Annotated in this window: 53 protein-coding genes; 32 read left to right on the forward strand and 21 right to left on the reverse strand. The window is 62.1% G+C overall.

The annotated features are described in order from the left end of the window. Positions 1-566: 566 nt before the first annotated feature. Complete coding sequence (locus H597_RS0101100) at positions 567-1,469, reverse strand: LysR family transcriptional regulator (RefSeq protein WP_035372839.1); 903 nt, start codon at positions 1,467-1,469, stop codon at positions 567-569. 92 nt (positions 1,470-1,561) lie between these two features. Here H597_RS0101100 and H597_RS0101105 point away from each other — a divergent pair, with 92 nt between their 5' ends. Then, positions 1,562-2,458 carry an MBL fold metallo-hydrolase gene (locus tag H597_RS0101105; protein WP_229632064.1) on the forward strand — a complete coding sequence of 299 codons (897 nt, stop codon included), beginning with the start codon at positions 1,562-1,564 and terminating at the stop codon, positions 2,456-2,458. 19 nt (positions 2,459-2,477) lie between these two features. Here the strand turns inward: H597_RS0101105 and pncB are convergent, their stop codons facing one another. The 3 genes from pncB to H597_RS0101120 all read right to left on the reverse strand — a co-directional run bounded on the left by pncB (position 2,478) and on the right by H597_RS0101120 (position 5,200). After that, complete coding sequence (gene pncB / locus H597_RS0101110; RefSeq protein WP_028100497.1) at positions 2,478-3,668, reverse strand: nicotinate phosphoribosyltransferase; 1,191 nt, start codon at positions 3,666-3,668, stop codon at positions 2,478-2,480. 3 nt (positions 3,669-3,671) lie between these two features. Continuing rightward, entirely contained in the window at positions 3,672-4,499 is an 828-nt protein-coding gene (locus H597_RS0101115; protein WP_028100498.1) for a cysteine hydrolase family protein, read from the reverse strand. 86 nt (positions 4,500-4,585) lie between these two features. Beyond that, positions 4,586-5,200 carry an FMN-dependent NADH-azoreductase gene (locus H597_RS0101120; protein WP_028100499.1) on the reverse strand — a complete coding sequence of 205 codons (615 nt, stop codon included), beginning with the start codon at positions 5,198-5,200 and terminating at the stop codon, positions 4,586-4,588. A gap of 103 nt (positions 5,201-5,303) precedes the next feature. On the opposite strand from H597_RS0101120, the gene H597_RS0101125 reads away from it, so the two are divergent. Both H597_RS0101125 and H597_RS0101130 read left to right on the forward strand, forming a co-directional pair. Then, positions 5,304-6,221 (forward strand): LysR family transcriptional regulator, encoded by a 918-nt coding sequence (locus tag H597_RS0101125; RefSeq protein WP_028100500.1) that lies wholly within the window; start codon positions 5,304-5,306, stop codon positions 6,219-6,221. A 93-nt stretch (positions 6,222-6,314) separates the two neighbouring features. Next, a complete protein-coding gene (locus H597_RS0101130; protein WP_028100501.1) occupies positions 6,315-6,569 on the forward strand; it encodes a hypothetical protein in 255 nt (84 codons plus the stop codon). On the opposite strand, the gene H597_RS0101135 is transcribed toward H597_RS0101130, so the two are convergent. Then, on the reverse strand, positions 6,566-6,877 hold the full coding sequence (locus H597_RS0101135) for a chaperone modulator CbpM (protein ID WP_028100502.1): 312 nt from the start codon (positions 6,875-6,877) through the stop codon (positions 6,566-6,568). The genes H597_RS0101130 and H597_RS0101135 overlap by 4 nt on opposite strands. A gap of 3 nt (positions 6,878-6,880) precedes the next feature. Further along, positions 6,881-7,747 (reverse strand): DnaJ C-terminal domain-containing protein, encoded by an 867-nt coding sequence (locus H597_RS0101140; protein ID WP_028100503.1) that lies wholly within the window; start codon positions 7,745-7,747, stop codon positions 6,881-6,883. A gap of 278 nt (positions 7,748-8,025) precedes the next feature. Between H597_RS0101140 and H597_RS34565 the strand changes: the two genes are divergently transcribed. Further along, positions 8,026-8,895 carry a hypothetical protein gene (locus H597_RS34565; protein WP_154667896.1) on the forward strand — a complete coding sequence of 290 codons (870 nt, stop codon included), beginning with the start codon at positions 8,026-8,028 and terminating at the stop codon, positions 8,893-8,895. 466 nt (positions 8,896-9,361) lie between these two features. Here H597_RS34565 and H597_RS0101155 read toward each other — a convergent pair whose 3' ends face one another. Further along, positions 9,362-11,200, reverse strand: coding sequence for a hypothetical protein (locus tag H597_RS0101155; RefSeq protein WP_028100506.1), 1,839 nt, complete (start codon positions 11,198-11,200; stop codon positions 9,362-9,364). Positions 11,201-11,419: 219 nt separating this feature from the next. Then, the gene (locus tag H597_RS0101160) at positions 11,420-12,130 is read right to left on the reverse strand and encodes a beta/gamma crystallin family protein (protein WP_028100507.1); all 711 of its coding nucleotides are present in this window, start codon (positions 12,128-12,130) and stop codon (positions 11,420-11,422) included. A gap of 98 nt (positions 12,131-12,228) precedes the next feature. On the opposite strand from H597_RS0101160, the gene H597_RS0101165 reads away from it, so the two are divergent. Next, complete coding sequence (locus H597_RS0101165) at positions 12,229-13,584, forward strand: MATE family efflux transporter (protein ID WP_028100508.1); 1,356 nt, start codon at positions 12,229-12,231, stop codon at positions 13,582-13,584. Here the strand turns inward: H597_RS0101165 and H597_RS0101170 are convergent. After that, a complete protein-coding gene (locus H597_RS0101170) occupies positions 13,538-15,142 on the reverse strand; it encodes a tetratricopeptide repeat protein (protein ID WP_154667897.1) in 1,605 nt (534 codons plus the stop codon). The two genes, H597_RS0101165 and H597_RS0101170, sit on opposite strands and share 47 nt — an antisense overlap. Positions 15,143-15,283: 141 nt before the next feature. On the opposite strand from H597_RS0101170, the gene H597_RS0101175 reads away from it, so the two are divergent. The 3 genes from H597_RS0101175 to H597_RS0101190 all read left to right on the forward strand — a co-directional run bounded on the left by H597_RS0101175 (position 15,284) and on the right by H597_RS0101190 (position 18,955). Then, positions 15,284-17,500, forward strand: coding sequence for a S9 family peptidase (locus tag H597_RS0101175; protein WP_028100510.1), 2,217 nt, complete (start codon positions 15,284-15,286; stop codon positions 17,498-17,500). Positions 17,501-17,606: 106 nt separating this feature from the next. Further along, positions 17,607-18,050, forward strand: a complete 444-nt coding sequence (locus tag H597_RS0101180; protein WP_028100511.1) for a hypothetical protein — start codon at positions 17,607-17,609, stop codon at positions 18,048-18,050. 242 nt (positions 18,051-18,292) lie between these two features. Continuing rightward, positions 18,293-18,955, forward strand: coding sequence for a glutathione S-transferase family protein (locus H597_RS0101190; RefSeq protein WP_028100512.1), 663 nt, complete (start codon positions 18,293-18,295; stop codon positions 18,953-18,955). A 134-nt stretch (positions 18,956-19,089) separates the two neighbouring features. On the opposite strand, the gene H597_RS0101195 is transcribed toward H597_RS0101190, so the two are convergent. From H597_RS0101195 to H597_RS0101205, 3 genes are all read right to left on the reverse strand, one after another. Beyond that, positions 19,090-19,296 (reverse strand): CsbD family protein, encoded by a 207-nt coding sequence (locus tag H597_RS0101195; RefSeq protein WP_028100513.1) that lies wholly within the window; start codon positions 19,294-19,296, stop codon positions 19,090-19,092. Positions 19,297-19,376: 80 nt separating this feature from the next. Beyond that, on the reverse strand, positions 19,377-19,991 hold the full coding sequence (locus tag H597_RS0101200) for a class I SAM-dependent methyltransferase (protein WP_028100514.1): 615 nt from the start codon (positions 19,989-19,991) through the stop codon (positions 19,377-19,379). A gap of 9 nt (positions 19,992-20,000) precedes the next feature. Beyond that, complete coding sequence (locus H597_RS0101205; protein WP_051293439.1) at positions 20,001-22,052, reverse strand: M13 family metallopeptidase; 2,052 nt, start codon at positions 22,050-22,052, stop codon at positions 20,001-20,003. 232 nt (positions 22,053-22,284) lie between these two features. Here H597_RS0101205 and H597_RS0101210 point away from each other — a divergent pair, with 232 nt between their 5' ends. From H597_RS0101210 to H597_RS0101225, 4 genes are all read left to right on the forward strand, one after another. Further along, a complete protein-coding gene (locus H597_RS0101210) occupies positions 22,285-23,100 on the forward strand; it encodes an HDOD domain-containing protein (RefSeq protein WP_028100516.1) in 816 nt (271 codons plus the stop codon). 216 nt (positions 23,101-23,316) lie between these two features. Next, positions 23,317-24,243: a thioredoxin domain-containing protein gene (locus H597_RS0101215; RefSeq protein WP_028100517.1), complete on the forward strand. Its 927-nt coding sequence runs from the start codon at positions 23,317-23,319 to the stop codon at positions 24,241-24,243. Positions 24,244-24,279: 36 nt separating this feature from the next. Then, entirely contained in the window at positions 24,280-25,362 is a 1,083-nt protein-coding gene (locus H597_RS0101220; protein WP_028100518.1) for a hypothetical protein, read from the forward strand. A gap of 183 nt (positions 25,363-25,545) precedes the next feature. Further along, positions 25,546-25,812: a flagellar protein FliT gene (locus H597_RS0101225; RefSeq protein ID WP_028100519.1), complete on the forward strand. Its 267-nt coding sequence runs from the start codon at positions 25,546-25,548 to the stop codon at positions 25,810-25,812. Between the two features lie 409 nt (positions 25,813-26,221). On the opposite strand, the gene H597_RS0101230 is transcribed toward H597_RS0101225, so the two are convergent. Continuing rightward, a complete protein-coding gene (locus H597_RS0101230) occupies positions 26,222-27,400 on the reverse strand; it encodes a type IV pilus assembly protein FimV (RefSeq protein ID WP_154667898.1) in 1,179 nt (392 codons plus the stop codon). A 126-nt stretch (positions 27,401-27,526) separates the two neighbouring features. Here H597_RS0101230 and fumC point away from each other — a divergent pair, with 126 nt between their 5' ends. The 3 genes from fumC to H597_RS0101245 are packed head-to-tail and all read left to right on the forward strand — an operon-like array spanning position 27,527 to position 29,520. Then, a complete protein-coding gene (fumC, locus tag H597_RS0101235) occupies positions 27,527-28,924 on the forward strand; it encodes a class II fumarate hydratase (protein ID WP_028100521.1) in 1,398 nt (465 codons plus the stop codon). A gap of 52 nt (positions 28,925-28,976) precedes the next feature. Then, positions 28,977-29,207: an RNA-binding S4 domain-containing protein gene (locus tag H597_RS0101240; RefSeq protein ID WP_028100522.1), complete on the forward strand. Its 231-nt coding sequence runs from the start codon at positions 28,977-28,979 to the stop codon at positions 29,205-29,207. A gap of 25 nt (positions 29,208-29,232) precedes the next feature. Then, on the forward strand, positions 29,233-29,520 hold the full coding sequence (locus H597_RS0101245) for a DUF883 family protein (RefSeq protein WP_028100523.1): 288 nt from the start codon (positions 29,233-29,235) through the stop codon (positions 29,518-29,520). Here the strand turns inward: H597_RS0101245 and bufB are convergent. The 8 genes from bufB to H597_RS0101285 form a co-directional block, all read right to left on the reverse strand. Continuing rightward, positions 29,500-31,101: an MNIO family bufferin maturase gene (gene bufB, locus H597_RS0101250; protein WP_028100524.1), complete on the reverse strand. Its 1,602-nt coding sequence runs from the start codon at positions 31,099-31,101 to the stop codon at positions 29,500-29,502. The genes H597_RS0101245 and bufB overlap by 21 nt on opposite strands. A 7-nt stretch (positions 31,102-31,108) precedes the next feature. Continuing rightward, positions 31,109-31,369 carry a BufA1 family periplasmic bufferin-type metallophore gene (locus H597_RS0101255; protein WP_028100525.1) on the reverse strand — a complete coding sequence of 87 codons (261 nt, stop codon included), beginning with the start codon at positions 31,367-31,369 and terminating at the stop codon, positions 31,109-31,111. A gap of 116 nt (positions 31,370-31,485) precedes the next feature. Next, a complete protein-coding gene (locus H597_RS0101260; RefSeq protein WP_028100526.1) occupies positions 31,486-31,686 on the reverse strand; it encodes a YjfB family protein in 201 nt (66 codons plus the stop codon). A 52-nt stretch (positions 31,687-31,738) separates the two neighbouring features. Then, positions 31,739-32,260, reverse strand: a complete 522-nt coding sequence (gene mobB / locus H597_RS0101265) for a molybdopterin-guanine dinucleotide biosynthesis protein B (protein ID WP_028100527.1) — start codon at positions 32,258-32,260, stop codon at positions 31,739-31,741. Next, a complete protein-coding gene (locus H597_RS0101270) occupies positions 32,257-33,048 on the reverse strand; it encodes a general secretion pathway protein GspB (RefSeq protein ID WP_028100528.1) in 792 nt (263 codons plus the stop codon). Before H597_RS0101270 ends, mobB begins: the two co-directional genes overlap by 4 nt. A 1-nt stretch (position 33,049) precedes the next feature. After that, positions 33,050-34,684 carry an ExeA family protein gene (locus tag H597_RS0101275; protein WP_028100529.1) on the reverse strand — a complete coding sequence of 545 codons (1,635 nt, stop codon included), beginning with the start codon at positions 34,682-34,684 and terminating at the stop codon, positions 33,050-33,052. Positions 34,685-34,693: 9 nt separating this feature from the next. Next, positions 34,694-35,167, reverse strand: coding sequence for a hypothetical protein (locus H597_RS0101280; protein WP_028100530.1), 474 nt, complete (start codon positions 35,165-35,167; stop codon positions 34,694-34,696). Positions 35,168-35,170: 3 nt separating this feature from the next. Further along, positions 35,171-35,356 (reverse strand): hypothetical protein, encoded by a 186-nt coding sequence (locus H597_RS0101285; RefSeq protein WP_028100531.1) that lies wholly within the window; start codon positions 35,354-35,356, stop codon positions 35,171-35,173. A gap of 193 nt (positions 35,357-35,549) precedes the next feature. On the opposite strand from H597_RS0101285, the gene H597_RS0101290 reads away from it, so the two are divergent. The 17 genes from H597_RS0101290 to H597_RS0101370 all read left to right on the forward strand — a co-directional run bounded on the left by H597_RS0101290 (position 35,550) and on the right by H597_RS0101370 (position 56,883). After that, a complete protein-coding gene (locus tag H597_RS0101290; RefSeq protein WP_028100532.1) occupies positions 35,550-36,917 on the forward strand; it encodes a GIN domain-containing protein in 1,368 nt (455 codons plus the stop codon). Positions 36,918-37,190: 273 nt separating this feature from the next. Then, positions 37,191-38,060 carry a glucosamine kinase nucleotide-binding domain-containing protein gene (locus H597_RS0101295; RefSeq protein WP_028100533.1) on the forward strand — a complete coding sequence of 290 codons (870 nt, stop codon included), beginning with the start codon at positions 37,191-37,193 and terminating at the stop codon, positions 38,058-38,060. Positions 38,061-38,120: 60 nt separating this feature from the next. Continuing rightward, positions 38,121-38,798, forward strand: coding sequence for a GntR family transcriptional regulator (locus tag H597_RS0101300; RefSeq protein ID WP_051293496.1), 678 nt, complete (start codon positions 38,121-38,123; stop codon positions 38,796-38,798). After that, positions 38,795-39,907: an N-acetylglucosamine-6-phosphate deacetylase gene (gene nagA, locus H597_RS0101305; RefSeq protein WP_028100535.1), complete on the forward strand. Its 1,113-nt coding sequence runs from the start codon at positions 38,795-38,797 to the stop codon at positions 39,905-39,907. The genes H597_RS0101300 and nagA overlap by 4 nt, the downstream gene beginning before the upstream one ends. Then, on the forward strand, positions 39,897-40,910 hold the full coding sequence (locus H597_RS0101310) for an SIS domain-containing protein (protein ID WP_035372843.1): 1,014 nt from the start codon (positions 39,897-39,899) through the stop codon (positions 40,908-40,910). Before nagA ends, H597_RS0101310 begins: the two co-directional genes overlap by 11 nt. 19 nt (positions 40,911-40,929) lie before the next feature. Beyond that, positions 40,930-42,201 carry an ABC transporter substrate-binding protein gene (locus H597_RS29300; RefSeq protein WP_035372844.1) on the forward strand — a complete coding sequence of 424 codons (1,272 nt, stop codon included), beginning with the start codon at positions 40,930-40,932 and terminating at the stop codon, positions 42,199-42,201. Then, on the forward strand, positions 42,198-43,037 hold the full coding sequence (locus tag H597_RS0101320; RefSeq protein ID WP_028100537.1) for a carbohydrate ABC transporter permease: 840 nt from the start codon (positions 42,198-42,200) through the stop codon (positions 43,035-43,037). Before H597_RS29300 ends, H597_RS0101320 begins: the two co-directional genes overlap by 4 nt. Next, positions 43,034-43,837, forward strand: coding sequence for a carbohydrate ABC transporter permease (locus H597_RS0101325; protein ID WP_028100538.1), 804 nt, complete (start codon positions 43,034-43,036; stop codon positions 43,835-43,837). Before H597_RS0101320 ends, H597_RS0101325 begins: the two co-directional genes overlap by 4 nt. After that, positions 43,834-45,321, forward strand: a complete 1,488-nt coding sequence (gene nagZ, locus H597_RS0101330; RefSeq protein ID WP_028100539.1) for a beta-N-acetylhexosaminidase — start codon at positions 43,834-43,836, stop codon at positions 45,319-45,321. Before H597_RS0101325 ends, nagZ begins: the two co-directional genes overlap by 4 nt. A 9-nt stretch (positions 45,322-45,330) precedes the next feature. Further along, positions 45,331-46,620 carry an MFS transporter gene (locus tag H597_RS0101335; RefSeq protein ID WP_028100540.1) on the forward strand — a complete coding sequence of 430 codons (1,290 nt, stop codon included), beginning with the start codon at positions 45,331-45,333 and terminating at the stop codon, positions 46,618-46,620. A gap of 3 nt (positions 46,621-46,623) precedes the next feature. Further along, on the forward strand, positions 46,624-47,721 hold the full coding sequence (locus H597_RS0101340; RefSeq protein ID WP_028100541.1) for an ABC transporter ATP-binding protein: 1,098 nt from the start codon (positions 46,624-46,626) through the stop codon (positions 47,719-47,721). A gap of 95 nt (positions 47,722-47,816) precedes the next feature. Beyond that, entirely contained in the window at positions 47,817-49,109 is a 1,293-nt protein-coding gene (locus tag H597_RS0101345; protein WP_028100542.1) for a tetratricopeptide repeat protein, read from the forward strand. Between the two features lie 146 nt (positions 49,110-49,255). Beyond that, a complete protein-coding gene (locus H597_RS35585; protein ID WP_051293440.1) occupies positions 49,256-50,248 on the forward strand; it encodes a PoNe immunity protein domain-containing protein in 993 nt (330 codons plus the stop codon). Between the two features lie 190 nt (positions 50,249-50,438). Beyond that, positions 50,439-53,315 (forward strand): type VI secretion system Vgr family protein, encoded by a 2,877-nt coding sequence (locus tag H597_RS29310; RefSeq protein WP_051293441.1) that lies wholly within the window; start codon positions 50,439-50,441, stop codon positions 53,313-53,315. After that, positions 53,293-53,829, forward strand: coding sequence for a carbapenem self-resistance protein CarG family protein (locus H597_RS0101360; protein WP_028100543.1), 537 nt, complete (start codon positions 53,293-53,295; stop codon positions 53,827-53,829). The genes H597_RS29310 and H597_RS0101360 overlap by 23 nt, the downstream gene beginning before the upstream one ends. Before the next feature lie 5 nt (positions 53,830-53,834). Next, positions 53,835-56,021, forward strand: coding sequence for a hypothetical protein (locus H597_RS0101365; protein ID WP_028100544.1), 2,187 nt, complete (start codon positions 53,835-53,837; stop codon positions 56,019-56,021). Further along, entirely contained in the window at positions 56,011-56,883 is an 873-nt protein-coding gene (locus H597_RS0101370; RefSeq protein WP_028100545.1) for a hypothetical protein, read from the forward strand. The genes H597_RS0101365 and H597_RS0101370 overlap by 11 nt, the downstream gene beginning before the upstream one ends. The last annotated feature ends 176 nt before the right edge of the window (positions 56,884-57,059 follow it).

Raw genomic sequence — 57,059 nt, forward strand, 5'->3', positions numbered from 1 at the left:
TTCGCTAGCACCATTGCGGCGCTCTCGCTTGCCGGCGCTGCTGATCTTGAGGGCGATCCGTCTGGGCTATGGAAGCCATTTCCGGGCATCTTTAAGATCCACTCCGGTATCATAGCGGATCGAGCGCCACCAACCGCAAAAGATCGCAAGCTGACGGTCAACGTCGACGGCGCGGCAGCGCGAGAGATATTCGAATCGATCGGCCCCGATGTTCAGCCGACATGCAGCGGAGGTCAGGGCGACCGAGACCGCCGTAGAAAGGGTATTTACTGCACGTATGACCCGGCTGACGTGAAGGCAAAGAGTGGCCCCTATCGATGCTGGATAGGCGTCAACCTGGTTACAGGGGAAGCGGAAACCAACGTCAGTTGCTGAATTTTGGGGAGTAGCCCCCTACGATTCGAAGAGCATCTTCGCAGAAGACAGGCAATAACGGCGGTAATGCCCCCGCTATCTCATCTTCAGTTCCCAATGAGCAGGCGGACCAGGCACAAGTGCTTCAGTTCCGAACAACGAACTTGGTAAGCTAACTACGCCGCCGCGTTTGGGGTGCACGCTCCAATAAACTACAGTTCAACCGATTTCAATTGCTCGCGCAGCCAGCGATGCGCAGCGTCATGCTCGCTGCGCGGATGCCATGCCATTGCGATGGGAAACTGCGGCAGCTCGAAGGGCAGCTTGAAGATCTCCAGCTGTCCGCTGAAGCGCTGCAGGAAGCGCAGGGGCAAGGTGCACACATAATCCGTATTGGCCAGGATCGCCGGCACCAGGTTGTAGTGCGGCACGGATATCGCCACGCGGCGCTGGTGGCCCGTCTCCTTCAATTTCTGGTCGAGGAAACTGTGGAAATCGCCCCTGGCCGATACCATCACATGCCCCAGCGCACAGAACTGCTTCAGCGTCGGCGCGCGCGTGCCGCGCGGATGGCCGTGCCGCTGCGCCATCACATAGCGCTCGCTGGATAGCGGGACAGCCTTGAGCGCCGGCGGCATATTTTGCGCCGCGCCGATGAGCAGGTCCAGCTCACCGCGCGCCATCCGAGCTACGATGCCGTCAAGATTCGGCTCGCAGAAAGCCAAGCGCAAACCGTCCCCACCAATGGCGGCAATGCGGCGCGCCAGCTCAATACCGAACATCGTCACCACATTGTCGTTCGCGGCTATCCTGAAAGTGCGCTCGGCCCGCGCTGGATCGAAAGTTTCGGGGTCGCGCACGGCGGTTTCAAGCTGGCGCAGCGAATCGCGCAATCCGTCGCGCAACGCCAGCGCGCGTGCCGTCGGTACCATACCCCGCCCGCTTTCGGATGGCACCAGCAGCGGATCGCCAAACAATTCGCGCAGGCGCGCCAGTTGGGCCGACAGGGCGGGCTGGCTGATATGCAGGCGCGCAGCGGCGCGTGTCACATTATTTTCTTCCAGCAGGGCGTTGAGGGAAACCAGCAACGCAAGGTCGGACGGCCTCATATCCATATTACTTATACGTCGAATATTAACGATTGATTTCAAGTATATGTCTACGGCGCTCACAATGGCAATCATCAACCACCCAACTGGAGATTGCCTTGAAACGAATCATCGCCGCCGCCCTGCTTGCCGTTGCCGCACAAGCACCTCTGCAGGCCGCCGAACAGGCGCCCGGCTTCTATCGCGCGACACTGGGCGACTTCAAAGTCACCGCACTGTCCGACGGCGTTGCGCAGCGCGACGTCACAACCATTCTGAGCGATGCGGAAACAGCCCGAAAGGAGTTGCGCGCCAATCATTTGCACGACACCCTGCCCTTGTCGATCAACGTCTACCTGGTCGATACCGGAAAACAGCGCGTCCTGGTCGATACCGGCGCGGGCGAACTGTTCGGCGCCAGCAGCGGCCACCTGCTGGCCAACCTCGCCGCCGCAGGCTACAAGCCGGAACAGATCGATGCAGTCTTGCTGACACACATTCACGGCGACCATTCGGGCGGCCTGTCCATCGGCGGCAAGCGCCTGTTCCCGAATGCGCTGGTGTATGTGGACCGCCGTGAAGTTGCGCACTGGATGAACCAGCCGGCGCCGAAGGCCACCGTCGGCCCGTATGCCGATGCGGGCCGCATCAACTACCTGCCGGAGAGCGGGGAAGTCCTGCCGGGCATCAGCGCGCGGCCGGTGCCGGGGCATACGCCCGGCCATACGGCCTATCTGGTCGAGAGCAAAGGCCATCGCATGCTGTTCTGGGGCGACACCGTGCATGTAGCCGAAGTCCAGCTAGCGCATCCCGCCATCACGATTGCTTACGACAGCGAGCAACCGCAAGCCGCCGCCGAACGCCGCAAGCTGTTTGAAGAAGCGGCGGCCAGCGGCGTACTGGTGGCCTCGCCGCATTTCTCATTCCCCGGCATGGGCCACTTGCGCAAGGACGGCGACGCCTTCCGCTGGGTTCCGGTGGCTTACAACGACCAGGTCACGGAGTTGGCGCCTTGACGCCTCAGCCGCTGTGCCGTTAGGTGGCTTCGTGGTTGAACACCTGGCGCAGGTAGGCGAGGAAGGTCTCGTCCTTGCACAGCGTTTTACCGGGCGAATCGGAGAGTTTGGCGACCGACTGCCCGTTCAGGCGAATCAGCTTCATCACGATGTTCAGCGGCTTGATGCCGACATCGTTGGTCAGCCAGGTGCCGATGCCGAAGCCCACCATGATGCGGTCGGCAAAATGGCGGTACAGGTGGACAGCGGTGTCGAAATTCAGGCCGTCCGAGAACACCAGGCGCTTGGTATTGGAGTCGATGCGCAGGGCCTTGTAATGGGCAATGGCCTTTTCGCCCCACAACACAGGATCGCCGGAATCGTGACGCAAGCCGTCGAACAGCTTGGCGAAATACAGGTCGAAGTCGTTGAGGAAGGCGTCCATGCCCACCACGTCGGTCAGTGCGATACCCAGGTCGCCCCGGTATTCCTGCACCCAGCTCTCCAGCGCCGCTTTCTGGAAGTCGCGCAGACGCACGCCAAAGGCCTGGAAGGACTGCATGTATTCGTGGGCCATGGTACCGATCGGAATCAGGCCGTATTTCTTCGCGATGTAGACGTTGGAAGTGCCCTTGAAGAATTCCGGCACTTCGCGCGACAGGCGCTCGACGACTTCATCGTGCCAGGCAGCGGAAAAGCGCCGGCGCAGGCCGAAGTCCGAAAAATCGAAGGGATGGCGCAGCGCTGCCTCGGTACCGAAATCCTTCAGCTGGGCGATCTTGTCGCCCAGGCGCTTGCGCCCTTCTTCCAGCGCAGCCGGCGTGCCAACGCGGCGGAAGTACAGTTCATTGACGATGTAGAGCACGAAGATTTCGAAGGCCATCACATGCACCTGCGGTCCTGAGGCTCGGATCATCAGGGTGCCGCCCTCAGCGCGCACGTCGATGAACTTGCGCTGGAAGCGGAACAGCGCCAGGAAATCAACGAAGTCGCTCTTGATGTAGCGCAGCGAGCGCAGGTAATTCAGCTCGTCCTCGGCGAACGACATGCTGCACAGCTGGTCGAGCTGGGCTTCGACTTCTTCTTTCAGCTCCGACAGCGGAAAGCTGGTCTGGTTGCGGCACACGAATTCGTATTCGGCGTGCGCGTTTGGGTGCCCATGCAGCAAAGCCTGCCACATGGTGAATTTGTACAGGTCTGTTTCGAGCAGGCTGCGGACGACTGGAATCATTGTTTATTTCTCCGCGTTGGCCATTAATTCAGGCAGCACTTCGGCGGAAGTGGCCAGGCGCGCACCGCGGCGCTGCATTTCCTGGGCAAAGCCATGGTATTGCGCTTCAAAGCCGCTCACGGGGCTCATGCAGTCGGTCACCAGCACCAGCTTGCTCGGGTCGATGTGGTCTGCAATATGCTCGGTGGTCGCCTTGACGCAATGGCTGCCGGCTTCGCCGGTGATGTAGATGGTGTCGGCTTGCGACAGGCTGGCGATCAGTTCTTTGTTCAACTGCGAGGCCGGATCCGCTGGATCCGGCACTTCGGCCATGACAGCGGAATAGTGTTCGGTCCATGGATTGGCGCCCTTGCCGACCTTGGCCACCACGGCGTGGCGCGCTTCTTCCCAGGCATTGTAGGCAGCGCGCACGGCGTCGTGCACATTGTGGCCCCAGCTGCCGATCTCGCAGTGCACCGGCCAGACCATCAGCTGGTAGCGGCCCGCGGCTTCCAGTTCGTCCAGGTAGGAAAGCACGCGCGGCAAGGCGCCTGCGTCGCGCGGCTGGAAACGGCCGGCGCGCACATCGGCGGCGGCAATCTGCGTGAACGGACCTGGCGCGGCGCCATCGGCGGTGCGCCAGAAGGTCGGGTGCGCCACATCGTAGCGGTGGTGCGAGTCGAGCGTGACGGTAATCTCGGACAATCCAGCGCCGCCCCGTTCGATCAGGCTGGCGAGCCGCAGCATGTCCTGGTGGGCGCCCGGTACCGGCAAGGCCGGTGCGGCTGGAGGTGGCAGGTCGCAGAAATCATTCTGCGGGTCGATGATGAGCAAGTGGTAGCGTCGTTTCATTTCGACATCATACCAAATCAAAAAAAGGCAGCACGGCCGGCGGGCCGGTGCTGCCCAAGTTCCACTTGATTTCCGAAGGTGGATCTTTACGCGGCGATCAGTTCTTCGATCGACTTGCGGCTCTTGGCCACGGCGGCAGCCACCGCCTGCTCGCCCATCGCCACGCCTTCAGCGCGGATGAACTGGACGTCGGTCAGGCCGATGAAGCCCAGCACCGTGCGCAGGAAAGTGGTCAGGTGGTCGAAAGCGGCGGCAGCGCCTTCGCTGTACGCGCCACCGCTGGCGGTGAACACATAGACTTTCTTGTCTTTCAACAGGCCTTGCGGGCCGTTGGCGGTGTACTGGAAGGTGCGGCCAACACGGGCCACATGGTCGATCCAGGCCTTCAGCGAGGAAGGCACGGAGAAGTTGTACATCGGGGCGCCGATGACGATCACGTCGGCGGCAATCAGTTCATCCACCAGGGCATCGGACAATTTCACGGTCTGGGCCTGCTCGGCGTTGCGCGCGTCGGCTGGGGTGAAGAAGGCGCCCATCATCTGCTCGGTCAGGTGCGGCACGGGGTTGCTGGCCAGGTCGCGCTCGATCACGGTATCGGCGGGGTTGGCGGCCTGCCACTTGGCGATGAATTCGGCCGACAGCTGGCGGGACAGCGAACCTGCATTGCGTACGCTGCTATTGATGTAGAGAACGTTTGCCATCTTGGTGCTCCAGGAAGTAGTTGTTGATTGCAACCATCTTAGATCGGGTTTAATATCGATGAAATAGGTTTTATAACGATAGAAATTATCGATTTTCTAGATCATGCGAGATCCCGGCCTGCCCACCCTAGACCAGTTGCGCGTCTTCATCGCCGTCGTCGACCATGGCGGCTTCGCCCATGCCGCGCGCGCCCTGCACCGTACCCAGTCGGTGATCAGCTACACCGTCGCCAACCTGGAAGAACAGCTCGATATCGAGCTGCTCGACCGCAGCAAGCGCAAACCGACCCTGACCGAAGCGGGCAAGGCCCTGCTGGCCGACGCCCGCGCTGTGGCGACCAGGGTGGACAGCATGCGCTCACGCGCCAAGGCGCTGGGCATGGGACTGGAAGCGGAACTGTCGGTGGTGGTGGACGTGATGTTCCCGGCCTGCGTGCTGGTGCGCGCACTGGAACACTTCCAGCGCGAATTCCCCACCGTCTCCTTGCGCCTGCATACGGAAGCGCTGGGCATGGTGGCGCAGATGGTGGCGGAGCGCCGCTGCCATCTCGGCGTGGCGGGCATGGCCGCCACCGCGCCCGTGAATATCGAGCGCCACGCGGCCGGCTTCGTGAAGATGATGCCGGTCTGCTCGCCCCTGCATCCGCTGTCGCGCGAAGCTGCGCCGATCCCGACCGCGGTCCTGCGCGAGCACTTGCAACTGGTCGTGACCGACCGCAGCCCGCTCACGGAAGGCCGCGATTTCGGCGTGCTGGGCTTGCGCGACTGGCGGCTGGGCGACCTGGGTTCCAAACACGCCCTGCTGGTGGGCGGCCTGGGCTGGGGCAATATGCCCGAGCATATGGTCTTGCGCGACTTGGCCGAAGGCCGCCTGGTGCGCTTGCAGACGCAGGAAGGCAGCGAGCTTGAGTATCCCTTATTTGCGATCCACCGCGGCGACGACGAATTGGGACCAGCCGGCAAATGGCTGCGCCAGAAATTCGTCGAGATCGACCATACGCTGCCGCGCGACGCTTTCTAAATGCTCCTACAGGACAGCGCGGCGTACGCCTACAGGCGCAGGCCAGGCATCGGCCTAGCATGAATTCCGCTTCAACGACAAAGGAGAGCGATCATGGCACCACGCAAGGATAGTGAGCAGTCCGATGATTGGCGCAGCCAGGCCGGCCAGGGGAGCGGCGGCAACACGCAGGAAGGTCAGCGCGAAAACCTGACCGGAGGCAACCAGCAATCGGACCGCGGCAGCAACAAGCAGAGCGGTGGCGGGCAAGGCCAGCGCCAGGGCGGCCGCGAAGAGCTGATGGACGAAGATGAGGAAGAAGAGGACAGCAACCGCGGCAAGCGCGGTGGCCGTGACCAGCAGCCCTAGGCTGCGCCGGCGGCGTGCAGGCGTGACTTCAGGCGGCGCACCTCGTCGCACAAGTCCACCACCAGCGCCGCCAGATCTTCATCCGCATCGAAGTCTCTCTCCAGCTGGGCCAGTCGACGCGCCCTCCCCAGGTCCACGCTGGTGAATTGCAATGACTCAATAGTCGTTCCTTCTCGGCCAAAAAGAATGCCGCGCTGCACATGGTGTACGACCCATTCCGGCTCGACGGCACAGGCACGCGCCAGCTCATCCAGTGTGAGTGCCTGAAACTCCAACGGCACACCTTCCACAATCTCTTCAGTAGGCATCGCTCATCCTCCCATTTCGCGTTGCATCTGTTCGTATAGTGCGCGCCGCGCAGGCGTATCGGCCGGCGGGGCAAAGATTTCCAGTATCAGGTAAAGATCACCCGCCGTGCCCGAACTGCTGGCGGCGGGAATGCCGCGCCCCTTCAGGCGCAGCTTGCGGCCGCCCTGCGACCCCGGCGGCACCGTCACGGTCACGCGGCCCGAAGGCGTAAGGATTTCGCGCTCGCCGCCCAGCGCCGCCGACCAGGGCGGAATCGGTACTTTTTCATAAACATCGCGCCCTTCCACGCGATAGCGCTCATCAGCTTGGAAGGCGATTTCCAAATACAGATCGCCCGCCTCGGCGCCGTTCATGCCAGGCTGGCCTTGCCCGCCCAGGCGCAACTGCTGCCCGGCCGTGACGCCCTGAGGAATGCTGACCTTGAGGTTGCGCTGGCGCCCCAGGGATATCTCGCGCTGGGCGCCTAGGTATGCGTCCTGCAGGCTGATTTCCAGGACAGCGTGAATATCCTCGCCGCGCATGCGGAAGCCCTGGCGGCGGTTGCGCTGTCCGCCGACGTTGGCAAACAAGTCGGCGAAGAAGTCTTCGGCGCTGCCGCCGCCGAAGCCTGCGCCCCAGTCGGGTGGCGGGTGGAATTCCTGGCCTGCCCGGTATTGGCCGCTGCCCAGTGAATCATAGGCGGCGCGTTTTTCGGCGTCACCTAACACGCCGTAGGCTTCGTTGAGTTCTTTGGTGCGCGCATCCGCATCGGCTTCCTTGCTGACGTCCGGATGATATTTACGGACCAGCTTACGGTAAGCCTTCTTGATCTCATCATCACTGGCAGTCTTGGCGACGCCCAGCGTTGCGTAGTAATCCTTGTATTCCACGCCATGCCCTCCGATGCAGGAAAGCATAGCGTAGCAGGAAATCAGTCGATGCGGCGGCAGGTCCGGATTGGTTGAATCGTGCGTCAAAAACCAAGGCAATGTTATGAGATTTCCTGCACTCGTTAGCAGCGGGGAACATATTTAATGTCGAAAATTCTTACACTCATCCGCTGGAAAAACCTACTGCTGAGTGTAACTACTTGATTGCATGTTGGTGCCACTGATAGGCATGCTTTATGCACCCCACTCGTGTGCAGTTCAACTCGTTGGGGGATGCCATGAAAGCTATAAAATTGCTGGGAAAAGCATTGCTGGGTGCGGCGTTGGCGATTGCATCGTATTCGTCTCATGCGTCGTTGATTTATCTGGGGCCGATCACCCAAGGTGGTACCGGTATTGGTGCCGTCAGCACAGTGCTGACGCTGAAGGATAACAGCGGAAAGGGCTGCTGCACCTCGTCGGGCGCAGTCTCCTACAACGGCAGTAGCGACGTACGGACCGGCGATGCACAGGGCGGTGCCCTCAGCAAGACTTGGTCTATTACCGATCTGGGTTGGACTGATTTCGCTTCCGCACGCATCGTATTCAATGCGGACGAGCCAGCTGGGAATGGCATTAACCTGGACAACATGGTGATGACAATCTACGACACCAGTGGTGGCGCGTTGTGGAATTCTGGCCTGTTCACTCCGATTTCCTTCGCCTCGACGGCTCACGGCATTGGTAATTCAGGCGAACTGTTCGGTCTGGATGCTCCGCAAGCGGCAGCCGCGCAAGCCTACTTTAATGGGATGAACCGGATCGGCTTGATGGCGGCTGTCAGCGATGCGCAGGGTGGGCATGACACCTTCTATCTGTCGCTGGCAGCACCATGCGTCGGCTCTGATTGCCCCTGCTTCGGCGCTAATTGCCCCTGCGTCGGCGCTAATTGCCCCTGCGTCGGCGCTAATTGCCCCTGCGTCGGACCTACCTGCCCATGCGTCGGGGCAAACTGCCCTTGCGTCGGTGCCGATTGCCCATGCCCCGACCCTAACGACCCAGCCTGCGGTGGCGGCAGCAACGAAACGCCAGAACCGAGAAGCATCCTGCTGCTTAGCCTTGGCCTGCTGATGCTGCATCTGGCACGCCGCGGCATGTTTCAGCGTTAATCGGTCTGACGTGCGGTATTGAGTAGTGTTGGAGCGTCCCCCGCCTCACAGGCAGGGGACCTGAATGCTCATCGTCGCTCTGCATAACTGCAGCAGGACGTAAAAAGACTCGAGCACAGAACACCCCCCGCCTTCAGCTGGCGGATTCCGTGCCCGCACTCGCGGGCATTTTTTTGAACTCAGCGTGCGTTGCACGACTGTCAAACGGCGACACCGCATCTATCATGGCATTCCACAACGCGATTAAGTATCGGGGCTTTACGCTCGACTGCGAGCCGGTCAGGTGGGACGACGGCTGCTACATCGCCCAGGTCATCATTTCCCGTGAAGCCGGGGCGGTCCTGGACGAATTTTCCTTCCCTAACCTTTGCATAAGGAATTCAGCGCCCTCTGCGGCGCAGTATGCAAAGGATTGGGGGCGGCAGTGGGTTGACGCACATGGGGCCGCCCCCTTCCCTCCCGCCAATTAGCGGAGATACAGGGTCTGCAAGTTGCGGCGGTAGATGTCAGTCGAATCGACCCACAAGTTACGCGACTTCATGGTCTCGCCTTGTTGCAGCGGCTGCAGTTGCAGGCTGGTGCTGAATGCACCGGATGCGCTTGGCATGACGGAAATTCCCGTATCGTGCTTGCCGCTCGACAGCGAGGTTTCCGTGACCAGCTTGACCCACGCTGCGTCGGTCGGGTTCAGATTGCTGCCGGCAATGGCAAGCGTGCCGCCGTTGTAGCTGGCGAATGCGGCGATGGTCTGCTCGGAAAACACTGGGAAGCCCGTGCTGGCTTTGGCTTCTGCCAGCGTCATCGGACGGCGCTGTACTTTCAGGGCATAAGTGCCGTCATTGGTGCCGGAGGCGAAACTGAGCTTGTTGTTGGCCGAGTCAAAGGCGGTCAGGACGTACGCGGAATTGTCCGGAATGCGCGTAACGCCATCGTCACCCAACGGAGAAACCGGGCCGGGGCAGTCGCTGCGCATGACATAGCTGTTCCCTTGGCTCAGCGTGTTTTGCCAACCGCCCGAGCCGTTGGATTTGTAAGACAGGCCGCTCTCTGGCAGGCCCGGACCTTTAACCACGAGATGGTCGATCACGCCGGAAGTGGTCTTGTTGGTGACGTCGCGGTCCTGAATGTCGATATTGAGGCCGGAGCGGAAGCAGGTACCGCTGGCGCTGACCACCTTGCTCATCTCGGCAAACAGGTTCACTTCAAGCGTACGCTGGTTGCCGAACAGGCGCCACACGCCGTCGGTCGGGCTCTTGCGAACTTTCCAGTTTTGCAGGCGGTCCAGCACCAGGCCGTCCTTGGATTTCACCGTGAACGAGACGTTGGCGATGATTTTTCCAGGATCGCTGTAGTCGACCTTGAGGACTTCCACGTCGGTGAAGGAGGCGCCAGCCAGGCTCGTTTCGGTGACCAGATAGCTGAAGAAGGACTCGGCATTCATGCCATCGTTCAGGAAGCCTGTGCTGGCGATCGATGTCAGTGCCGCTGCCGTCGGCATGCCGTTGGCGAACCGGCCGATAAAGTCAGTCAGCGCTTTTTTGATCAATGGGGCATCCGTGGTGGCGGTGCTGATGTTGTCCGCTGCCAGCTTCGATGGATTGGTTTCGGCGGCGGCCTTCTGCTTCAGATCGTCCGTGATGACGGAGGCATTGGCCGTGGTGCTGATGGTCGCCACGGCAGTGCTGGAATCGACCGACACATGGATGGCATCCAATGCGCTGTCGAGCGCGCTGGCCAATGGCGTGAATGGGGTGCGCAGCAGGTCGGCGTTGGCGTCGACACCCAGCGCGCTCAGGATCGGCTGCAGCTTTTCCTTGAGTTTCGCCACTTCGGCGTTGATCGCGGCCGACGTCGCGGTCGCGGCATTGCTGTTCTTTTCAAACTGGTCGAAATAGTCTTGCGCCAACTGGCCGCCCACATTGGCGGCGACCAGGTCGGTCAGCTGGGTGATATTGATTTTGCCCGCGGCGTCGGCGCTCGTCGCGACCGAGTGCACGGTGTAGATGCGGCCATTGGCCGCGCCGGTGGCGCGGAACACAAACGGGCCGGTCATGCCGGTAACGTCCACCGTGTATGCGCCATTCGCGCCAATCGTGACGGTCTTGGTCGCGCCTTTCGAATCCTTGACGGTCACAGTGCCCACCAACGGGGCGCCGACCGCAGCCGTTCCCGTGAACGAAGCGGTAGCCGGCGCCTGCACGCCTGGCTGCGCATTGTCCGCAGTCGAAGAATTACCGCCGCTGCCACCACAGGCAGCCAGCGCCATGCTCACCGCACCAGCCAATACCAGCTTATTGATTTTCATTCTGTTCCCTAGTCATTAAATTCGCAGATTGTGTAGCAGGACATGAATTATTATTCTCAAAATAACAATCATGATTTCCGCATGGAAATACTATCACAATTCGAAAATGACGCCCAAAAAACAGGCATTGTGTCGCTATCAAGTCACAAGGTGGAGAACGACGCGCGCCAATAAAAAAAAGAGCGCCTTGCGGCGCTCTGGTCTGTCTGCTGCGGAAAATCAGCGTACGCGGCGGATCGAAGAAATGCGGTCGATGAAGTCTTCCAGGTTCGGATAGCGGCCCGGACCATAGGTACGGCACTGGCCGCCGTAGTCGGCATGTTCGCAAACCTGCCAGGTACCGTAATTAATCACCAGCGAGTTGGCGTTGTCGTTGAAGCCGACGTCGCGCAGGGTATGCATGTCGTTATTGATAACCACGTGGCGGCCACGGAAGCCTACGTCGTTATACATTTCGACGGCGTCGCCGCGTTCGCGGTAGTCGCGGCGTTCTTCACGGCGGTCTTCCATCCAGCGGCCGTCGCGACGCTCTTCGCGGCGCTCGTCGCGGTAATCGCGGTAATCGCGGTCATCGCGGCCATACCCGTAGCCCGAGTTGCCGCGATCGCGGCGGCCGCCCTGGATTTCACGTGCGGACGAGAATTGATTGTTGAACTGGCGCAGGTTCGGATATTCGCCGCGCTCGAACACGGCGCACTGGCCGCCGAAGTCCTTGTGCTCGCACAGTTCCCAGGTACCGGAACGCACGACGATACTGGAAGCGCGATCGTTAAAACCGAAATCGGTGAAGTTGCTGGCGGCGCCGTCGGCGATCGTGACGCGTTCGCCGCGGAAGTCTTCATGCGAAAACAGCAGCAATTCTCCGGCCGAAGCGGCCTGGCCAACAATGGAAGCAGCCAGCAGGAAAGCGGCAGTCAGGGTATTCTTCATAAACAAAATCTCCGTAATTCGGGCATTCTATGCGTTTTAACGCGGTACAAAGCCCGCTAGCCTACCTTACCTTGTAACAAATTCCTACAGCAAGTCACATGCCGACCACGTTTTCCCGCTCCAATCTACGCAAAGAAGCAACAGCACTATGGAAATTGGCCTGGCCAGTATTAATTGGACAACTAGCCACAGTCGGCATGGCGGTGGCCGACGTGGCCATGACCGGCCATACCCAGGCTTCCGAGCTGGCGGCCGTGTCGACCGGGGCCGCCATCTGGTCCATCGTGGTGGTGACCGTGGTCGGCACCATGATGGCCATGAACACCCTGGTGGCGCATGAAGTAGGCGCCGGCAGCCATCAGCGCATCCCGCACCTGGTACGCCAGGGTCTGTGGAAAGGGCTGGGCGTCGGCCTGGCCGCAGCGCTGCTGGCCAACCTGGCGACGCTGCTGTTCGACTATCTGCAGTTGGCGCCGGAGGTGAACCAGCGCGCTGCCATGTTCGTCCACATCATCAGCATCGGGCTGCCGCCCTTCGCCTGCTACCGCGCGCTGTACGGCTACAGCGCCAGCATCAACCAGACCAAGCCGGTAATGGTGATCGCCCTGCTCGGCCTGGCGTTCAATATTGCAGTGAACTGGCTGCTGGTCTTCGGCCATTTCGGCCTGCCGGCCATGGGCGGCGTGGGCTGCGCGGTGGCCACCGGCATCTGCATGTGGCTGATGCTCGGGGCGATGCTGGTGTGGATGCGCATGGCGCCCGCCTACCGGGCCACTTACCCTTTCACGCACTGGGATTGGCCGCACTGGCCGGAGATCCGCAGCATGCTGCAGCTTGGCCTGCCGATCGGCGTGACCTATTTTGCCGAGGTGAGCGCTTTCGGCGCGGTGGCGCTGCTGGTGGCGCGTTTCGGCGTGATCGAGCAGTCGGCGCACCAGATCGCGCTGAACTTTTCTTCGCTGGTGTTCATGGTGCCGCTTAGCCTGGGCATCGGGATGGTGACGCGCGTCGGCCAGGCGCTGGGGGAAGGCGATGCGCGGCGCGCCCGCCTTGCATCCTGGGTCGGCCTGGGCCTGTCGCTGGCGTTCGCCGTGCTGTCGGCGGCCTTCATCGCCCTGTTCCGCCACCAGATCGCCGCCGCCTACACCAGCGACGCGGCCGTCCAGGCGACTTGCGCCACCCTGCTGCTGTTCGCCGCGCTGTTCCAGCTGTCGGACGCGACGCAGGTGGCGGCCGCTTGCGCCATCCGCGGCTACAAGGTGACGCGCGGACCGATGCTGATCCAGCTGCTGGCCTTCTGGGGCTTTGCCCTGCCGCTGGGCTGCCTGCTCGGTCTGTGGAAGGGAATGGCGGCTGCCGGCTTCTGGATCGGCCTCGTGCTGGGCCTGACGGTAGCCGCCGTCCTGCTCACCTGGTTCCTGCACCGCTTGTCGCTGACGCGCCTGCGGGCATGAGGTCCACCGCCGCAAGGCCCTGGCGCACCGCGTTGCGGCCCGGGGCAAGCGCGCCGGCGGCTTCGAAGGCCTTGCGCGCATTGCCGGACTGCTTCAGCTGCAGCAGGGCCTCTCCCAGCAGCTCGTTGGCCGGCTGCACCAGCACTGGCGGGCCGAAGTCCATTTCCAGCGCCAGCTCCTGCTGCGCAGCCTGGCGGAACAGCGCCAGCGCGGCTTCGCGCTCGCCCTTGCGCAGGGCCAGTTGGCCATCCAGCATTGCCAGTTCAATGCCGGGAATGCGGTAGCGCGCATGGTCCGGCGCCAGGTCCGCATCGCCCGGCTTGACCGCCAGATAGGCCTGCGCGGCCTCGCGCGCCTGCGCCACCGCCGCATCGGCTTTCTCCGGGCTGCCGCGTAAGGCCACCCAGGCGTCCGTCACGGACCAAACCAGCGCGGCGCCGCTGTACTTGGCAGCAGTCGGCGCCAGGTCGGCAATGGGGTCTGGCACACCGTTCCCGTCGATCAGGTAGCGGGCCCGCATCTGGGCCAGGCCAAGCATGCTGTTCTCATGGTATTTCAGCTGTTCCGCCGTCGCCGGCGCTTCCTCGCGCAGGCGTGCGGCGCAATTGTCGATGATGGCGCGCGCATCGTCCATGCGGCCCAGCTGCACTTTGGCGTAAGACAGCCAGATGATGTAGTGGCCGCAGGCCGGCGCACGCGCCCTGGCGTTCCTGGCCAGCAGCTGCTTGTAATGGACCTGCAGCGCGGTTTCGTTGGCGCGCACGGTTTCGTCCCACATGCCCAGCGCCAGGTAGATATGCGATGTCATATGCTGCGCATGGTCCGCCTCCGGCGCGATTTTGCCGTAGGCGCGGGCGGCGCGCAGGCCGAGCGGCGCGTGCACCGCATCGTCCACCGAGTGGATCAGGTAATGCGCGGCGCCGGGATGGCGCGGATGGCGTTCGAATACCTCCTGCATCAAGGCCGCCGCACGCATATACGTCGGCAAATGGCGCCCGGCGTCGGACGTGCCCAGCAGCGCCAGCGCGTAGAAACAAGTGGCGTCGATATCGGCCGGATATTTGGCGTGCAGCGCTTGCAGCGCCAACGCATAGCGGCGATCGCGCTCATGCTTGCTGCCTTCGCCGTACAGTATCTCGGCGGCCTGCAGGTAATCCTTTTCGCGCGCCGTACCTGCCTTGGCCTGACGCGCTGCAGGGGTGGCGCCCAGGCGAACCAGCGCAGCCTGCGCCGCCTTGAGATCCTGCTGGAACCAGACCGGGTGGTTGTAGCTCATCGCCTCGCCCCAGTAGGCCATGGCGAAGCCAGGGTCGGCCTGCTGCGCGCGGCGGAAGGCTTCCGCGGCCGATGCGTATTCAAAATTGTGCAGCTGCGCCAGGCCGTACAGGAAATCGGCCTGCGCCACCTTGGCTCCGGAGTTCTCGAAGGCCACCAGCCCCACCTTGTCCGGCGCCGGATTGCTTGCGCCGCTGCCCCGGTGCGACGCCAGCGCCTGCCCGGCCCCGCAGCACAGCGTCAGTGCGAGCACAAAACGAATGGCAGGTGTCCTTGTCAGCATGTCGGCTCCCGGAAGTGAGCCGCCAGTATGCGCCGTTTCGAACCGAAGGAAAATCGGCGAATTACCGCCTATTCCGAATAACTAGGGGAGCCGCTTCTGGTATTGTCTTGCGGTTCATTAATAAATCATACGGGACATACAATGCGCTTGATCCTCACCCTGGTCGCCCTGCTGGCGGCTGGTACCGCTTCCGCCGAACGCCTGACATTGGAACGCCTGCACGCCGACCCGGCCCTCTCCGGCCCCGGTGTGCGCGCCCTCAAAGTTTCGCCCGATGGCGCCCGCGTCACCTTCCTGCGCGCCCGCCCGGACGACCAGTACCAGATGGATCTGTGGGAATACAATATGAAGGACAAGACCACGCGCCGCCTGGTCGATTCCAAAGTGCTGGTCCCTGTTGAAAACCTGTCCGACGCTGAAAAGGCGCTGCGCGAGCGTGCCCGCACCGCAGCGCTGAAGGGCATCATTTCCTATAGCTGGTCGCCGGATGGCAAGCAGTTGCTGGTGCCGCTGGCCGGCAACCTGTATCTGGTCGACCTGTCCAAGCCCGACAACGCGCGCCTGGTGGCGGCCGGCAGCGTGATCGATCCGAAGATTTCGCCGAAGGGCAAATATGTTTCCTTCGTCCGCGACCAGAACCTGTTCGTCATCGACCTGGCCACCGGCAAGGAACGCCAGCTGACCACCGACGGCAAGGGCACCGTACATAACGGCGAAGCCGAATTCGTGGCGCAGGAAGAAATGGGCCAGTTCACCGGCTACTACTGGGCGCCGGACGATTCGGCCATCGCCTTCCGCTGGTACGACGAAGCGCAGGTGCCGGTGGCGCGCCGCTTCGAAATCTATGCCGACCGCACCGATGTGGTGGAACAGCGCTACCCAGCCGCTGGCGACAAGAACGCCGTCGTCGCCCTGAAGATCGTGTCGCCGGCCGGCGGCGAGATCCGCGACATCGACCTCGGTGCCAACAAGGACATCTACCTGGTGCGCGCCGACTGGAGCAAGGATGCCAAGTCGCTGTTCTTCCAGCGCCAGTCGCGCGACCAGAAAACATTGGAACTGATCGGCGTCGATGCCGCCACCCTGGCCCAGCGTCCGGTGCTGACCGAAACATCGAACACCTGGACCACCATCAGCGACGACCTGCGCTTCCTGGAAAGCGGCAAGGGCTTCATCTGGTCGTCCGAGCGCACCGGCCGCAACCACCTCTACCTCTACGGCATGGACGGCAAGCTGAAACACGCCATCTCCAAGGGCGAGTGGGGCTTCGACAATGTGCTGGCGGTCGACGAGAAGACCGGCAAGGTCTATGTATCCGCCAACAAGGACGCGGCTTACGACAAGCAGGTGTATGAGCTGAAGCTGGACGGCTCCACCGCTGACAAGCCAAAACGCATCACCCAGGCCGACGGCTGGCACGACGCCGCCTTCTCCAAGCATGGCGAAGTGTTCGTGGACACCTGGTCCGATCCTGCCAATCCACCGCAGGTGGCGATCCGCCGCCCGGACGGTACGCTGGTCAGTTGGCTGGATGAAAACAAGGTCAACGAGTCGCACCCTTACTTCAAATACAAGCCGGACCTGCTGCCGGTCGAATTCGGCAATATGAAGGCGAAGGATGGCCAGACCCTCTACTACTCGATGATCAAGCCGTACAAGTTCGACGCGTCCAAGAAGTACCCGGTCTACCTGTCCACCTACGGCGGCCCGCACTCGCAGCACGTGACGCGCCGCTGGGACGGCGGGCAGTTCGACCAGTACATGGCGCAGCAAGGCTACGTGGTCTTCCGCCTGGATAACCGCGGCTCGTCGCGCCGCGAACGCGCCTTCACCGACGCCATCTACCGCAACCTGGGCAAGGTGGAAGTGGAAGACCAGCTGACCGGCATCGACTGGCTGGGCCAGCAGCCGTTCGTGGACGCCAAGCGCATCGGCGTGTACGGCTGGAGCTACGGCGGCTTCATGACCCTGCGCCTGCTGTCGCAAGGTTCGGACAAGATCGCCGCCGGCGTGTCCGGCGCGCCGGTGACCGACTGGGGCCTGTACGACACCCACTACACCGAGCAGTTCATGGACCGTCCGAGCGACAATGTGGAAGGCTACAAGCAATCGAATGTGTTCTACCACGTCGACGGCCTGAAGTCGAAACTGCTGCTGATCCACGGCATGGCGGACGACAACGTCCTGTTCACCAACACCACCAAGATGATCGATGCGCTGGTGAATCGCGGTGTGCAGTTTGAGCTGATGACCTACCCGGGCGCCAAGCACGGCGTGTCGAACCGCCTGGCCAAGCGCCACGTGCAAACCTACATCGACGCCTTCTTCCGCAAGAACCTGAAGCCGGAAACCGAATAAGGCCGGGCCAGGCGCCCCGCCCTCTCAGCCCGCCCGCGCAAGCCGGCGGGCTTTTTCTTTGCCGCACCTCAAACCATGGCTCTCCCGACCGGATTAGGCTTGAGAAATGGGCTGGTTCGCGATTAACATCTTATTGCCTGTTTTCGGCCCGCTGGCACTTCTATTCATCGCCGGCAAAATCTGCACGCCTGCCACCCCGATTGCATCACGAATTCGAATTCTCAACACTATCAAAGATGGCCAACTTAGCTGGGTCGCAGTGGCGCTTTCCGCCAATTCTTCTTTTGAGCTTTTTGTACAGTGGCAATCCAACATTCCGCCAGCTTGGGCTGGCCCCATCCTGTTCTTCAATGTCCTGAATCTGGTTCTCTCAGGACTGCTCGCCGTATTGGGCGCTCTATTCCCGGTTCTTGAACCCAAGGTCGAACTAGATTCCATGGCCGCCTGGCTTCTTCATTACCGCTTGCTGTGTGTTTCGGCATTCACATTCGCAATTGCTGCCGCATTGCTATGTATCGTACATTTTGCACTTGAGCTTGCTTGCAAATAGCCGCCTAACGGTCAAACTATTGGAATCGAGTGAAAGGACTCACAATGAATCACAAAATCACTGCGTTTCTAAAGGACGAGCAAAGGGCGTCTCGAATTATCCTTAACTGGATTGCAGGATTGAGCTTCACCTGCCTGATTGGGTCGCTTGCCGCACTGATGCTGATGAAGTAAGCCGCCTGTCGATTTATCGGGAGCCCATTCGTCGTCATGGTACGCTCAAATACCAACGACGGAGGCAACATGTCCCTGCAACTGTTCTACCATCCCCTCTCCTCCTACTCCATGAAGGCGCTGATTGCGCTGTATGAGAATGGCACGCCGTTCGAATACCGCATGCTGTCGCCGGACCATGGCGACAACTACCAGCAGTTTGCAGAAATGTGGCCGATCCAGAAGTTCCCTATCCTGCTGGACGGCGAGCGTATGATTGTCGAGGCCAGCATCGTCATTGAACATCTGGCGCTCCACTATCCCGGCCCGGCAAGACTGCTGCCGTCCGATCCCAAGGCGGCGCTGGAAGTGCGCATGATGGACCGCTTCTTCGACAACCATATCGCCACGCCGCAGCAGAAACTGGTGGCCGATGTCCTGCGGCCGGACGGCGAGCGCGATCCATACGGTGTTGCCGAGGCACGGCGCAAGCTCGATACGGCATATGCGTGGCTGGACAAAGTGATGGCAACCCGTACTTGGGCGGCGGGAGCGGAATTCAGCATGGCCGATTGTGCCGCGGCGCCCTTCCTGCTGTATGCCCACTGGTCGCACCCGATCGCGGCAAAGCATGGGAATGTGATGACCTACCTGCGCCGGCTGCGCGAGCGGCCATCGTTTGCCCGTTGCTGGCAAGAGGCCAAGCCGTACCGTCATATGTTCCCGCTCGGCATACCGGCGGGCGAGGAATAGTCGCGCAAGCCAATCCCGGGGTCAGGCCCTGGCCCCGCTGACTCTAGGTGGAGCCAGTCACTGTCAACCTGAATTGGAAATGGCAAAAGAAATGGCCGGCGTGCAAGCTGCAAGCACCGGCCATTGCGGAAGCGTTATTGACGGTTACCGCGGTCGATCAGTTCGTCCGTTGCGTCATCGATGGCTTCGCGCAGGTCGCCGCGCTGTTTCTGCAGCTTGCCTTCCACTTGGTTGGCAACACCCTTCACCTGCTGTTTCGAGCTGCCCACCAGTTCGCCGGCTTCCTGCTGGATCTTGCCGCCGATTTCCTTCGCCTTACCCTTCACTTGGTCCTTGTTCATAATGCGCTCCTCGTTAAAAAAGTGCGACGAGCAAATAATACGAACAGGCAGCCGGGCCTACTGTTCGCGAGCTAACATAATTAACGCTTACGCCAGACAGAAGCCAGCCATGGCTGCTGTTCGCGCGGCAATCCTGCGGGGCGGTAATAGTGCGTGATGGATTCAAAGCCGGCCGCGCTCACGACAGCGGACCAGGTATCGAAATCGTAGTAACAGCCGTAGCGTGGGCCGTTCCAGCCTTCTTCGTTATGTCCACGCGGATTGGAACTGAATAGCACGCCGCGCGGTTTCAGGGTCGCATGCAGGTGCGCCAGCACATCCGGCAAGGCGGCCCTGGGGACGTGGAACAGGGAGGCGTTGGCGAAAACGCCGTCGAATGCAGACTCCGGCAGCGAGAGCGCCACGAAGTCCTGCTGCCACACGGTGCAGCCGCTCCAGCGCTGCGCCATTTCGACGAAATGGGCGGAGCCGTCCAGGCCAACCGGCGCATGCCCAAGGGATTTGAAAGTGCGCAGGTCGCGGCCAGGGCCGCAACCGAGGTCGAGAATGCGGAACGGCGCTGTCCCTTCGATCGCATCGAGCAGCGCCGCGATGTTCTGGCTTACGTCGTGGTCGCGCGTGCCCTCCAGGAAAGCTTGCGCATTGCGTTCGTAATGTTCCAGCGTGCGGCGGGTGATCTGCTCGATGTCGTCCATCCTCCTACTTTACCAGACGCGCACGCGCTGTTCCGGAGCCAGGTACAGCTTCTGGCCCGGCTTCACGTCGTAGGCTTGGTACCAGGCGTCCAGGTTGCGCACGGTGTAGGTCCGCCACTTGGCCGGCGAGTGGCCGTCCGTCATGACCTGGTTGCGCAGGGCCGCGTCGCGCGACTTGTTGGCCCAGCTGGCGGCGTAGCCGTTGAAGAAGTCGCGGTCCTGCGCGGCGCTGGCTTTGCCGCCCAGGGACACGTGGTAGGCATCCAGCGCTGCCGCCAGTCCGGCCAGGTCGGCCAGGTTTTCGCTCAGGGTCAAGGTGCCGTTCAGCTTCAGGTCCGGGAAGGCTTCATAGGAATCGTACTGCGCCACCAGCTTGGCCGCGGCCTGCTTGAAGTGCTCGCCGTCTTCCTTGGTCCACCAGTCGCGCAGGCGGCCCTTGGCGTCGAACTGCGCGCCCTGGTCGTCGAAGCTGTGGCTGATCTCGTGGCCGATGACAGCGCCGATCGCGCCGTAGTTCAGCGCATCGCTGGCCTTCATGTCGAAGAACGGCGGCTGCAGAATCGCGGCCGGGAAGTTCAGCGCATTTTGCATCGGCATGTTCACCGCATTCACCACATGCGGAGGCATGCACCACTCGGTCGCGTCGACCTTCTTGCCCAGCTTGGCCAGCTGCTGCTTGTAGTGGAACTGCTCGGCGCGCAGGGCGTTGCCCATGGCGTCGTCAGGTTTGATTTCCAGGCCTTCGTACGAAGTCCATTTGTCCGGATAGCCCACGCCAACGTACAGGGTGCGCAGCTTTTCCTGGGCCTCCTTCTTGGTGGCAGGCGCCATCCAGTCCAGCGCATCGACACGCTTGCGGAAGGAGTCGACGATATTCGCCACCATGGTCTGCAGGCGGGCCTTGGCTTCGGCCGGGAAGTAACGCTCGACATACAGCTTGCCGGCGGCATCCGGCAGCGCGCCGTTGACGGCGCCCAGGCCGCGCTTCCAGCGTGGCGACAACTGCGGCGTGCCGTTCAGGGTGCGGCCGTAGAATTCAAAGCGCTGATCGACGAAGGCTTTCGGCAGATAGCCGCCGAAGTGGTTCACGGTGTGGAAGGCCAGGAAGTCTTTCCATGCCTGCAGCGGCATATCGTTCACCAGGGCTGCGCTGCCGGTAATGGCGGTCGGGTGGTAGACGATGAACTTGTTCTGTTTGCCCAGGCCCGCCGTGCGGAAGAAGGCGCGCCAGTCCACGCCGGGCGCCTTGGCGGCGAAGTCGCGCAGGGTCCAGGTGTTGTTGGCCTTCTGGATGTCCGCCGAGTCTTCGCGGGAGGCGTGGGCTTGCGCCAGCTTGCGCTCCAGCTCGAAGACGCGGGCGGCGCGGGTTTCCGGTTCGCTGTAGCCGGCCAGCTTTAGCATGGCCGCAATGTGGGCCTGGTAGGCGGTGCGCAGCTGCTGCATGCGCTGGTTGTCGTCCAGGTAAAAGGCGCGGTCCGGCATGCCCAGGCCGCCTTGCAGGATGTACGGCGTGTAATGGTTAGGGTCCGTCAGGCCTTGCGCGATCCAGATACCGAATAGATTCTCGGTGTAGAAATTGGTGGAGTTCAGCGGGTCCACGTCGGCGCGCACCGAAGCGGCCAGGGCGCGCACCAGGCCGGCCTTGTCCTTGATGGCATCGACTTTTTCCAGTTCCGGCTTGAGCGACTTCAGGCCGTGCGCCTCGATTCCGGCTTCGTCCATGAAGCTGCGGTAGAAATCGGTCACGCGGCGGGTGTCGCCAACCGGCGCCTTGGCGGCGGTTTCTTCGATCAGCTTGACGATGCGCTCATTGGTCGCATCGCCCAGGGCCGAACCGGCGCCCCAGCTGCCTTTGTCGGCAGGAATCTGGGTCTTGGCCAGCCATTCGGCGTTCACATGGCCAAAGAAATCGTCGCCCGGCAACGGGGCGGCGGCCTGCGTTTGCGCGGCTGGTGCCGGCTCTGCCTGTTGGGCAATGGCCGGGGCCAGGCCCAGTGTGGCTCCACAGAAGGCCAGGGTAAGGGCCAACTTGAGCGGCGTCACGCGAATCGATGCTTGCATTTTTTGTATCCCTATGAAGTCGTTTTAAATGGCGGAATCAGCCACGCTGAACTCTAACGGCAACCGGCCGGTGACACCGCCCAAATGCGACAGACTGCAAATTCCGGGGACCAGCTGCAGAAAACGGGGAATGCTGTGCAGCTGTGCCAACGAATGTCAAAAACTTGCTGCACTCCCCTTCGGAATCGCTATATAGTTCACCTACAGCAATGCCTATCAAAAGGAGACTTTCATGAAGCTCGAAGCCCTATTCCAGAACCCAACGGCGTTGCCAACCGCGCCCAAGGTGGTTGACGAATTGATCAGCAGCTTCGACAAGGCCAGCGTCTCCACCGAAGAAATCGCAAAGAAACTGTCGGCCGACCCGGTACTGAGCGCCAAGCTGCTGCGCCTGGCAAACTCCGCCTATTACCATGTCTCGCGCTCCATCGGCACCGTGGAAGATGCCGTGCTGATGCTGGGCTTTGTCACCGTGCGCACCCTGGTGATCAGCTCCGGCCTGGTGAGCGGTTTCAAAACCGTGCCGGGCCTGGACTTGCGCCAATTCTGGCGCTACAGCCTGCGCACCGCCGTGGGCGCCAAGTTCATCGCCAAGGCCTGCAAACAGAATACCGACCTCGCCTTCACCATCGGCATGATGCATGCGATCGGCCAGCTGGTGATCCACGCCGGCATGCCGGAACAGGCGCTGGCGCTCGATAAGGTGGCGGGTCCGCTGGATGCGCGCCGTCTGGATACCGAAATGGCCTCCCTCGGCTACACCTACGCCGATGTGGGCGCCGAACTGGCCCGCCGCTGGAAATTCCCGCAGACCTTCCCCGACACGATTTCCGCCATCCCCGATCCGGGCGAGAACGAACTGGCCGCGGTGATCCACTTGGCCGCCTGGCGCGCCCGTGTCGACGAAAACAAGCTGACGCCGGAAGAGATTGCAGTCTGCTACCCGACCGCCGTGGCGGAGAGCCTTGGCTTGGAAGAGAATGCGCTGATCGACCAGATGCCGTCGCTCGATGAGCTGAGTGCCGGCCTGGACGAACTGATCAACTAAACCGCCTCGCTTGACTCTGGCCGTTGCTGCCCTTGGGATGGGGGCGCAACGGCAATTTTTTTGTAGAAGCACCTGCGAATCCCGCTGTCCCCGCACATTTACGACCAAAAGTGACAATTGTTGAAAAACAATCGTTATATTTTTGATAGAATTTTTCACACTACCCACGCTGCGCCATGCGCGGTTCTATCAAATCCTACTGGTCGAAGGACAGTCATGTTATTTACCCCCTCCCGGCGCGCGCGAATCGCGGCGCTGGCGCTCGCCCTGGGTGCTTGCGCCCTTCCCGCCCACGCCGACCTGAGCAGCGTACGCAGTGTGCTTGCCGAGCGCCTGAAGGCCAAGAACATGCCGTTTTCGCCCTCCTCCGTGCAGGAAACGCTGATTACCGGGCTGTATCGCATGGACACCGGGCCCGGCCAGGCCGTGCTGTTCGTCAATGATGCCGTCACCCTGATGCTGATTACGGACAACGTCACCGTCACCGAATGGAGCCAGCCCGTGCGCGACCCGCAGCCGATCAGCCAGGAAGAAAAGACCGAGCTGCTCAAGGAAATGATGCGGAATATCCGCTTCGACAAGCTGATCAAGATTGACCAGGGCAATGCCAAGAACAAGCTGCTGCTGGTGTCCGCCTACGATTGCCCGTACTGCATCAAATTCGAGCGCATGCTCAACACCGCCGGCAGCAAGGTCGACGCCAGTGTCTACGTCCTGCCCAGCACGCTGAATCCCAAGGAAAATGCGCGCGCATCGACGGTCCGCAATATCTGGTGCGCCCGCGATAACGCCAATATCTGGCGCAAGACGCTGGTCAACGGCAGCGGCGGCTACTTCAACCTGCCAGGCAGCAGCTGCGACCTGGGCGTGCAGCAAAGTGCCGACCTGCAATTGCTGATGCGCACACTGTACGGACGGGACGGCTACCCAAGCATGATCTTCGCCAACGGTGTCAAGACCACGCCAGGCCAGGACTGGGCGACGTTCGAACAGCAAATGCGGCAAACCTCGGACAGCGATTTCTGGGGCGAACCGAATCCGCAGAAATACGCGCAGTTCCGCGCCGAAGCCGCAGCTGCCAGCAGCACCGTAGTCAATCCGCTCAATTCACTGTTCAAGCGCTTCGGCATCAAGAACAAGTAATCAAGACATTCCTCACCAAAAAGGAAAGGTTTTCCCATGGCTGTCCCGTTCCCAGTTTCCCGCACCATTTTAGGCAGCGCCGTTGCTGCTGTCCTGCTGCTGTCCGCCTGCGGCAAAAAAGAAGCGCCGCCGGTTGCGCCCGCGCCCGTCGCCGCCAAGGGGCCGATTGATCTTCTCGGCCCGCAAGTGGGGCCGGAGATTCCGCCGCTGGCTGCCCAGCACAGCCAATTCAAATGCCTGATCGACCCGGTCAATTACCAGCTCGACCTGGGTAATATGGGACGCAACGCCGTGGTCAGCCTTCCCAAGATCGGCGCGCAGCAGATTGCCGCCGATGCCCTGCTGCTCGATGCCGCATCGGCCGAAGACGCCAGCCAGCGCATCATGCTGGCCAAGCCAGAATACAAACGCGTCCCGCCGAAATGCGAAGCCTATGCCTTATCGACACGGGACGCCAAGCTGGATCAGAACACCGCCCTGACCGAATACAAAACGGTCAACGGCGGCACCGAGCTGGCCTACCTGTATTACGCCGTCTCGAAGGCCAAACCGGCCTATGAAGTGGTAGCCCAGCAGCTCTTCCCGGAATACGGCGCCGAAGCCGACACCTTCAAACGCCAGGATTTGCTGAAGACGATTGCCCCCGCCATTGACGGCAATATCAAGAGCGCCGAAGGCAAGCGCCTCGTGATGTTCGAGTTTGAAGGCAAGCTCAAGCACTACGATGCGGCCAAAAAGCAATTCCCGGTCGAACTGGAGCGCTTCAACATTGCGCCAAGTACCTATGTCAGCTGGCGTAAGGACCGCGACAACGCGCCCGATACCGGCAGCTATCACCTGACCTTCGACATGGGCGGCCGCAAGGACCTGAACTACGAAATTCCGGACGAATCGGCTGCACGCGCGCTGGAAGGCGAATTATCGCAACTGGCGGCGGCGGCCAGGTCCGCTTATGCCCCGGTTGCCATCCGCGCCTACGGCCAGGCGGTCAAGGCCGCAGAAGACGGCGGCAACAAGGTGGTCATGGTGCGGCTGGTGCAAATCGACGTGATGGACCGCGACACCTTGCGCCAGGAAGGACGCCAGTTCAAACCGCTTTTCAGTCTGAACCTGCGCTGATTGCCTTACTGCCAGCTGGCGCTGCAAGCGTGGCGCCGGCGGGCCGGCAGAATGATTAACAAGATAACAACGAGTTCTTTTTTGAGTTTCCCAACTTTTTTTCAAAAAGACCCTAAAGTTCCTTCCGAGCCAGACGTTAATCCTGACATGCGGAATTCCGCACCCAGAATTGAAGGCTCAAACATGTCCTCGACCCAAGTCCTCGCTACGTACGAAAAAATTGCCGGTTTGACCAGCCAGATGGTGGGCGCCGCGCAATCCGGCGACTGGGATTCGCTTGACCGCATGGAGAACCAGTGCGCATCGGCTTCGGTGGCGCTGATGGGTGGTACAGCGCCGCTGCAGGGCGATGCCCGCCAACGCAAGATCGAGCTGCTGAAGCAAATCATGGCCAACGATCGCGCCATCCGCGACGTGACGGATTCCTGGCAAACCTGCCTGCACGGCTGACAACTGCTGCGGAACCGATCCCAAGCGCCTCCGGGCGCTTTTTTATTTTGTCCCCCTGGGGTCAGGAAGAAAAGTGGACATTTTTATCCAACCGGAAATGTCCACTTTTCTTCCTGACCCCAGGAGGGACTTTTATTGCTGGAATGAAAAAGGCGCCCGCTAGGGGCGCCTTGGAATTCGGAGGGGCGAGCGCCAGGTATCTCCTGGCGTCGCCTCAGCGCCGGTTGCACCCGGCGTTCATATCGCCTCAGTCGGCTATGAACTGCTTCCAGAAGGGGTCGTTTCTTCAACGTCACTCTGCGGTTCGCGTCACACTATCGGTGGTGACTGCGGCAGAACCCGTTCTGTGTGAGCCCAGTATAACGCAGGTAAAAAATTCTTGTCCAGTCTCGAATGACAATGATAGTTACTACTGTGCAGCAACCTTCTCCGGCTCTTCCTGGGCTACCTCAACCGGTTCCGCCACCCCTTTCTTGCGGAAGGATTGCCAGATTTTTAGCGGGCCTTTGATCTGCCGTTTGCGCATGAAATAGATAGTGCCGCCAAGTGCTGCCAGCCCGGCCAGCGCACCGCCGATAATCGCGAACAGGCTGGTCCGTGACTTGCCTGCCAGCTCTGCTGCTACACCCGGCTTGACGGGAGTCGCCCCTGGCTTGACGGGTGCTGAACCTGGCTTGACGGGCGGCGCCTCCGCCTTGACCGGAACGGGTTCGGCTGCCGGCACGGCGGCCTGCACAACTGGCGCTGCCAGCGTCTTTTCAAGGTGCTGTACCTTGCCTTCAATATCCGTCAGCTTGTTGGCCATGGCCTGGCATTGCTGGAGCTGCGCTTCAACCTGCTTCTCGGGAGCGCAGGATGGCGCGGGTGCGCTGCTGGCTGCCGCGGCCGCAGGCTTGCTCGCGACGGGCCGGTGCGCCACAGGGGCTGGTATTGCGGCTGCTGGCGCGGCAGCAGGAATGGATGGCGCAGTGGCGGGGGCTGGCGTGCCTTGCGCAGCGGCTTGCGCCTTGGCCATGGCGACTTCCCTGCGATAGGCGAACGCCCGCTGCGCGGCCTCGCTCTGCGCAGCCTCCTTGCTCAGAGCGGGGGATGGGCTGGCAGCGTGCGGCAAGGGCGAAACGGCAAGCGAAGGAGGCGTCGGCACCGCTGCCGGCGTTGCTTGCGCCGCGGCCGCCTTCTGCCCCGGCGGCTCGGGCGTCAGCCAAAGCGAGGCGGCGCGGATGATCTGGCGTCCACCGCTATTCAGTTCGAGGAAGATGTGCAAGGCATCCGCATTGACCGCTTGAAGCGTGGTCAGGTGCAGGAAGCGCTTATTGTCGCGCTTGGCGACGGTGATGTGCAGGTCGCCCAGCACGGGCACTACCTCCAGGCCGGCGCCTTTGAAGACGTCGGGGTTCGCCAGCCGGGCCTGGATCTCGGCGAGGTCGGCCGGGGTCAAGTCCACCAGCTCGATATCGGCCGATAGTTGCTGGCCGATGTGGGAATTGACTTTCACCTCTCCCAGTTCAGCCGCCCAAAGCTGCCCGCACATGGCGGCGGCCAGCAACGGCAGAATCAGGGTGCGGATAGTCATTCGTTGGCTTGGCATGGAGAACCGCTTTGTTTCCTCAATGTCTTCGTTAACGGCAGGAAAACACAATTTTGTAGCCCCGGCAGAGCGAACGCTAAAGCATTACAATTCAGACATCACTTTTCACCACACGGAGTCCATCACATGAACAGCAGAACCGAGCGCGATAGTTTCGGCCCGATTGAAGTTCCCGCCGGCCAGTTGTGGGGCGCCCAGACCCAGCGTTCGCTCGAACACTTCCGCATTTCCAGTGAACGCATGCCGGCCGAATTGGTCGCCGCCCTCGCCAGCGTGAAGCGTGCGGCCGCCAAAGTCAATGTCGACCTGGGTGTGCTGGATGGCGCGAAAGCCCAGGCCATCATGCAGGCTGCCGACGAGGTCCTGGAGGGCAAACACGCGGGCGAGTTCCCGCTGGCAGTTTGGCAGACCGGATCGGGCACGCAGTCCAATATGAATATGAACGAAGTGCTGGCCAACCGCGCCTCCGAGCTGATGGGCGGCGAGCGCGGCGACGGCCGCAAGCTGCATCCGAATGATGACGTCAACAAAGGCCAGTCTTCGAACGATATCTTCCCGACCGCGATGCACGTGGCGGCGGCGCAGGCCGTGGCAAACAATGTGCTGCCTGCCTTGCGCCAGTTGCGCGCTACGCTGCAGGCCAAGGCGCGGGCGTTTGACGGCATCGTCAAGATCGGCCGCACTCACCTGCAGGATGCCACGCCGTTGACCCTGGGCCAGGAGTTCTCCGGCTACGTGGCGCAGCTCGATTATGCTGAAAAGGCCATCGAAGCCACCCTGCCCGCCGTGCTGGAGCTGGCCGCCGGCGGCACCGCTGTCGGTACGGGCCTGAATTCGCATCCAGAATATGCCACCCGCATCGCGGCCGAACTGGCAGCCCGGCTGGCATTGCCGTTCCGGACCGCCGACAATAAATTCGCCGCGCTGGCCGGACATGATGCCCTGGTATCGGCCCACGGCGCTTTGAAGACGCTGGCCACGGCCTTGATGAAGCTGGCCAATGACGTGCGCTGGATGGCGTCCGGCCCGCGCTCCGGCCTGGGCGAAATCAGCATCCCCGAGAATGAACCGGGCAGCTCGATCATGCCGGGCAAGGTGAATCCTACCCAGAGCGAAGCGCTGACCATGCTGTGCTGCCAGGTGTTCGGCAACGATGTGGCGATTACCGTGGGCGGCTCGTCCGGCAATTTCGAGCTGAACGTGTTCAAGCCGCTGATCGCCCATAACTTCCTGCAAAGCGCGCGCCTGCTGGCCGACGGCATGCGCAGTTTCGACGAACATTGCGCCCATGGCATCGAGCCCAATCTCGCCCGCATCGAAGAATTGATGGAACGCTCGCTGATGCTGGTGACCGCCCTGGCCCCCCATATCGGTTATGATCGCGCCGCGCAAATTGCGAAACAGGCGCAGCATGAGGGCACAACGTTGAAGGAAGCGGCCTTGGCCCTTGGTTTTGTGAACGAAAGCCAGTTCAACGAGTGGATTGTTCCATTAGAGATGACCAAGCCGGGCGGCAAGGGTTAATGCTTGATGGGAATACAACACTCAGCGCCTGCCCAACAGAAAGAGGATTAAAATGCAGAAAGTAGATTTCGAATTGACAGGCGAGTACATCGAGCTGAACCAGCTCCTGAAGGTGGTTGGCCTATGCGACAGCGGCGGCGCCGGCAAGCAGATCGTGGCGAGCGGCGATGTCAAGGTCGACGGCAAACAGGAGTTGCGCAAAACGGCGAAGATCCGGGCGGGCCAGAAGGTGCGCCTGGGCGATGTGCAGATCGACGTCCATGCCGAGGGCAGCGCGGCCTGATTGAATACGCGCGGAGGGTAGTTCCATGGATGGCCCCGAAGAGAAGCAAGTGCAGAGCCAGGAGCAACTGATCGGTGACCTGCGCCAGGTCATCGAGAACGCCGAGGAGCTGCTCAAGAATACCGATCATTACACCAGCGTGCTGTACCAGTCGGCACGCGCCAAGCTCGCGCAGGCCTTGCTGGCGGCGAATGAGGAGCTTGAGCGTTGCGAGGATGCGCAGCTGCTGCGCATGATCGAGGCTACCCACCGCGCCAACATGCTGCACCGGGATGTGTCCGGCGAGGCGAGATTAATGCGGGCGTTTGATTAGAATTTGCTGCTGCAGCCATTGCTGCAGGCTGGCGGCAACGTTGAAGTGCTCATCCAGCGCGAATGCGGCGTCCAGGGCGGCGCCGAGCGGTTTTCCTTCCTGAAGTGTTTTCAGCGCGATGTAGTCCGGCGCCTGCAGTGGCGTGACTTGTGCCGTCCACTGCGGGCGGCTGAGCAGCGCGCGGCTGGGTTCGTTCATTTTTTCCGGGAAGGGCGCGCCCTGGTGGGCCAGCCAGAGGGGCGCCACGGCCCATTCCGACTCGAACAGCTGGGCGGTTGCCTGCCAGGCGAAGCTTTGTGCTTCCACAGTTTGCGGATCGATGTCTTGCGCTTGCAGGGCGTCTTTTTGCACGGCGTAGTGGATGCGGTGCAGCTGCCATTCAAGGCGTGCCATGTCCGGCAGATAGGGGAGATCCTGGACGTGCTCGAACTGGCGCAGGAAGGGCTCGAAATGCGCGCCGAAACGGTTCAGGTCGCCGCTTTCCGATGGGTGGGCTCGGCCGTATTCACGCGCCAGGGCCGCGAAGAATTCGGCCCCAAGCAATTGCGCGATGACGGGATAGGCGGCGGCCAGGGCTTTGTTCCAGGTTGAGGTCAGGTTGCCGCGGTACAGGGCGAAGCGCTCGCTGTGCTTGAGCGGCAATGCGGCTTCCGCGCACGGTGAGAACAAGGCATCGGAGAAGGCTTGCTGCTGTACGGCCAGCGCCTTGCTGTCATGCACAAAATGTCCCCCATCGTTCCTGACCCCAGGGGGGACTTTTTTTGCTTGGGGGAAGGTTGCGGCGATGGCGGCGGCTTTCTCGGCTTCGCCCAGCAGGACTTCGAGTGGCGGGATGTCGGTGTCCCATTCGATCAGCGTGGGGACGGCGCCAAAACGCTTCAGCGCGGCTTCATAGAGGTGCCAGACCGGGTCGGCGACCAGCGCGCCGTGGTGGTCGACGACGGCGTTCGGCGTGACGAGGTGGCCGGCCAGGTGGATTTCGCCGACCGTGCCTAGGGCGATCGCATTTATCGCGGCCAATGCGTCTTCTTCGTGGTTGCATTGGTTGACGTAGAGGTTGTTTACGTCCAGCAGCAGGCCGCAGCCGGTGCGGCGTGCGAGGGTTGCCAGAAATTCCGCTTCGCTCATGGCGTCGTCGGCAAATCGCACGAAGCTGGAGACGTTTTCCAGCAGGATGCTGCGCCCCAGGGTTTCCTGCATGCGCCCTACCCGCTCTTCCAGCAGGTCGAGCGCGGCGTGGTTCAGCGCCAGCGGCAGCAGGTCATTCAGGTGGCGGTCGAAGACGGCTCCCCAGCATAGGTGCTCGGAGACCAGTGCCGGTTCGATACGCCGCACCAGACTGGCAACGCGCGCCAGGTGGTCGACGCTGAAGCCGCGCGCGGAGCCCAGGCCAAGTCCGACGCCGTGCAGGCTGATCGCATAGTCGCGCCGCAGCTCCTGCAGTACGTGGAAGTCGCCGCCCGCCTGGTCCAGGTAGTTTTCGGTGTGGACTTCGAGCCAGGCGGCGCGCGGCCGCTGTTCGAGGAACTGGCGGTAGTGCGGTGCCCGCAATCCTATGCCGGCACCGGCGAGCGGCTTCATTGATTACTTATTTCGCTGGTGCGGTGGTCTTGCCGCCGGCCTTTTCGCAGGTGCCCTTGGCAACGAATTTCCATTCGCTGGCCATATTGTCGGATTGGGCCTGGTTGGAGCAGCCGTGGGTGCCGGTGGCGCAGTCGTTCTGGCCGGCCTTGGCGACGCCGTAGCATTTTTCTTTTTCAGTTGGATTGCCCTGGGCCGAGGCAACGGTGCTGGTGGCGGCGCAGACGGTGGCCAGGGCGGCGGCGATCAGGGCTTGACGGTTGTTCATGCAGTAGCTCCTCAATGTGGTTCGGGTGTGCGATTAGAACACAAAAAAACCCGCAGGCACCGATTACCGGTGCGGCGGGTTCTTGCGAACTGCGCGGCGCGCTGAAGCGCGGGCGTTCAGGCGGTGGTATTGATGTTCTGGCCCAGGTGCGATGGCAGGTTGGCGGCTGCTGGCGCTGGCGGGATCGCTTCGATCAGGGCCTGGGCGCTGGAAGCTTGCACGTCTTGTGCTTTTTTCAAGACGGCGTAGCCGATTTCGTTACGATTATTCGTATCCGCGATCGTCGTTGCTGCTTTTGCAATGCTTACTGCATCCATGTGATTCTCCCATTGGTACCTATCCTGATTAACGGTGCGGTTGCTGGGAACTTTAGGCTTGGCGCGGAATTTTTTTGATCAGCCAGGCCAGCACTGTGTCGGGACGGTTGAGGTCAAGCCATTGCAGGCGGGGTGGCAGGCCGTGCGGGGCGGGCTGGTCGGAGGCGACGGCAACGATGCTGTGGTCATCCAGATAACGGGGCGGCTGGCCGGCGATGGCGCGGTAGACTTCCAGCTTGTCGATCTGCCAGGCGTGGAAGCCTTCGACCAGGGTCAGATCGGCGGGCTGCAGCCGCGCCAGCTGTTCGTCGGCGCCCGGTTCTTCCGCGCCACGCAGTTCGTGGATGATGGCGAAGCGGTATGGCGATGCGATCATCACTTCCGCCGCGCCGGCTTGCCGGAAGCGGGCGCTGTCCTTCCTGGGCGGTTCGAGTTCGAAGTCGTGGTGGCTATGTTTGATAACGTTGACTTTCCAGCCACGCACAGCAAGTTCGCTCACCAGGTATTCCAGCAGCGTGGTCTTGCCGCTGCCAGAAGGGCCGGTGACGCCGAGGACGTTTTGCTGGCCGCTCATAGCGCCACGCGGTAACGGTAGCCGCGGAAGCTGAAGATGGCCTGCTTGGGCTGCAGTTTATCGAGGACCAGGCCGGGGGCGACTTCTTCCCCTTCCCGGCGCAGGACCTTGTCGATCAGCAGCAGGCGGTCGGCGGGGTTTTTCGAGTACATATAGCCGCCCAGCGTGATTTGGGGGATGGCACGCTGGATCGGCTCCGGAAGATCGCGCAGGGATTGCACCAGTTCTTCCACTGGCGCCGGCGCGGCGGCTGCGCTGTCCGCCGCGCGGGGCGCTACGCCCGCAGGTTTCGCGGCCGGCTGTTGCTGCGCTTCGGCGATTTGCGATGCCGGTTTCTCTTGCATAGCTGGCACTGGCGGCTGGCGGACGGTTTGCGGTGCCGCCGCCTGGCTGACGGCCGCAGGCGGCGGAGCAACAGGCCGTGGCGCGGGAAGCTGCCCGACCGGTGCGGCGGAAGGCGGCGCGCCAACCGCGGCGGCCACCGGCGCGGCGGCGGGAGCAACAGCTGCGGCGGGAACGGCAGCTGGCGCCGCTGCGGCTGCAGCCGCTTGATCGGTGGCGGCGACTGCTGGCGCCTGGCTGGCGGCCTGCTGCTGGCGCACCAGCATGGTCGCCAGTCCGCCGATCACCGCAACCATCAGCGCCATCGACACCATGACCAGCGTACGCTTGCTGCCCGCGCCTTGCGCCACCGGGGCACTGGCCAGGGTGGGGGCGTGAATGGTGGGCGTGCTGCCGATCTGGCGTTCGGCCTGCGCTTTTTTCAGTGCTTCGAGAATATAGGACATATTATTTCCCCGCCTCGGCCAGCAGGCGCGGTTCGGTTTCATTGCCCGGCTGCGCCAGGCGGATGAAGGTTTTCGGACCCGCCACGCCGTCGGCTTTCAAGCCTTGCACGGCCTGGTATTCCCGCAGGTAGCGCAAGGTTTCGCCGGCCAGCGGCTGGTTTTCGCGCGGTTTCTTGACGCCGTTCACCTGGGCCAGACGGCGCGCAAGCCAATCCACGTCGGGGCCTTTGTCGCCTTCCTTCACTTCGTCGCGCCATGCGCGGGGAGCGCGCCAGAAGGTGGTGAAGCTGCCGTCAAAGCGGCCATCCAGCGCCTCCAGCGACACGGTTTCCGTACCGCGCACGCCAACCAGGGTGGCATTGCTGTTATCGAGAGCCGCCAGCACGACGTTGCGCGGCAGGGTTTGGCCGTCGCGCAGCTTGATGATCACGGGCCGGTTAAGCTTGCGGATTTCATCCAGGCCGCCTTTGGTCTGCAGGCAGCGCAGGTTGCGCCGGGCGGCTTCGGCACAGCCCTCGCCTTCCACCAGGACCACATCCCATTTTGCCGCCAGCAGGCCAAGTGCCGATTCCATCGTCAGCCAGGTCGGCATGGTGGATGGCTGCGCAGCTTCGGTCGCCGGGACAGTGGCGCCCTGCGATGCGGCGGCAACCGGGGCCGCATCCAGCGCGTGCCGGGCGGAAGCGGATGGCGCGGCGGCCGCGGCCTTCTGCGCTGCCGGGGCGATGGGCGACGGCATCATTTGCCAGGCGGCGGCAGCGGTCAGCGCCGCGCCGGCCAGCACGCCGGCAGCGGCAAGGCGCCATGGGCGGGCACGGGCGGGGGCGCTCTCCCCTTCGAACACTTCTTCCGCCGCGCGCTGCAGGATTTTTGCGTTGACCTGCGCGCTGTTTTCGACATAAGCGCCCAGCAGCGCGCGGTCGCACAGGAGGTTGATGCGGCGCGGTACGCCCTTGCTTAACTGGTGAATCCGGCGCAGCAGTCTGCGCGGGAACAGCTCCACCGCCCCGGCGCCAGCCACCGCCAGCCGGTGCCGGATGTAGCTGCCCACTTCCGCGTCGGACAAGGGGCCCAGGTGGTAGCGGGCGATCACCCGCTGCGCCAGCTGTTCGAGCTCGGGCCGCGCCAGCATCTGGCGCAGCTCCGGCTGGCCGATCAGGATAATCTGCAGCAGCTTGCGTTCGCTGGTTTCGAGGTTGGTCAGCAGGCGCAGTTGTTCCAGCACATCCGCCGACAGGTTCTGCGCTTCGTCGATGACCAGCACATTGTTCAGGCCCGCCGCGTGCGACTCGAGCAGGTAGGTGTTGACCGCGTCGACATAGGACTTGACGCTGCTGCCTTCCGGCGCCACGCCGAATTCGTCGCACACCGACTGCAGCAGTTCTTCCACCGTCAGCTTGGGATTGAAGATGTAGGCCAGGCGGCAATTGGGCGGGATCTGCTCCATGAAGCAGCGGCACACCGTGGTCTTGCCGGCACCGATCTCGCCGGTCAGCAGCACGAAGCCGCCGCCGCTGCCGATGCCGTACAGCAGGTGCGCCAGGGCCTCCCGGTGCCGTTCGCTCATGAACAGGTAGCGCGGGTCGGGGGCGATGGAAAAGGGCAGCTGTTTTAAGTTGAAATATTGCGTGTACATGGTCGGCGCTTAACGCAGCGCTGGCGGCAAGCGTTTGAATTTGGCGCAGTATATCTTGGCGCGCGTGTTGAAGTAGACGATGCGGCTGCCCGCCTTGGATTCGCGCACCGGATAGCGCGAAGTTTCGATTTTCGCATACGCCAGCCCATCCTGGCGCAGGATGGCCTGTTCCAGCTGCTCCGGCGTGGTATCGGCGACCGCGCCGACGAAGCGGTAAGGATAGCTTTCGTCGCTGACGATCACCTCCAGCACGGGAACGCCCCACAGGATGGCGTCATTGGTGCGGAACCAGTAGGCCCCGCCCTCGCGCTTGTAGGGCTGCCCGAAATACTGGCTGAGGTAGTCGAAATAATAACGGTTGGAGGTCTGGTCGCGGCACAATAGGCCATTGCCGAGCACATCGCCGAAATGGGAAGGCGGCGCGGCCTGCGCCAGGGAACAGGCGGCCAGCACGCCAGCGGCGAGGATACGCAGTCCCGGCATCGCCTACAGCTTCTGGAACCAGGCGCGGTTGGCGCTGATCTTGGCCTTGGCGGAGGGTGGCAATGCTTCGTAGCAGCCAGGATATTGCTTCAGGGAACCCTCGCGGACTTCCTTCTGCAAACCGTTGATCAGGAACACGTATACCGTTCCACCCTCGTCGGTCTTTTTAGTTCCCAAGTACTTGATCATAAGTGTCTCCCCTGACGAGCATTATGACATTTCAAGGGGAAACCACAACTTTTTGCCCGCTAGCTTGTGCATTTCAGCCTCGAAAAAATGCAGTTGGTTCCCCGTTTTTGCGCGTCTGTCTTTTTCCGGCCCTGCCGCGGCCCCGGTTCGCTTATCGTTCCAGCATCACCAACCCTGGACAGCCCCAGACAATATGAACAAGCTGATCACCTACGGCGCCGCGCTTTCCCTGATTGCTCTGGGCGTCTCCGCCCTGCAGGCCAGCCCACCGGAACGCGACAAGCCGGCCGACCTCACCCCGTCGCGCGAAACGCGCCCGGTGACGGCGTTCGCCCGCATTGAGATCGACGGCCCGTATAAGGTGCTGGTTGACGCGCAGGGCACCGCCCCGGCGATTGAAGTCAGCGGCCCCAAACGCCAGCTGGAGCAGCTGGAAACCGTGGTCCAGGGCGATACCCTGCATGTGCGGCCGCTGCACCGCAACCATTGGGTCTTCAGTTTCGGCAAGCAGCGCGAGGGGGTGATCGTGAAGATCAGCACCAGCGGCTTGCAGGCCCTCAGCATGAACGGCAGCGGCGATGTCGAACTGGAGCACGTCGACAGCAAGGAGCTGAAGCTGATTTCCACCGGGCCCGGCGACCTGAGCGTGTCCGGCAGCGCCACCGAGCTGACCGTCAAGTCCAGCGGCAGCGGCGAAATGCGCCTGCACCGCATGCGCGCCACCAATGTCAACCTGGTGATGAGTGGCCCTGGCGACGTGAGCGCACCGGCCATCAGCGGCGACCTGAATGCGGTCCTGTCCGGCTCAGGCGACCTGGAGGCGGGCGATGTGCGGGCCAACAAGGTCAACGCCTCGCTGAGCGGCCCCGGTTCGGTGGAACTGCGCGGCAGCAGCCGCGAGATCCGCGCTGAAGTCTCCGGTTCGGGCGACCTGGAAGCCTGCGGCATGCAGGTGGAAAACGTGACCGCCATGCTGAACGGCCCCGGCGGCGCCTGCCTGAGCGGCTCGATCAAGAAGTTCGACGCCGAAGTGCACGGTTCCGGCGACCTGGAAGCGCGCGGCCTGCAGACGCAGAATACTCGGGTCAGCTTGAGCGGTCCCGGCAACATGAACCTGTCCGGCAGCAGCGAAACCCTGAGCGCCGATGTCAGCGGTTCCGGCGACCTCGATGCCAAGCAGCTGAAGGTGGCGAAAGCCATCACGCGCAGCAAAGGCCCGGGCAGCGTCTACCTGAGCAAGGTGAGCGACTCGCTGGATGCGGAAGTGCGCGGTTCGGGCGACCTGCAGGCCGAACCCGAATGCAAGGAGGTGAAGGTGAGCATGAGCGGCCCCGGCGGCGTGCAGCTGCGCGGCTGGACCGGCACCTTGAGCGCCAGCGTGAACGGTCCCGGCAGCCTGGATGCGCGCGACATGCTGGCCAAGCAGGCCGAAGTCAATGTGGGCGGTCCCGGCAATGCCACCGTCAACGTACAAGGCAAGGTGGCCGCGCAAGGGCAGCAACTGAATTCCGACAAGCAGCGTGTGGTGACGATCGACCGTCGCGGCGCCCACACCGAATGATTGACGACATCGCTGCCGACGCCTGGGGCGCCGGCAGCGATTAGCTGTGTTCCTCCTGCCCGGCGTAACCCGCCGGGCTTTTTTTTCATTTTGGTCAGCAGTCCATACCAAAATGCATACCATTTCCCCATGCCAGCATAGTCATAATAATCAACCACTTACGGCAATGTTGCGCGGCATCCCTACGATCAAAAACAATACCAGTTAAATACCTGTTGACAAGCTGGTGTGCTCCTCATATAGTCGCCACAGTTCTTTTCATCCCTTGAAAAAATGATCGAATTCCTGATTGGCGTCGATGGCGGCGGCAGCGGCACCCGCGTACGGTTGGCGCGCCCCGATGGGCAGTTGCTGGGCGAAGGCCAGGCCGGTCCGTCCGGCCTGCTGCACGGTATCCAACCTGCCTGGGCCGCGGTCGAGGAAGCCATTGGCCGCGCCTTCGCAGCGGCCGGCGTGGCGCAGCCGGCGCGCGGGCACATCGCGATCGGCCTCGGGCTGGCCGGCGTGCACAATAAACAGTGGGCCGGCAACTTCGTCGCCGCCAATCCCGGCTTTGCCGCGGTGGCGCTGGAAACCGATGCCTTCACGACGGTGCTGGGCGCCCATGAAGGCCGCGCCGGCGCCATCATCGCGCTGGGCACGGGCAGCGTGGGCGAAATCCTGCATGCCGACGGCTCCCGCCACGAAGTAGGCGGCTGGGGCTTCCCGGCCGGCGACGAGGCGGGCGGCGCATGGATCGGCATGAAAGCCATCAACCATGTGCAGCAGGCGATGGATGGCCGCGTGGCCGGCAGCGCCTTTGCCGATGCCGTGGCCGACGCCTGCGGCGGGGGACGCGACCGCATCCAGGTCTGGCTGGCGAACGCCACGCAAACCGCCTACGCCCAGCTGGCGCGCATCGTCCTGCAATACGCCGACAGCGACGCCACCGCACACGCCATCCTGCAAGAAGCCGGCCGGCAAGTGGCTTTGATTGCGCATGGCCTGGACCCGAGCGGCACCCTGCCGATCGCCTTATGCGGCGGGCTCGCCGAGCCTCTGCGCGCCTACCTGCCGCCGGCCCTGCTGCAGCGGATTGTTCCACCCCAGGGCGATTCCGCCGCGGGTGGCCTGCGCCTGATCCAACAACACTTGAAGGAGTAGCCCGTGCTATCCCAGTTGAGCGATTTCCGGCCCGACGCCGACAGCGACACCCCTCTGTATATGCAGTTGGCGAACAAGCTGTCCGACGGCATTGCCAGCGGGGACTGGCGCGCCAATGAAGCGCTGCCTTCCGAACGCGTGCTGTCGGAAATGCTCACGATCTCGCGGGTGACGGCGCGCAAGGCCATCGACATGCTGTGCGCGCGCGGCATGCTGACGCGCCGCCGCGGCTCCGGCACCTATATCACGCCGAAGCTGGAGCAGCCGCTGTCGCGCCTGACCAGTTTCTCGGAAGAGCTGCGCCAGCGCGGCTTTACCGCCGGTTCGCGCTGGCTGCAGCGCGAAATCGGCGTGGCGGCGCCGCTGGAACTGCTGTCGCTCGGCCTGTCGCCGAATATGCCGGTGGCGCGTCTGAAGCGCCTGCGCACCGCCGACGACGTGGTGATGGCGATCGAGACCTCCACCATCCCCGCCATGTATATGCCCGACCCGGGCACCGTGCACGGCTCGCTGTACGGCTACCTGGAAGCCAACGGCAATGTGCCGACGCGCGCCCTGCAGCACATCCGCGCCATCAATGCCAATGCCGAGCAGGCCCGCCTGGCGAATATCGCGCCCGGCACCGCCATGCTGCACATCACGCGCGTGAGCTACCTGGAAACCGGCGCGGCGGTGGAACTGACCCACTCCTACTGCCGGAGTGACTATTATGAATTCGTAGCGGAGTCGCGCCGATGAACGAGGCAATCAAGGGCAATATCCTGACACCGTCCGGCTGGCTGAACGGAACGATTTCCTTCGGCGAGCGGATCGCCGGCATCGCAGGCGCCAGCGCCGATCCGGGCGCCAACGCCGACGACTATATCCTGCCCGGTTTCATCGACCTGCATGTGCATGGCGGCGCCGGCAAGGACGTGATGGAAGGCGGCGGCGCGGTGCATGCGATTGCCGCCATCCACGCGCGCCACGGCACCACGTCGATGCTGGCCACCACCATGACCGCCCCGCCGGAAGACATCGACCTGGCGCTGACCGCGATCGGCAAAGCGGTGCGCCAGCGCGGCAAGGGCGAGGCGCGCGTCTTGGGCGCCCACCTGGAAGGCCCCTACATCAACAGCGGCAAACTGGGCGCGCAGCCGAATTTCGCGCGCGCCGCCACCATTGAAGAAGTACACCGCCTGGAAAAGCTGGCGCCGATGCGCGTGATCACGGTCGCGCCCGAAATCTCCGGCCACCTGGAGCTGGTGCGCGACCTGGCCGACCACGGCGTGCGGGTGCAGATCGGCCACACCTTGGGCTCCTACGAGGAAGGCGTGGCGGCGCTGGACCATGGCGCCAGCGGTTTCACCCATTTGTTCAACGCCATGAGCGGCCTGCACCACCGCGAGCCAGGCATGGTGGGCGCCGCGCTGGCGCACGCCGAATTCGCCGAGCTGATTCCCGACCTGCTGCACGTTCATCCGGGCGCGATCAAGGGCGCGCTGCGCGCCATCCCGCGCCTGTATTGCGTCACCGATTCCACGGCCGCCACCGGCATGCCGGACGGCGAATACATGCTGGGCCGCCACATCGTCCACAAATGCATGGGCGGCGTGCGCCTGCCCGACGGTACGCTGGCCGGTTCCACGCTGACGCTGGACCAGGCCTTGCGCAACCTGGTCGGGCTGGGCCTGAGCCTGGCCGACGCCTCCAAACGAGTTTCCACCAATGCGGCCGACTATCTCGGCCTGCAGGAACGCGGCCGCCTTGAGCGCGGCGCGTACGCCGACCTGGTCGTGATGGACCGGGACCTGAAACTGAAAGCCGTTTATATCGAAGGAGAACGTTGTGACCTCAATGATGCTTAAAGAAGCCCTGTCCGCCGCCGACTGCGTGCAACAGCAGTTGGCGAACGACGCCGACCGCTACGCGGAACTGGGCCGAAAACTGAGGAGCACACCGTTCAACTCCGCGCTGACCGTGGCGCGCGGCAGCTCGGACCACGCCTGCAACTACATCGCCTACCTGATCATGTCGCGCCTGGGCCGCGTGGTCGCCTCGCTGCCGATGTCGCTGGTGACGCTGCACAAATCGCCGCTGATCACGCGCGACACGCTGGTGGTGTCGGTCTCGCAGTCGGGCCAGAGCCCGGACGTGGTCGAACCGATCCGCTATTTCCGCGACGGCGGCGCCACCACCGTGGCCCTGGTCAACGATGCCGACTCGCCGCTGGCGCACAGCGCCGAATGGGCGATGCCGCTGCGCGCGGGCAAAGAGCAAAGCGTGGCCGCCACCAAGAGCTTCATCACCTCCCTGGTCGCCGGCGCGCGGCTGGTGGCCCACTGGCAGAACGATCCCGAACTGCTGGAAGGCCTGGCCGCCCTGCCGGAAGCGCTGCGCACCGCCTGCAATGTGGACTGGTCGCCGGCGATCGAAGTGCTGGCGCCGGCCCGCAACATCATGGTGGTGGGACGCGGCATCAGCTTCCCCGTGGCGCTGGAAGCTTCGCTGAAATTCAAGGAAACCTCGGCGCTGCAGGCGGAAGCCTTCTCCGGCGCGGAAATCAAGCACGGCCCGATGGCGCTGATCGAAGAAGGCTATCCGCTGCTGATCTTCGCGACGCGCGGCCCGACCCAGGCCGGCCTGCTGGCGTTGGCGGAAGAGATGCGCGGCCGCGGCGCGCGCGTCCTGCTGGCGGCGCCCGAAGACGTGGCCGAGCGCGACCTGACCTTGCCGGTCGCCGCCACGCCGGACCTCGACCCGATCGTGGCAATCCAGGCCTTCTACGTGATGGCGGCCAAGCTGTCCGCAGCGCGCGGACTGGATCCGGACCGCCCGCGCCACCTGAACAAAGTCACCAAGACCCACTGATCCCCGCGCGCGGCCATCGATGAAGAACAGTCTACTGCTTGCTGCATTGATGGCCTGGGCCGGCGCCGCGCTTGCAGCGCCGGCGCAGAAGATCGAGTTCTGGACCTTCAGCATGAAGCCGCGCTTCACGCCCTACTTCGAAGACGTGGTGAAACGCTATGAAGCCGCCAATCCCGGCGTAAAGCTCGAATGGGTCGACTTCCCCTGGGACATCATCCAAACCAAGCTGGTGACGCGCATCGTGGCCGGCAAGCCGCCGGCGCTGGTCAACCTGAATGTCCCCTGGGCCGAGGAATTCGCGCGCGACGGCTTGCTGACGCCGGTCGACGCCATGCTGGGCGACGAACGCGCGCGCTACCTGCCGAGCGCACTGCTAGACCTGACCTTCGCCAGCAAGACCTACGGCTTCCCTATGTACAGCAATGTCGCGGTGATCGCATACAACCGCGACATATTCCGGGCCGCCGGCATCGAGCGCGCACCGCGCACCTTCGACGAACAATTGGCGTACGCGCGCCAGATCGCCCTGCGCACGGGCAAGGCGGGCCTCTGCCCCGCCCTATCGAAAATCGACGGCCTGATGCTGCAGCAAGGCTTGCCGGTGCTGTCCGGCGGCCGCGCCGTGTTTAACTCGCCCGCCCACGTGGCGCTCATACGCAAGCTGGCCGATACCTACCGCGCCGGTGGGCTATTGAAGGATGGCCTATTCGCCGAAGATAACTTCCCTCCGGCCGTGGAAGCCTACAAGAGCGGGCGCCTTGGCATGCTGTTGGCGCCACCGACAGCGCTGAAGCGCATCCAGGCCGACGCCCGCGATGTGTACGCGCTCACCGAAGTGGCTCCCGCACCGCTGGGGCCGACCGGGATCGCGGACGGTGGATGGCTGATCCACTTCGGGGTGCCGGCGCGCGTGCCTGCAGCCGAATTACCGGGCATTGGCAAGTTTGCACGCTTCCTCACCAGCGACGCCAACCAGCTGGAATTTGCGCGCCAGGCCAGCGTATTCCCCGCTTCCGCGCAGGCGGCCAACGATCCATTCTTCACCGCCGTACCGCCGCATGCCGGCGCGGCAGAACAAGCTGTTGCAGCAGGCGCAGTATCGATGCCCCACTCGCGCACCATGTACGTGGCCGGCGTGGAAGACTACGACGAACTGCGCCGCGCGCTGGTTAAAGCCGTGGAAGCGGGCGTCACCGGCCGCCAGGACATCCAGCAGGCACTGGACGCTGCCGTAGCGATCTGGAACCGCAAATTAAAGCCGGGCGTTCTCCATGCAAGGGTGGCGCCGTGAACCGCTCGGTGGCGGCCTGGCTGTTCCTTGCGCCGGCGCTGGCGCTGCTGGCGGTTTTCGCGTTCTGGCCTGTGCTGTTTGGATCGGCCCTGGCTTTTACCGATTTCTCCCTGGTGCGGCCCTTGCATTGGGTCGGCTTCGATAATTTCCGCTACATCTTCAATAACGAGATGTTCGTGACCGGGCTGAAAAATTCGCTGGTCTTCCTGCTGATCGTGCCCTGCGTGCAGCTTGGGGCCATTGCGCTGGCGGTGCTGGTCAATCACCAGCTGCCAGGAATCAGCTTGTTCCGTGCCGCGTATTATGTGCCGGTGGTGACGACTGTTTCCGTGGTCGGCATCATGTGGGGCTTCATGTTCCACGAACAGGGGGCCCTGAATTACATCCTGGGCACCCACATCGGCTGGCTGCAGGACGATAGCTTTGCACTTGCCGCCATCATGTTCGTGACGCTGTGGCGCGGGCTTGGCTGGTATATGGTGATGTATCTGGCAGCGCTGCAATCGGTGCCGCAGGAGATGCAGGAGGCGGCGATCCTCGACGGCGCCAGCCGCTGGCAGCGTTTCTGGCACATCACCGTGCCCATGCTGCGCCCAACGATCATGGTGTGCACCATCTTGTCCGTACTGGGCGCTTTGAAGGCTTACCAGGAAGTGGATGTGCTGACGCAGGGCGGCCCGATGAATTCCACGTTCACGGCCCTGTATTACGCCTACGACCAGGGCCTGAAACACCTGAAGCTGCCGCGCGCGCTGGCTGCCAGCTTTGTGGTTTCCTTGATCTGCATCGGCATCGCCCTGCTTTGCCTGCGCTACCTGAAGCCGAAGCACCGATGAAGAAGGCCGTCCACTACCTGCTGCTGGCGGCCATCGCGCTGCTGTGCATCTTTCCCTTCTGGTGGACGCTGGTGACGGCGCTCTCCACCGAGGGCAATATCTTCGCCTTCCCGCCCACATTCTGGCCAAAACAGCCTTCGCTGGAGAATTTCGCGGAAGTGTTCCGCGTTATCCCGATCTGGTCCTTCCTAAAGAACTCGATCCTGATCACGCTGATTACCGTGTTCTGGAAGCTGGTGCTGTGCTCCATGGCGGCCTATCCCCTGGCGCGCCTGCATTTCAAGGGCCGGAGGCTGGTCTTTGGCCTGATTGTTGCGACCATGGTGCTGCCGTCCGAAGTCAACTTCCTGGTCAACTTCATCACGGTGACGGAATTGAGCCTGGTCGATACCTATTCTGGTGTGATTCTGCCGAACGTGGTGAACGCCGTGGCCATCCTGCTGCTGAAGCAGGCGTTCGAAGAGGTACCGCAGGACCTGGTCGATGCCGCCCGTGTCGACGGCGCTTCCGAGTGGGTCATCTTCAGCAGGATCATGCTGCCGCTGATTGCGCCCTGGCTCGCCACCGTCGGCATCCTGACGGCCGTCGAGGCATGGAATGAATACATCTGGCCGTCGATCGTCATGAGCAAGCCGGACGAATTCCCGCTGTCGGTGGGCGTGCTGTATTTGCGCGGCACCTTCGGCAGCAGCACCCGCGTGATCGCGGCGGGCACTATCATCACCATCGTGCCGACTTTGGCGGCCTTCCTTTTTACCCAACGTTATTTCATGCGCGGCATGGACGGAGCAGTTAAATGAGCACACAAAAACTACGAAAAATCGCGGGACAACTGATCATGATCCGCTTCCCCGGCACGGTACTGGAGCAGGCGACCGCCGATTTCATCCGCGCAAACGGCATCCGCGGCGTTTGCCTGTTCCGCGGGAACATGAGCGACTCCGCCCAGCTGGCCAAGCTGACCGCCGACCTGCGCGAGGCGATGGGGCCGAATTCCCTGATCGCCATCGACCAGGAAGGCGGCGCCGTGGTGCGTTCGACCTGGGTGCCGGCGCCGCCCGCCGCCATGGGCTTGGGCGCAGCCGACGATACCGACCTGGCCTACCGCACCGGCGCCGCCGTGGCGCGCGCTGCGAAGTCGCTGGGCTTCAACTGGAACTTCGCGCCGGTGCTGGACTTGAACAACAATCCACACAATCCGGTGATCGCCGAGCGCTCCTTCGGCGCGGAACCGACGCGCGCGGTGGAGCTGGCGATGGCGTGGATGGCCGGCAGCCATGCCGAAGGCGTGGCCTGCTGCGTGAAGCACTTCCCCGGCCACGGCGACACGCACGTCGACTCGCACCGCGACCTGCCGACCGTCGACAAGGCCCTGCCCGAGCTGGATGAACTGGAACTGGCGCCCTTCCGCGCCGCCGCGCCGGTGGCGCCAGCCATGATGACGGCCCACATCGTCTACCCGGCCATCGATCCCGACAATCCGGCCACCATGTCGCCCGCCATCCTGGACGGCATCTTGCGCAAGCAGTGGAACTACCAGGGTGTCATCATCACCGACGGCATGGACATGCATGCCATCGCCGGCCGCTATGGCGTGGGCAATGCCGCCGTGCGCGCACTGCTGGCCGGCGCCGACATGGTGATGGCGCTCGGGACCACCGAAACCCAGGAGGAAACCCTTGACGCCATCGCCGCCGCCCTGGCCGATGGCTCTCTGTCGCAAGCTGCCGTCGACGAACGCCTGGCCCGCCTGAACGCGCTGGCGCAGGCTTACCCTTGCCAGCAGCGCTCCTACAAAGAGGACGCCGCCGACCGCGTCATCATGGCGGAGGGCTGGCGCCGCGCCCTGACCGCGCGCGGCAATCCGCAGCGCCCGGCGCCGGGCAGCAAGCTGCGCCTCGTCGTGCGTCAGGACGTCGTGAGCGACGGCGTCTCGGAAGCGGGCGTGCCGGCGGCCAGCGTGGCCGCCTCGCTGGGCAAGCTGTTCGACGTGGAGCTGGTCACCTTCGCCGATGCCAACAACTTCGACTGGTCGTCACTGCCGCAGGATGGCCGCTTTACCGTGCTGGCCTCGACCTCGCGCCTGCGCTACGGCGACAACGCCCGCAACAACTGGACGCCGGACCTGCACCTGGCGCTGTGGAATCCCTACCAGGCGCTGGACATCCAGTCCCCGGCCCTGATGACCTACGGCTTCGCAGCGCCAGCGCTGGAAGCCATCAACGCCTGGCTGTCGGGCGAACTGGAAGCCACCGGCCGCTGCCCGGTTCCCGGCTTCGCATAAGGAGACAAGATGGACGCTGCACGCCAAAACCCGCTGAAGTGGATTCCCACGCTGTACCTGGCGCAGGGCCTGCCCTACTTCGCCATCGCCCTCGTCTTCGGCCAGATGATGAAGAGCATGAACATGTCGAACGCGGAAATCAGCCACTGGCTGGCCTTCCTCGGCGGCGCCTGGATTTTCAAACCCTTGTGGAGTCCCTTCCTGGAGCTGGCGCCCAGCAAGAAGCTGGTCGTGGTCAGCTTGCAGCTGTTCGGCGGCGTGTGCCTTGGACTGGTGGCACTGGCACTGCAATTCCCATTCTGGCTCAGCGCCAGCATTGGCGTGCTGTTCCTGGTGTCGATCGCTTCGGCGACGCACGACATTTCCTGCGATGGCCTGTACATCGCCAGCTTGGACAAGAAGGCGCAAGCGCAGTACGCCGGCTGGACCGGCACCTTCTTCAACGCCGGGCGCTTCCTGGCGCAGGGCGGTCTGCTGATGCTGGCCGGCTACCTGGAAAAGACCCAAGGTGTCACTTCCGCCTGGACCGTCATCTTCGGCATCCTGGGCCTGACCATGTGCGCACTGGGCGCGTATAACTTCTGGGCCTTGCCGCTCAGTCCCAATGCGCGCAAGGATGACCACACCGTCGCCGGCGTGGCACGCACACTGCTGGAAGTGATCGGCGACTACTTCCGCAAGCCCGGCATCCTGGTCTCGATCCTGTTCATCATCCTGTTCCGCGCCGGCGAAGCCCAGGTGCAGACCATCGGCCCGCTGTTCCTGCGCGAAGCGCGCGAAGCCGGCGGCCTTGGCCTGAGCACCGCCGAAGTGGGTGCCGTCTATGGCACCAGCGGCACCATCGCCTTCATCATCGGCTCCATCGCCGGCGGCTACTTCACCTCCTGGCTAAGCCTGCGCCGCGCGATGCTGTTCCTGATCCTGGCAGTGAACCTGCCCAACCTGGTGTTCTATTACCTGTCGCACGCACTGCCGACCGACCTGACCTTGATCGGCATCGCCCTGAGCGTGGAAATGTTCGGCTACGGCTTCGGCTTCGTCGGCGTGATCCTGTACATGATGCAGGTGGTGGCGCCGGGTAAATACACGACCGCGCACTACGCCTTCTCGACCGGGGTGATGCAGGGCGGCTTCGTGCTGTTCCGCTGGATCAGCGGCGACATCCAGATGGCGCTGGGCTACAAGAACTTCTTCCTTTGGGTGCTGGTTGCCGCGATTCCGGTCACCATCCTGTCGCAGTTCATCCCGATGGAATCGCGCGAAAAAAGCGAAGCCGAAGCCGTGCCCGAGGCAGCCTGATTCATGGCGTCTGTCTCGCTGCGCAATATCGCCAAGCGCTATGGCGACAACGCCCCGGTGATCCAGGGCATCGATCTCGAGATCGCGGACGGTGAATTCACCGTCTTCGTCGGCCCCTCCGGCTGCGGCAAATCGACCCTGCTGCGCATGATCGCCGGGCTGGAGGACATCAGCGGCGGCGAACTGCATATCGGCGGCCGGCTTGCCAACAGCGTGCCGCCGGCCCAGCGCGGGCTGGCCATGGTGTTCCAGTCCTACGCGCTGTATCCGCACATGACAGTGTACGAGAACATGGCTTTCGGCCTGAAGCTGGCGGGCACGCCGGCGGCCGAGCTGCGGGCTGCGGTGGAGCGCGCCGCCGCCACGCTGCAGATCGGCCACCTGCTCGAGCGCAAGCCGAAGGAACTGTCCGGAGGCCAGCGCCAGCGGGTTGCCATCGGCCGCGCCATCGTGCGCAAACCGCAGCTGTTCCTGTTCGACGAACCGCTGTCGAACCTGGATGCCGGCCTGCGCGTACAGATGCGCCTCGAGATCGGCCGCCTGCACAAGGAACTGGGCACCACCACCATTTATGTGACCCACGACCAGGTGGAGGCCATGACGCTGGGCCAGCGCATTGTCGTGTTCAATGGCGGAAAAGTTGAGCAGGCCGGCACGCCGCAGGAGCTGTACAACGCCCCGGCCAACCTGTTCGTGGCCGGCTTCCTCGGCGCGCCGCGCATGAACTTCATCCCCGCCGAAGTGATCGCGCTGGGCGCCACCCATGTGGCGGTGCTGCTGCCCGGCGGGTCCATCGTCGAGGTGGCCGCCTTGCCCGGCGCGGCCGAGCGCGGCACGCACGTCACCCTCGGCGTGCGTCCTGAACACCTGCAAATGCGCGAAGAGGCTTACAATGCGGCCGCTGTCGCGGTCAGCCATGTCGAATATTTGGGCGACCAGTCAATTATTTACGCCAATTTGCCCGGCATGGCCGAGGCGCTGGCAGTGAAATTGACGCAGGATGCAGCGGTCCCGGCGCCAGGCGCGCCGGCCACGCTGTTCATCCCGCCTGAACGTTGCATGCTGTTTGGCGCCAATGGCGCGGCCTTCGGCAAGCCGTGAGAATTCGTTACAATTGACCACTTCAGAAAACCGGTCCCATGGCGAAATTATGGGAGAATAGACGTTTGCACCAATCAGAAGAAGGATCACATACTATGACCCAATACCGTTTCGCACGTATCGGCCTGCTGCTTGCGGCTATCGGCCTGAGCGCCGTACCAGCGCTGGTCCAGACCGCGTACGCGCAAGACAAGGCTGCCACCGATGCAAAACAGGAGACCGTACGCAAGGACATGGCGAAACTGCTGGACGGCAAAGTCCTCGGCCCGCTGCTGGAAGCCAAAAAGTACAGCGAAGCGACCGCCATGCTGGACCAGGCTGACGCCATGCCGGACAAGTCCAGCTACGAACAGTATTTCATCAACCGTATGCGCGTGGCCGTGGCCCTGGGCATGGGTGACCGTCCGAAGCTGATCTCCATGCTCGAAGCAGTCATCGCATCCGGCCGCCTGGAAAAAGACGAAAAGACCAAATTCACCCAAGCGCTGGCGGCCTCCTACCAGGAAGAGAAGAACTGGCCTAAAGCCATCGAGAGCCTGCAGAAGTACGGTGAACTGTCGGGCGACCCGAAAGTGCCGCGCCAGATCATGCTGATCCGCTTCGAATCGGGCGACTACAAAGGCGTACAGGCCGACCTGCTGAAGCAACTGGACGAAAGCATCAAGGCCAACAAGCCGATGACCCGCGAGGACTTGCACATGCTGGCCGACGCATCGAACCGGCTGAAAGATAAGAACAGCTACCTGGTCGCGCTGGAAGGCCTGGTGCGCTGGCATCCGCTGGACCGCTACTGGTCGGACATGCTGTACCGCACCCGCGGCAAGGAAAACTATTCCACCCGCTTCTCGGCCGACATCGTCCGCCTGCAGAAAGTGGCGACCACCAAGATGGATGAACAGGACTACGTCGAGCTGGCCGAAGTGGACCAGCTGGAAGGCCAGTTCATCGAAGGCAAGGCCGTACTCGATGCCGGCATCGCCAACGGCGCCGTGACCCTGAACGCCAAGACCAAGAAGCTGAAGGCCGACCTGGACCGCCAGGCCGCCGACGACGTGAAGAACATCGCGTCCAGCGAAGCGTCCGCGCGCAAGGCCAAGAACGGCACCGGCCTGGTGAACCTGGGTTACGCATTCGTGACCATGGGCCAGTATGACAAGGGCATTCCACTGATCCAGGAAGGCATCGCCAAAGGCGGCCTGAAAAACGCCGAAGACGCCAAGCTGCGCCTGGGCTACTCCTACGCGATGGCCGGCAAGAAGGAAGAAGCCATCAAGATCCTGGAAACCGTGCAAGGCGCCGACGGCCGCGCCGACCTGGCACGCTACTGGATCCTGTGGGTCAACCGCCCATACGCGCCGACTGCCGGCAGCGACGATAAGCAGGGCTGATAAAGCCTTTACAACAAGCGGAAATGGTTTGCGAGCCTTCCCGCTTTTTTTTGCCGCCTACCCCCGATTCAATTGAATCACTCTTGCAGAAGCCTGATTTCTAAGTTGTAATGGCGATCCACTTAGTTACCGAAAGAGCAAGGCCTGTGCACGACGTCCTGCAAGAGGAAGCCTTTAACAAGGCCCTCCGCGAACCACTCCTGAAGTACTCCGTCTATGGCGAGAATTTCTCGGACCAGGTGGGGACTTTCGAGCATGTGCGTGAACGCCTTGAACAGGCGCCGGAAAAGGTCGCGGAAATTCCGCTGTATAACCTGATGAACGCCACGCAGCATACGGCGACCGGCGCCACTGCCTACCTGGCCAACTGCTACAGCGCAGGGCACGGCATCGGCGAACTGCAGGCCTTCTACGAACGCGCCATGGAGTATTGGGAGACTTACGCCCATTACAACCAGGCCTATAACGACAGCAATGAGCGCGAGGCGTCCTGGCCGCACATCGCGCTGGCCAGTCCGGACTACCACCACGCGCTGGCGATGGTATGTTTCGGCCTGCTGCTCGGCAAACAGGACAGCCTGCACCGCCTCGTGCCGTTGATCGATTACCGCAATGAAAAGCGTGATGCGCTGGTGGAGCGCCTGCTTAGCTGCTGCGTCGACGGCCGCGCCCCGGACACCAGCGTGTGCCGCCGCAATCTGCCTTATGCGAATTCGCTTCCTGTGTTTACTGCGCTGCCGGAAGAGCGGCCAGCGCTGATGGCGCAGTACCTGGAAGCGTGGTACGAGGCAAGCCGCCGTGAAGATTATTACGACCGGCACGAGACGGGTTACCAGTTCGTCGGCTACTGGTCGTGGGAAGCCGCCGCCATTACCCTGGTGCTGGGCATCGACGATTCGAGCTATCGCGACATGCCCTACTACCCGAAAGATATGGCCGATTTCGCGCGGCAGGCCAATGCCGGCAAAATGCCGGTCTACACAGCTCCAGCCATCGTAGCCAGCGACGAGCCCCCTCTCCCCGCCAGCGCCAGCGCCAGCGAAGTTGCCCCCAGCAGCGCAGACCAGGCACTGGAAGGCATGCATACTTTCTTTTCCACGGTCGCCCAGCTTCTTGGGAAGCTGCGCGTACTGCCTTAGGCACGCCGGCCGACTTCACCAGCCTTCAAGCCAGAAAAACATCCGTCATGCAGGCCTAAATCACGGGAACAGGCCGCCTCAACAAGTAACTTTCAAATTGAAAGTATAGCGATTCAATTGAAACACTCTTGCTTCAAGAGAATTTCTAAGATGTAATGGCGGTCCGTATGGTTATCGAAAACACAATCAGATGCTGGATCGCCTCACCCAAGACACACGCCTGCTGCGTTTCACCACGCCGCAAGGCGCAGCGCAGCTATTAGTCGAATGCGTGCGCGGCGAGGAGGCGATCGGAAAGCCTTTCGCCTTCGACGTTTCAACGCTTTCCTCCGACGCCGATATTCCGCTCAAATCCCTGCTTGGCCAGCCGGCGCTGCTCGAGCTGCTGACGGCCGCCGGACCGTTCGCGCTGCGCCCTTTCCACGGCCATATCACGGCCATAGAACTGAGCGGCTCGAACGGCGGCCTGGCACGCTATGCGGTGCGCCTGGAGCCGTGGACTGCCTTCCTCGGACATAACCGCGACAGCCGCATCTTCCAGGATATGTCCGTGTGCGACATCCTCGATGCGGTGCTGGGCAGCTGGCAAGGCCAGGGCACGCTGGTGCCGGAATGGCGCTTCGAACTGGCCGACCGCACGGTTTATCCAAAGCGCAGCCTGTGCACCCAATACCAGGAAAGCGACTGGGCCTTCGCGGAACGGCTGATGGCTGAAGAAGGCCTGTTCTATTATTACGAACACCGCAGCGACGGCCACGTGCTGGTCATCGCCGACCACAATGGCGCATTCCAGGCGAATTCACAGGCTGCGGTGCGCTTCACGCAGCCGGGCGCCGTCATGCGCGAAGACAGCATGGACCGCTGGCGCATGCAAGCCAGCCTGCTGACCAATGAAGTCTCGCTGCAAAGCTGGGACTACCGCACGCTGGACCAGCGCGCCGCCACCGCAGGCGGTGCCGATAACAGCGGCATTTCCCTCGCCGCGCGCGACGTACCGGGCGCATATGCCTACAACAGCAGGGAACACGGCGAACGCCTGGCGGAACGCCGCTTGCAAGGCCTCGACGTGGCGCGCGCCAATGTCACCGGCGCCGGCACCGTACGCACCATGGCGCCAGCCACGCGCTTTACCCTGCTGGGCGAATCGGTCACCGGCGACAGTGGCGAATTCATCGTCGTCCGCGTCCTGCACCTGATGCACAACAACCTGGCAGCGCAAATGCGCGCCAACATCCAGCGCGAGCTGGGCCTGGCAGCGTTGCAGCTGCTGAACGACGGCGACCTGGCCGAAAGCCGGCATGCGGTCGGCAACGCCATCGCCGAACGCCCGGTGTATCGCAACCGCATCGACGCCATTGAAGCCGCCCTGCCCTACCGCAGCGCTGCGCAATGGAAGCGCCCGACCGTCCAGGGACAGCAAACCGCCATCGTGGTCGGGCCATCCGGCTCGCCGATCCACACCGACCGCGATCACCGGATCAAAGTACAGTTCCACTGGCAGCGCGGCAATAGCAGCCATAGCCGCCTTGCGCCAGCGCTGAACGCCGGCTGCGCGGGCGCCCCGGCCGACGACAGCGCCGGCACCTGGGTACGCGTGGCCACCCCGCTGGCCCCGATTGCCGGCGCCAACTGGGGCAGCAATAGCCTGCCGCGCGTGGGCCAGGAGGTACTGGTCGATTTCCTCGAAGGCGATATCGACCGCCCGGTCATCATCGGCGCCCTGTATAACGGCGACGGTCAGGCCGACGCACAGCACAACAAGATCGGTGCAGGCACCGGCGCAGCCACCGGCAATGCTCCGGTATGGTTCCCTGGCGAAGCCGGCGGCCACGCCCACCCTGCCGCATTGTCCGGCCTGAAAAGCCAGGCCATGCAAAGCAGCCAGGCCGGCGCAGGCGCATACAGCCAGCTGGTGTTCGACGACACTCCCGGCCAATCCCGGGTAGCCCTGCAACGCCACGCCAAGCCACACCAAGGCACGGCAGAACTGAACCTGGGCCACCTGCGCCACCAAAGCGATAACCAGCGCCTGCACGCGGTCGGCTACGGCGCCGAACTGAAAACCGAGCATGCCCTTGCCCTGCGTGCGGGCCAGGGCATGCTGCTCACGGCGCACGCGGCAACTGGCGGCAGCGGCCATGTGCTCGACGCCCGCCGGGCCCAAACCCAGGTGCATAGCGCCAAGCAGCTGCAGGTGTCCTTGACCGACCAGGCGAAAACGCATCGTGCAGATTTGCCAAGGCAAAAAGAAACGGAGAATATCCCCGTTGCCGCAGGACTGCAGCGTACCTCCGAAACCTTGTCTGCAAAGGCCGCTGCCGGCGCAACGGCGTTTGACGCTCCGCTGCTCCAGGTGGATAGCCCTTCCGGCATCGTGGCCTCCACGCCTGCCGACTCGTTGATCACGTCTGAAGGCGCCAGCAGCATAACCGCAAGCCAGGACATCAACTTCGCATCGCAAGCGAACCTGCATCATTCTGCATCCGGTGGCATCAGCCTGTTCACCTACGGCAAAGCCAATGCCAAGGAAAAACCGAACCAGGAAACCGGCATGCACCTGCATGCGGCGAGCGGGAAGTTCAGCAGCCAGAGCCAGGATGCCGCGACGACTTTGACTGCCGACAAGGCGGTGACGGTCGCCAGCATTAACGCCGCTGTGAACATCGCGGCCAAGCAGCATGTGCTGTTGACAGCCCAGGGTGCGGCAATCCGCATTGAAGGCGGCAACATCACGCTGAACGCACCGGGGAAAATCGAATTCAAGGCCAGCATGAAAGAGCTGTCCGGCCCTGCGAGCAGCGAAAAGGAACTGCCGAAGTTCTCACGGGCGGATATGAAATACGGCCAACGGTTCCAGCTGCTGGATACCGACGGCCAACCGTTGAAAGAACAGGCATACACCATCTATGTCGGCGATCAACAGGAGATCCGCGGCAAGACCAACGCACAAGGCCTTACCTCATTGGTCGACACCGAACATAGTGAGTCCACCTATATTATTTTTGACCGCGACCTGCAGTGGGTTTGCGAAGAAGATTCAGACGATGAAGAACATACACATTGCTAAATACCTGGGCTGGGTGCTTTTGGCCCTTGCTCCTCAATTGCATGCCCAAACCGCGATCAAGCCACAACGCGACATCACCACGATTTCGCTTGGCGGCGAAGAGGTGTCGATGCTTTACACGCATATCGACAAGAACAATGCACATCCCATCGACACGGTGACGTTTTTCCGCAGCAATTCCAAAGGCCCAGCAGAACATATCCCCTTCCAAATCAACGACCGAATTGAACCGATCCTTCAGCTGCGCTCTGGTGCAGACTGTGCGATGACCGGCTTCCGCGCGTTCAAAGCGGGAGATCGCTTGCGCGTCGTCTACGCCCAGAGGGACGGCAACTGGGCGGATAAACGCCGAGTCACTTTCAATGTCATGGATCTCAAGAAAAACACGGACGAAGATCTGGATACGCCACCGATTTACTTCCACGAGATCGCGAAAGTCACGACTCAGTCAAGCTACTGCGATGTGAATACGGCTCTTGATACCGAAGCCGGTCTTTATCGCATGGGGAAGTAAGCTAGATGGATAATCCTAAATATGTCTCGGCTCGCGACGGCGAGAAGAATTCCGTTATTTATGTTACGGCGGATGGCCGTGAATACCTTCATTCTGGCGGCACGCGCGCATGGCGCAACAACAATCCCGGCAACTTAAGTAAAGCAGAGAAAAGTGGGCTCGCCATCGGTGTCGGTGGTCCTTTTGCCGTGTTCCCGGATCACGAAGCAGGCAAGGCCGCGCTGAAATTTGTGCTGACCCACGTCTACGACGATAAGCGTCTTGACAAAGTATTCGAAAAGTACGCGCCAGCCAAAGACAATAACGACCCCGAGCACTACACCATGCTGGTGAAGAAATTTACGGGCTTGGACGCTAGTCGCACGGTCGGCGACTTGAATGCCGCAGAACTCGATAAATTCATGGGCGCCATTGAGCGAGTCGAGGGCTGGAAAGCTGGGAAGGTTGAACCTATCCCACATGCCCAACAGTTTGAAGTCAAAGGCGTCGACGGCAAGCCCTTGTCCGGTGTTGACTACATCATGAGTTTCTTCACCAGCAAAGGTGAAGAGAAAAAGATCAAAGGAAAAACCGACGAAAAAGGCAAGACTGACGTAGCGGTCACCGACAAGCGTACATCGGTTTCGCTGAATTTGCCGCGCCCGGATCCAGGTCAATCGCTTAAAGGCACCGGAACCGGAGGCAAAGGCAAAACAGACGCGGCGAAGCACGTCGAAGCGGCCTCCGTCAAATCCAAGCCTTGGTACGCATTCGTCTTTGGTAACGCCGACGAATGCTTGACGGAAGCAAAGAAAAAGAACGAATCGGCAGAAAAAGATAAAGAGAAGCACTCCAAGGGCAAAGCCGCTGACACCGGGACGGCACCCAAAGAGAAAGAAAAGAAACAAGAGAAAGCACCGCCACCCGCAGCGCCTGTCGCCACCGTACAGCAAAAAGGCGCCATCAAAGCATCAGCGACGGCCGACAAGGCAGAAAACAAGGTGTCGCAAGTCACAAAGGAGCCAGGTGTTTTTATCACTTGGCAATTCGACACCACGCATGGATCCGGCAAGAACTTGCGCGGACTCCCCTATTTCATCGCCATCATGGACGGCAATAAAGCCACTCCGTTATATGAAGGCCAGCGCGTTCAACTTCTTGGTGATCCTAATAAGATTCGACAAAAAATCCCGTTTGGCAAGCAGGCAGCGCTGTTCCTGGGTAGCGATGCAAAGGCAAAGTACCGCACAAAACCACTTTTCCAAGTGACCGCCGACGCCGGACTGACCGATGTCGTTGTCAAAATCAATGAAACTGAAGGCAAGGATTACGACGCGGGTTTAGAAGTACCGGCACTGAAGGATGAAAATGGCACCAAGAAGGTTTATCAAGCTGCTCTCTACGGCAATACATGGCTGAATTTCAGCCACAAATATACCGCCGACGAAGCCGCGGAAATGACCAAGGAAGCTAGTTCTGACGTTCAAAAAGCAGTCATCAGCATTTACAAGGGTGAACCGCAGGCGGCCGATAACAAGATCACTCTGGAAGTTCGCAAACCCAACGGCACGATGATGAAGATCATCTGGCCGAGCGATGCGTTTGACAACTGCAAGAGGAATGTAACGCTCATTACCAACATGGAGTCGGCGAAACGCGAAGCAATGCCGCGCGTACATCCGAATACCTATCAAGCATTTATGCAGGCCGCGTTCGAAATGGATGCGCAGGAGTTGGAAGTGAATTCGGGCTGGCGTCCCATGCTTGGCTCCGTGCTGCACCGTATTGGCGTTGGTCTTGATGTGGGGCGAATTCGGGTTGCAGGAAGTGATCGCCAATACCGTCGTTCTGCGACGACAGCTGAAAGTCACTATTCCGCTCTGAAGAAAGAGAAAGCAACCTTAAGCGCCAAGAAGAACCGGACCGAGGCTGAAGAGCAACGCCTGAACGCAATCAAAGTTGAAGAACCCGACGCCGCAAAGAAGGCCCTGGACGCAATTTCCGCCAACGAGCATAGCGACTTGAAGACATTTACAAGCAAGCTAAGAGGCAATACCGAAGTGCGACAAACTTTCGACCCCTGGCAAATGGAAGACAACACGGCAGACAAGGCAGCACCTGCGCCCAACATGCTCAAGACTGGCAACGAAGTCTTGCATAGAAACCACTTGCATATCACCGTATTTGACGAAGAACTAGGACATGGACGTTAAAGCACTTACCCTCACTTTGGCGTTGGCAGGACTGACGCCGATTGCACAGGCATATACCCTCTTCGGCCCGGATCTCAAGACTCCTATTTTTCCGGTAAACGGCACGTTGAAAGTCTACAAGGCAAAAACTGACGAAAAGCCGTTTGCAGAGTTTCACGATCTTCCCCACTACGCCGTTGGACCCACTGGATTTGCCGACACCTGCCTTGGCAAGTCCGAAGATGGCTGGGTGCGTTGCAATATCAAGGGCAAGGCCGGCTGGGTGCGGCGCAGCGACTTCCTGTCTGGCGCCCAGTATCAACCGCAGAATCAATGGCCAATTCGATACTGGCTGGCCAGTGCCGGTGGCGATATGCCTGGTGAGGAAGCCGATGAACTGATGACGGAAGCCAAACGTAATCCTTATCTGGTCCCTCACAAAGAGATTACGAATGTTCTCTTTAAAGTCCAGTTCGACAAGGAAGGATTCGCCACCAGCGTCAAGACTGGCAAACGTACCGGCGACAGGGTGTTCAAGGTCGGCAACGCAATTTACCTTGCGCCGGCCGACGATGCGAAGCGCGAGAAAGCAACCTGGCAGTTCTTAAACTATTTTGAACCGAGCATTCAGGCCATGTGCCCCTCCGTTTCAAAAGAGAGCTGCTATAGCGCAGCAAATCAGGCCTCCGATTGGCCAGGAATAAGCATGTTACGCACCTCGCCACCGGCACAATTCGCCTATAACGCCGAACGTGAAGATCAGAATAAGGTGGAGTGGTTCGGTCAGGAGAAAGTCGGCTTTGCGCGCTTCTCCGATCCAGTCAAGCCATTGATGTACAAGCGTCCTGACGGCAAGCCGCATTGCGTCATGGACTGCAGGTAGGTGCCTTGCTGCCACGCAGGACCCGCAGAATTTGGATACGGACAGTAAAAGCCATCACATTAGGATGGCTTGTATTGCCTCAAGTTGCCAAAAGCGGACCTCGCTGCTAGCGATGCTGGTCAACTGAAATTTTGACATCGACAATGACGCGACAGACAAGCAATAATCAAAGAATC

Source organism: Pseudoduganella violaceinigra DSM 15887, from assembly GCF_000425385.1.
In the GTDB taxonomy this organism is placed as follows: Bacteria; Pseudomonadota; Gammaproteobacteria; order Burkholderiales; family Burkholderiaceae_D; genus Rugamonas; species Rugamonas violaceinigra.

Excerpts from the sequence above, each read along its gene's own strand:
- H597_RS0101270 (WP_028100528.1), bottom strand. The coding sequence starts at position 33,048 with ATGTCCTATATTCTCGAAGCACTGAAAAAAGCGCAGGCCGAACGCCAG.
- H597_RS0101125 (WP_028100500.1), top strand. The coding sequence starts at position 5,304 with ATGCGAGATCCCGGCCTGCCCACCCTAGACCAGTTGCGCGTCTTCATC.
- H597_RS0101165 (WP_028100508.1), top strand. The coding sequence starts at position 12,229 with ATGCCGACCACGTTTTCCCGCTCCAATCTACGCAAAGAAGCAACAGCA.
- H597_RS0101295 (WP_028100533.1), top strand. The coding sequence starts at position 37,191 with ATGATCGAATTCCTGATTGGCGTCGATGGCGGCGGCAGCGGCACCCGC.
- H597_RS0101255 (WP_028100525.1), bottom strand. The coding sequence starts at position 31,369 with ATGAACAACCGTCAAGCCCTGATCGCCGCCGCCCTGGCCACCGTCTGC.
- H597_RS0101340 (WP_028100541.1), top strand. The coding sequence starts at position 46,624 with ATGGCGTCTGTCTCGCTGCGCAATATCGCCAAGCGCTATGGCGACAAC.
- H597_RS0101205 (WP_051293439.1), bottom strand. The coding sequence starts at position 22,052 with ATGCAAGCATCGATTCGCGTGACGCCGCTCAAGTTGGCCCTTACCCTG.
- H597_RS0101180 (WP_028100511.1), top strand. The coding sequence starts at position 17,607 with ATGGGCTGGTTCGCGATTAACATCTTATTGCCTGTTTTCGGCCCGCTG.
- H597_RS0101365 (WP_028100544.1), top strand. The coding sequence starts at position 53,835 with ATGGATAATCCTAAATATGTCTCGGCTCGCGACGGCGAGAAGAATTCC.
- H597_RS34565 (WP_154667896.1), top strand. The coding sequence starts at position 8,026 with ATGAAAGCTATAAAATTGCTGGGAAAAGCATTGCTGGGTGCGGCGTTG.
- H597_RS0101190 (WP_028100512.1), top strand. The coding sequence starts at position 18,293 with ATGTCCCTGCAACTGTTCTACCATCCCCTCTCCTCCTACTCCATGAAG.
- H597_RS0101170 (WP_154667897.1), bottom strand. The coding sequence starts at position 15,142 with ATGCTGACAAGGACACCTGCCATTCGTTTTGTGCTCGCACTGACGCTG.
- bufB (WP_028100524.1), bottom strand. The coding sequence starts at position 31,101 with ATGAAGCCGCTCGCCGGTGCCGGCATAGGATTGCGGGCACCGCACTAC.
- H597_RS0101115 (WP_028100498.1), bottom strand. The coding sequence starts at position 4,499 with ATGAAACGACGCTACCACTTGCTCATCATCGACCCGCAGAATGATTTC.
- H597_RS0101310 (WP_035372843.1), top strand. The coding sequence starts at position 39,897 with ATGATGCTTAAAGAAGCCCTGTCCGCCGCCGACTGCGTGCAACAGCAG.
- H597_RS29310 (WP_051293441.1), top strand. The coding sequence starts at position 50,439 with ATGCTGGATCGCCTCACCCAAGACACACGCCTGCTGCGTTTCACCACG.
- H597_RS0101285 (WP_028100531.1), bottom strand. The coding sequence starts at position 35,356 with ATGATCAAGTACTTGGGAACTAAAAAGACCGACGAGGGTGGAACGGTA.
- H597_RS0101275 (WP_028100529.1), bottom strand. The coding sequence starts at position 34,684 with ATGTACACGCAATATTTCAACTTAAAACAGCTGCCCTTTTCCATCGCC.
- H597_RS0101130 (WP_028100501.1), top strand. The coding sequence starts at position 6,315 with ATGGCACCACGCAAGGATAGTGAGCAGTCCGATGATTGGCGCAGCCAG.
- H597_RS0101240 (WP_028100522.1), top strand. The coding sequence starts at position 28,977 with ATGCAGAAAGTAGATTTCGAATTGACAGGCGAGTACATCGAGCTGAAC.
- H597_RS0101155 (WP_028100506.1), bottom strand. The coding sequence starts at position 11,200 with ATGAAAATCAATAAGCTGGTATTGGCTGGTGCGGTGAGCATGGCGCTG.
- H597_RS0101220 (WP_028100518.1), top strand. The coding sequence starts at position 24,280 with ATGGCTGTCCCGTTCCCAGTTTCCCGCACCATTTTAGGCAGCGCCGTT.
- H597_RS0101280 (WP_028100530.1), bottom strand. The coding sequence starts at position 35,167 with ATGCCGGGACTGCGTATCCTCGCCGCTGGCGTGCTGGCCGCCTGTTCC.
- pncB (WP_028100497.1), bottom strand. The coding sequence starts at position 3,668 with ATGATTCCAGTCGTCCGCAGCCTGCTCGAAACAGACCTGTACAAATTC.
- H597_RS0101225 (WP_028100519.1), top strand. The coding sequence starts at position 25,546 with ATGTCCTCGACCCAAGTCCTCGCTACGTACGAAAAAATTGCCGGTTTG.
- H597_RS29300 (WP_035372844.1), top strand. The coding sequence starts at position 40,930 with ATGAAGAACAGTCTACTGCTTGCTGCATTGATGGCCTGGGCCGGCGCC.
- H597_RS0101325 (WP_028100538.1), top strand. The coding sequence starts at position 43,034 with ATGAAGAAGGCCGTCCACTACCTGCTGCTGGCGGCCATCGCGCTGCTG.
- H597_RS0101260 (WP_028100526.1), bottom strand. The coding sequence starts at position 31,686 with ATGGATGCAGTAAGCATTGCAAAAGCAGCAACGACGATCGCGGATACG.
- H597_RS0101160 (WP_028100507.1), bottom strand. The coding sequence starts at position 12,130 with ATGAAGAATACCCTGACTGCCGCTTTCCTGCTGGCTGCTTCCATTGTT.
- mobB (WP_028100527.1), bottom strand. The coding sequence starts at position 32,260 with ATGAGCGGCCAGCAAAACGTCCTCGGCGTCACCGGCCCTTCTGGCAGC.
- H597_RS0101245 (WP_028100523.1), top strand. The coding sequence starts at position 29,233 with ATGGATGGCCCCGAAGAGAAGCAAGTGCAGAGCCAGGAGCAACTGATC.
- fumC (WP_028100521.1), top strand. The coding sequence starts at position 27,527 with ATGAACAGCAGAACCGAGCGCGATAGTTTCGGCCCGATTGAAGTTCCC.
- H597_RS0101370 (WP_028100545.1), top strand. The coding sequence starts at position 56,011 with ATGGACGTTAAAGCACTTACCCTCACTTTGGCGTTGGCAGGACTGACG.
- nagA (WP_028100535.1), top strand. The coding sequence starts at position 38,795 with ATGAACGAGGCAATCAAGGGCAATATCCTGACACCGTCCGGCTGGCTG.
- H597_RS0101345 (WP_028100542.1), top strand. The coding sequence starts at position 47,817 with ATGACCCAATACCGTTTCGCACGTATCGGCCTGCTGCTTGCGGCTATC.
- H597_RS0101195 (WP_028100513.1), bottom strand. The coding sequence starts at position 19,296 with ATGAACAAGGACCAAGTGAAGGGTAAGGCGAAGGAAATCGGCGGCAAG.
- H597_RS0101360 (WP_028100543.1), top strand. The coding sequence starts at position 53,293 with ATGAAGAACATACACATTGCTAAATACCTGGGCTGGGTGCTTTTGGCC.
- H597_RS0101100 (WP_035372839.1), bottom strand. The coding sequence starts at position 1,469 with ATGGATATGAGGCCGTCCGACCTTGCGTTGCTGGTTTCCCTCAACGCC.
- H597_RS0101200 (WP_028100514.1), bottom strand. The coding sequence starts at position 19,991 with ATGGACGACATCGAGCAGATCACCCGCCGCACGCTGGAACATTACGAA.
- H597_RS0101230 (WP_154667898.1), bottom strand. The coding sequence starts at position 27,400 with ATGCCAAGCCAACGAATGACTATCCGCACCCTGATTCTGCCGTTGCTG.
- H597_RS0101210 (WP_028100516.1), top strand. The coding sequence starts at position 22,285 with ATGAAGCTCGAAGCCCTATTCCAGAACCCAACGGCGTTGCCAACCGCG.
- H597_RS0101335 (WP_028100540.1), top strand. The coding sequence starts at position 45,331 with ATGGACGCTGCACGCCAAAACCCGCTGAAGTGGATTCCCACGCTGTAC.
- H597_RS0101135 (WP_028100502.1), bottom strand. The coding sequence starts at position 6,877 with ATGCCTACTGAAGAGATTGTGGAAGGTGTGCCGTTGGAGTTTCAGGCA.
- H597_RS0101290 (WP_028100532.1), top strand. The coding sequence starts at position 35,550 with ATGAACAAGCTGATCACCTACGGCGCCGCGCTTTCCCTGATTGCTCTG.
- H597_RS0101175 (WP_028100510.1), top strand. The coding sequence starts at position 15,284 with ATGCGCTTGATCCTCACCCTGGTCGCCCTGCTGGCGGCTGGTACCGCT.
- nagZ (WP_028100539.1), top strand. The coding sequence starts at position 43,834 with ATGAGCACACAAAAACTACGAAAAATCGCGGGACAACTGATCATGATC.
- H597_RS0101215 (WP_028100517.1), top strand. The coding sequence starts at position 23,317 with ATGTTATTTACCCCCTCCCGGCGCGCGCGAATCGCGGCGCTGGCGCTC.
- H597_RS0101120 (WP_028100499.1), bottom strand. The coding sequence starts at position 5,200 with ATGGCAAACGTTCTCTACATCAATAGCAGCGTACGCAATGCAGGTTCG.
- H597_RS0101300 (WP_051293496.1), top strand. The coding sequence starts at position 38,121 with ATGCAGTTGGCGAACAAGCTGTCCGACGGCATTGCCAGCGGGGACTGG.